General features: G+C 45.7%; 56 protein-coding genes and 1 pseudogene (1 of these 57 running past the window's edge). 5 read left to right on the forward strand and 52 right to left on the reverse strand.

Annotated elements, in window-relative coordinates:
- The 48 genes and pseudogenes from MSG36_RS20955 to MSG36_RS21190 all read right to left on the reverse strand — a co-directional run.
- Positions 1–226, reverse strand: a pseudogene (locus MSG36_RS20955) (chemotaxis protein CheW); the annotation flags it as partial.
- Complete coding sequence (locus tag MSG36_RS20960; protein WP_248369584.1) at positions 213–995, reverse strand: ParA family protein; 783 nt, start codon at positions 993–995, stop codon at positions 213–215. The gene MSG36_RS20960 and the pseudogene MSG36_RS20955, both read right to left, overlap by 14 nt.
- A gap of 10 nt (positions 996–1,005) precedes the next feature.
- On the reverse strand, positions 1,006–2,130 hold the full coding sequence (locus MSG36_RS20965) for a chemotaxis response regulator protein-glutamate methylesterase (RefSeq protein WP_086971116.1): 1,125 nt from the start codon (positions 2,128–2,130) through the stop codon (positions 1,006–1,008).
- Positions 2,131–2,143: 13 nt separating this feature from the next.
- Entirely contained in the window at positions 2,144–4,324 is a 2,181-nt protein-coding gene (locus tag MSG36_RS20970; RefSeq protein ID WP_248369586.1) for a chemotaxis protein CheA, read from the reverse strand.
- A 9-nt stretch (positions 4,325–4,333) separates the two neighbouring features.
- Complete coding sequence (locus MSG36_RS20975; RefSeq protein WP_048661507.1) at positions 4,334–5,065, reverse strand: protein phosphatase CheZ; 732 nt, start codon at positions 5,063–5,065, stop codon at positions 4,334–4,336.
- Positions 5,066–5,171: 106 nt separating this feature from the next.
- Positions 5,172–5,540, reverse strand: coding sequence for a chemotaxis response regulator CheY (gene cheY / locus MSG36_RS20980; RefSeq protein ID WP_016767062.1), 369 nt, complete (start codon positions 5,538–5,540; stop codon positions 5,172–5,174).
- 42 nt (positions 5,541–5,582) lie between these two features.
- Positions 5,583–6,317 (reverse strand): RNA polymerase sigma factor FliA, encoded by a 735-nt coding sequence (locus MSG36_RS20985; RefSeq protein ID WP_248369588.1) that lies wholly within the window; start codon positions 6,315–6,317, stop codon positions 5,583–5,585.
- Complete coding sequence (locus MSG36_RS20990) at positions 6,310–7,197, reverse strand: MinD/ParA family protein (protein WP_048661509.1); 888 nt, start codon at positions 7,195–7,197, stop codon at positions 6,310–6,312. The genes MSG36_RS20985 and MSG36_RS20990 overlap by 8 nt, the downstream gene beginning before the upstream one ends.
- 13 nt (positions 7,198–7,210) lie before the next feature.
- Positions 7,211–8,773, reverse strand: a complete 1,563-nt coding sequence (gene flhF / locus MSG36_RS20995; RefSeq protein ID WP_248369590.1) for a flagellar biosynthesis protein FlhF — start codon at positions 8,771–8,773, stop codon at positions 7,211–7,213.
- A 27-nt stretch (positions 8,774–8,800) separates the two neighbouring features.
- Positions 8,801–10,900 (reverse strand): flagellar biosynthesis protein FlhA, encoded by a 2,100-nt coding sequence (gene flhA / locus MSG36_RS21000; RefSeq protein WP_248369592.1) that lies wholly within the window; start codon positions 10,898–10,900, stop codon positions 8,801–8,803.
- Between the two features lie 210 nt (positions 10,901–11,110).
- On the reverse strand, positions 11,111–12,241 hold the full coding sequence (gene flhB, locus MSG36_RS21005) for a flagellar biosynthesis protein FlhB (protein ID WP_048661512.1): 1,131 nt from the start codon (positions 12,239–12,241) through the stop codon (positions 11,111–11,113).
- Positions 12,242–12,250: 9 nt separating this feature from the next.
- Positions 12,251–13,033, reverse strand: a complete 783-nt coding sequence (gene fliR / locus MSG36_RS21010; RefSeq protein ID WP_248369594.1) for a flagellar biosynthetic protein FliR — start codon at positions 13,031–13,033, stop codon at positions 12,251–12,253.
- A gap of 6 nt (positions 13,034–13,039) precedes the next feature.
- Positions 13,040–13,309: a flagellar biosynthesis protein FliQ gene (gene fliQ, locus MSG36_RS21015; RefSeq protein ID WP_029235191.1), complete on the reverse strand. Its 270-nt coding sequence runs from the start codon at positions 13,307–13,309 to the stop codon at positions 13,040–13,042.
- A gap of 11 nt (positions 13,310–13,320) precedes the next feature.
- Positions 13,321–14,250 carry a flagellar type III secretion system pore protein FliP gene (fliP, locus tag MSG36_RS21020; protein WP_248369596.1) on the reverse strand — a complete coding sequence of 310 codons (930 nt, stop codon included), beginning with the start codon at positions 14,248–14,250 and terminating at the stop codon, positions 13,321–13,323.
- A complete protein-coding gene (fliO, locus tag MSG36_RS21025; protein WP_048616097.1) occupies positions 14,237–14,677 on the reverse strand; it encodes a flagellar biosynthetic protein FliO in 441 nt (146 codons plus the stop codon). Before fliO ends, fliP begins: the two co-directional genes overlap by 14 nt.
- Complete coding sequence (fliN, locus tag MSG36_RS21030) at positions 14,677–15,087, reverse strand: flagellar motor switch protein FliN (protein ID WP_004739851.1); 411 nt, start codon at positions 15,085–15,087, stop codon at positions 14,677–14,679. Before fliN ends, fliO begins: the two co-directional genes overlap by 1 nt.
- Positions 15,088–15,116: 29 nt before the next feature.
- A complete protein-coding gene (gene fliM / locus MSG36_RS21035; RefSeq protein WP_017631770.1) occupies positions 15,117–16,160 on the reverse strand; it encodes a flagellar motor switch protein FliM in 1,044 nt (347 codons plus the stop codon).
- 7 nt (positions 16,161–16,167) lie between these two features.
- Positions 16,168–16,656 (reverse strand): flagellar basal body-associated protein FliL, encoded by a 489-nt coding sequence (fliL, locus tag MSG36_RS21040; RefSeq protein WP_086971103.1) that lies wholly within the window; start codon positions 16,654–16,656, stop codon positions 16,168–16,170.
- 53 nt (positions 16,657–16,709) lie between these two features.
- Positions 16,710–18,839, reverse strand: a complete 2,130-nt coding sequence (locus tag MSG36_RS21045) for a flagellar hook-length control protein FliK (protein ID WP_248369598.1) — start codon at positions 18,837–18,839, stop codon at positions 16,710–16,712.
- A 182-nt stretch (positions 18,840–19,021) separates the two neighbouring features.
- Positions 19,022–19,459 (reverse strand): flagellar export protein FliJ, encoded by a 438-nt coding sequence (gene fliJ, locus MSG36_RS21050; RefSeq protein ID WP_017060679.1) that lies wholly within the window; start codon positions 19,457–19,459, stop codon positions 19,022–19,024.
- Between the two features lie 19 nt (positions 19,460–19,478).
- Positions 19,479–20,798, reverse strand: coding sequence for a flagellar protein export ATPase FliI (gene fliI / locus MSG36_RS21055; protein ID WP_017060680.1), 1,320 nt, complete (start codon positions 20,796–20,798; stop codon positions 19,479–19,481).
- On the reverse strand, positions 20,798–21,598 hold the full coding sequence (fliH, locus tag MSG36_RS21060) for a flagellar assembly protein FliH (RefSeq protein WP_017060681.1): 801 nt from the start codon (positions 21,596–21,598) through the stop codon (positions 20,798–20,800). The genes fliI and fliH overlap by 1 nt, the downstream gene beginning before the upstream one ends.
- Before the next feature lie 125 nt (positions 21,599–21,723).
- Complete coding sequence (fliG, locus tag MSG36_RS21065) at positions 21,724–22,785, reverse strand: flagellar motor switch protein FliG (RefSeq protein WP_017060682.1); 1,062 nt, start codon at positions 22,783–22,785, stop codon at positions 21,724–21,726.
- A complete protein-coding gene (gene fliF, locus MSG36_RS21070) occupies positions 22,778–24,520 on the reverse strand; it encodes a flagellar basal-body MS-ring/collar protein FliF (RefSeq protein ID WP_017064120.1) in 1,743 nt (580 codons plus the stop codon). Before fliF ends, fliG begins: the two co-directional genes overlap by 8 nt.
- Before the next feature lie 16 nt (positions 24,521–24,536).
- A complete protein-coding gene (gene fliE / locus MSG36_RS21075) occupies positions 24,537–24,848 on the reverse strand; it encodes a flagellar hook-basal body complex protein FliE (protein WP_017060684.1) in 312 nt (103 codons plus the stop codon).
- A 132-nt stretch (positions 24,849–24,980) separates the two neighbouring features.
- The gene (locus tag MSG36_RS21080; RefSeq protein WP_248369600.1) at positions 24,981–26,390 is read right to left on the reverse strand and encodes a sigma-54 dependent transcriptional regulator; all 1,410 of its coding nucleotides are present in this window, start codon (positions 26,388–26,390) and stop codon (positions 24,981–24,983) included.
- Positions 26,391–26,423: 33 nt separating this feature from the next.
- On the reverse strand, positions 26,424–27,464 hold the full coding sequence (locus MSG36_RS21085) for an ATP-binding protein (RefSeq protein ID WP_248369602.1): 1,041 nt from the start codon (positions 27,462–27,464) through the stop codon (positions 26,424–26,426).
- Between the two features lie 184 nt (positions 27,465–27,648).
- Positions 27,649–29,115 carry a sigma-54 dependent transcriptional regulator gene (locus tag MSG36_RS21090; protein ID WP_017064122.1) on the reverse strand — a complete coding sequence of 489 codons (1,467 nt, stop codon included), beginning with the start codon at positions 29,113–29,115 and terminating at the stop codon, positions 27,649–27,651.
- Between the two features lie 229 nt (positions 29,116–29,344).
- A complete protein-coding gene (fliS, locus tag MSG36_RS21095) occupies positions 29,345–29,755 on the reverse strand; it encodes a flagellar export chaperone FliS (protein ID WP_004736194.1) in 411 nt (136 codons plus the stop codon).
- Positions 29,756–29,767: 12 nt separating this feature from the next.
- Positions 29,768–30,073: a flagellar protein FliT gene (locus tag MSG36_RS21100; protein WP_017060688.1), complete on the reverse strand. Its 306-nt coding sequence runs from the start codon at positions 30,071–30,073 to the stop codon at positions 29,768–29,770.
- A gap of 3 nt (positions 30,074–30,076) precedes the next feature.
- The gene (fliD, locus tag MSG36_RS21105; protein WP_248369604.1) at positions 30,077–32,104 is read right to left on the reverse strand and encodes a flagellar filament capping protein FliD; all 2,028 of its coding nucleotides are present in this window, start codon (positions 32,102–32,104) and stop codon (positions 30,077–30,079) included.
- 22 nt (positions 32,105–32,126) lie between these two features.
- A complete protein-coding gene (flaG, locus tag MSG36_RS21110; protein ID WP_048661526.1) occupies positions 32,127–32,552 on the reverse strand; it encodes a flagellar protein FlaG in 426 nt (141 codons plus the stop codon).
- 81 nt (positions 32,553–32,633) lie between these two features.
- Complete coding sequence (locus tag MSG36_RS21115; protein ID WP_048607820.1) at positions 32,634–33,764, reverse strand: flagellin; 1,131 nt, start codon at positions 33,762–33,764, stop codon at positions 32,634–32,636.
- Between the two features lie 823 nt (positions 33,765–34,587).
- The gene (locus tag MSG36_RS21120; protein ID WP_048616124.1) at positions 34,588–35,721 is read right to left on the reverse strand and encodes a flagellin; all 1,134 of its coding nucleotides are present in this window, start codon (positions 35,719–35,721) and stop codon (positions 34,588–34,590) included.
- 648 nt (positions 35,722–36,369) lie between these two features.
- The gene (locus MSG36_RS21125) at positions 36,370–37,506 is read right to left on the reverse strand and encodes a flagellin (protein ID WP_048615757.1); all 1,137 of its coding nucleotides are present in this window, start codon (positions 37,504–37,506) and stop codon (positions 36,370–36,372) included.
- A gap of 418 nt (positions 37,507–37,924) precedes the next feature.
- On the reverse strand, positions 37,925–39,115 hold the full coding sequence (flgL, locus tag MSG36_RS21130; protein WP_248369606.1) for a flagellar hook-associated protein FlgL: 1,191 nt from the start codon (positions 39,113–39,115) through the stop codon (positions 37,925–37,927).
- A 10-nt stretch (positions 39,116–39,125) separates the two neighbouring features.
- Complete coding sequence (gene flgK, locus MSG36_RS21135; protein WP_048609562.1) at positions 39,126–41,006, reverse strand: flagellar hook-associated protein FlgK; 1,881 nt, start codon at positions 41,004–41,006, stop codon at positions 39,126–39,128.
- A 209-nt stretch (positions 41,007–41,215) separates the two neighbouring features.
- A complete protein-coding gene (gene flgJ / locus MSG36_RS21140) occupies positions 41,216–42,142 on the reverse strand; it encodes a flagellar assembly peptidoglycan hydrolase FlgJ (RefSeq protein ID WP_052879740.1) in 927 nt (308 codons plus the stop codon).
- A gap of 11 nt (positions 42,143–42,153) precedes the next feature.
- On the reverse strand, positions 42,154–43,245 hold the full coding sequence (locus MSG36_RS21145) for a flagellar basal body P-ring protein FlgI (protein WP_017076828.1): 1,092 nt from the start codon (positions 43,243–43,245) through the stop codon (positions 42,154–42,156).
- A 94-nt stretch (positions 43,246–43,339) separates the two neighbouring features.
- Positions 43,340–44,116: a flagellar basal body L-ring protein FlgH gene (gene flgH, locus MSG36_RS21150; protein ID WP_048609565.1), complete on the reverse strand. Its 777-nt coding sequence runs from the start codon at positions 44,114–44,116 to the stop codon at positions 43,340–43,342.
- An 88-nt stretch (positions 44,117–44,204) separates the two neighbouring features.
- Positions 44,205–44,993, reverse strand: coding sequence for a flagellar basal-body rod protein FlgG (flgG, locus tag MSG36_RS21155; protein ID WP_017062259.1), 789 nt, complete (start codon positions 44,991–44,993; stop codon positions 44,205–44,207).
- A gap of 21 nt (positions 44,994–45,014) precedes the next feature.
- Complete coding sequence (locus MSG36_RS21160) at positions 45,015–45,764, reverse strand: flagellar basal body rod protein FlgF (RefSeq protein ID WP_019825277.1); 750 nt, start codon at positions 45,762–45,764, stop codon at positions 45,015–45,017.
- A 253-nt stretch (positions 45,765–46,017) separates the two neighbouring features.
- Positions 46,018–47,322 carry a flagellar hook protein FlgE gene (gene flgE, locus MSG36_RS21165; protein ID WP_017062260.1) on the reverse strand — a complete coding sequence of 435 codons (1,305 nt, stop codon included), beginning with the start codon at positions 47,320–47,322 and terminating at the stop codon, positions 46,018–46,020.
- A 49-nt stretch (positions 47,323–47,371) separates the two neighbouring features.
- The gene (gene flgD, locus MSG36_RS21170; RefSeq protein WP_010439286.1) at positions 47,372–48,085 is read right to left on the reverse strand and encodes a flagellar hook assembly protein FlgD; all 714 of its coding nucleotides are present in this window, start codon (positions 48,083–48,085) and stop codon (positions 47,372–47,374) included.
- 17 nt (positions 48,086–48,102) lie between these two features.
- Positions 48,103–48,516, reverse strand: a complete 414-nt coding sequence (gene flgC / locus MSG36_RS21175) for a flagellar basal body rod protein FlgC (RefSeq protein ID WP_172380368.1) — start codon at positions 48,514–48,516, stop codon at positions 48,103–48,105.
- A gap of 4 nt (positions 48,517–48,520) precedes the next feature.
- Positions 48,521–48,916 carry a flagellar basal body rod protein FlgB gene (flgB, locus tag MSG36_RS21180; RefSeq protein WP_004736175.1) on the reverse strand — a complete coding sequence of 132 codons (396 nt, stop codon included), beginning with the start codon at positions 48,914–48,916 and terminating at the stop codon, positions 48,521–48,523.
- A gap of 255 nt (positions 48,917–49,171) precedes the next feature.
- A complete protein-coding gene (locus MSG36_RS21185; RefSeq protein WP_004736174.1) occupies positions 49,172–49,999 on the reverse strand; it encodes a protein-glutamate O-methyltransferase in 828 nt (275 codons plus the stop codon).
- 11 nt (positions 50,000–50,010) lie between these two features.
- Entirely contained in the window at positions 50,011–50,937 is a 927-nt protein-coding gene (locus MSG36_RS21190) for a chemotaxis protein CheV (protein ID WP_019825285.1), read from the reverse strand.
- 77 nt (positions 50,938–51,014) lie between these two features.
- On the opposite strand from MSG36_RS21190, the gene flgA reads away from it, so the two are divergent.
- The 3 genes from flgA (at position 51,015) to flgN (ending at position 52,749) form a co-directional block, all read left to right on the forward strand.
- Complete coding sequence (gene flgA / locus MSG36_RS21195) at positions 51,015–51,761, forward strand: flagellar basal body P-ring formation chaperone FlgA (RefSeq protein WP_017064135.1); 747 nt, start codon at positions 51,015–51,017, stop codon at positions 51,759–51,761.
- 178 nt (positions 51,762–51,939) lie between these two features.
- The gene (gene flgM / locus MSG36_RS21200; RefSeq protein ID WP_017062263.1) at positions 51,940–52,257 is read left to right on the forward strand and encodes a flagellar biosynthesis anti-sigma factor FlgM; all 318 of its coding nucleotides are present in this window, start codon (positions 51,940–51,942) and stop codon (positions 52,255–52,257) included.
- A 66-nt stretch (positions 52,258–52,323) separates the two neighbouring features.
- Positions 52,324–52,749: a flagellar export chaperone FlgN gene (flgN, locus tag MSG36_RS21205; RefSeq protein ID WP_017064136.1), complete on the forward strand. Its 426-nt coding sequence runs from the start codon at positions 52,324–52,326 to the stop codon at positions 52,747–52,749.
- Positions 52,750–53,014: 265 nt separating this feature from the next.
- Here flgN and flgP read toward each other — a convergent pair whose 3' ends face one another.
- Positions 53,015–53,446, reverse strand: coding sequence for a flagellar assembly lipoprotein FlgP (gene flgP / locus MSG36_RS21210; protein ID WP_017062265.1), 432 nt, complete (start codon positions 53,444–53,446; stop codon positions 53,015–53,017).
- Positions 53,447–53,455: 9 nt separating this feature from the next.
- Positions 53,456–54,091, reverse strand: a complete 636-nt coding sequence (locus MSG36_RS21215; protein ID WP_017064137.1) for a FlgO family outer membrane protein — start codon at positions 54,089–54,091, stop codon at positions 53,456–53,458.
- A gap of 192 nt (positions 54,092–54,283) precedes the next feature.
- On the opposite strand from MSG36_RS21215, the gene MSG36_RS21220 reads away from it, so the two are divergent.
- Positions 54,284–55,417, forward strand: a complete 1,134-nt coding sequence (locus tag MSG36_RS21220) for a flagellar assembly protein FlgT (protein WP_048615749.1) — start codon at positions 54,284–54,286, stop codon at positions 55,415–55,417.
- 139 nt (positions 55,418–55,556) lie between these two features.
- On the forward strand, positions 55,557–56,063 hold the full coding sequence (locus tag MSG36_RS21225; RefSeq protein ID WP_048611319.1) for a hypothetical protein: 507 nt from the start codon (positions 55,557–55,559) through the stop codon (positions 56,061–56,063).
- A gap of 128 nt (positions 56,064–56,191) precedes the next feature.
- Here MSG36_RS21225 and MSG36_RS21230 read toward each other — a convergent pair whose 3' ends face one another.
- Together MSG36_RS21230 and MSG36_RS21235 are read right to left on the reverse strand one after the other, a co-directional pair.
- Positions 56,192–57,433, reverse strand: a complete 1,242-nt coding sequence (locus MSG36_RS21230) for an NAD(P)/FAD-dependent oxidoreductase (protein ID WP_248369608.1) — start codon at positions 57,431–57,433, stop codon at positions 56,192–56,194.
- A gap of 23 nt (positions 57,434–57,456) precedes the next feature.
- Positions 57,457–57,671, reverse strand: partial view of a methyltransferase gene (locus MSG36_RS21235; RefSeq protein ID WP_050620606.1) — the end only. 859 nt of this gene lie beyond the right edge of the window; only the last 215 of its 1,074 coding nucleotides appear in the window; the start codon falls outside the window, past its right edge — the gene reads right to left on this strand; it ends in the stop codon at positions 57,457–57,459.

A 57,671-nucleotide genomic window follows, 5' to 3' on the forward strand; every position in this document is an offset into this window, starting at 1 on the left:
GCTCTGGCTCTGGCTCTGGCTCTGGCTCTGGCTCTGGCTCTGGCTCTGGCTCTGGCTCTGGCTCTGGCTCTGGCTCTTCAGGTTGTGATTCGTCGCTCGACTCGTCAACAAAAAAATCGTCAGATTCAAAGCTTTCATCACCTAACAGCGCAGTAAAGTAGTCATCCAGAGCTTGTTCACTGGAGAGACTTGGCTGCGCCAATGTTGATTCTTTATTCGCGCTCATTTATCGCCAACCTTTCGAGATAAATAAGCAACTGTTTATAAGCAAATACACCACGGCTACCCGATGCAAAATGAGATGCTGGCAAGCGTTTTAGGCTCGCATCTCGAAACTTGGTATCAATCGGCACAGCAGACGTCCAAACTTGGTTTGGATAATCATCTTTGAGCTGCGTTAATGTTTGCAGTGAGGCTTTGGTTCGCTTGTCGTACATTGTTGGGACAATCGTCACCTTAAACGGTGTTTTGCGAGACTTCTGCATGATAGTCAAAGTGCGAATCATGCGCTCTAAGCCCTTCATCGCCAAAAACTCAGTTTGTACCGGAATCAAAATACGATCACTAGCAGCCAATGCATTGACCATCATCACACCAAGAATTGGCGGGCAATCGATCAACACATAGTCATAGTTGTCTTTCAAAGCGGCCAAAGCGCGCTTCAAGATCAACCCCATGCCGCTTCGATTTCCCATTACACGGTCTAATGTCGCCAAAGACATGTGCGCAGGAATAATATCGATACCTTCGACTTCCGTTTGTAAAAGTAAAGGTCTTACCGTCTGCGCGTTAAACTCACGCAACTGGAACAGATCAAACAGGCTCGATTCCACCGTATCTGAGTCGTAACCCAGATAGGTGGTCAGTGATGCATGTGGGTCAGTATCAACCAACAGAACACGGTGCCCCTTCAACGCAAGTAAACCTGCTAGAGTCACGGTCGTGGTCGTTTTACCAACACCACCTTTTTGGTTTGCAACACTCCAAACAATCATTTCGATTTACCTAAGCTAACCCAACTTCAACCAAGATCCTTTCCGCGATGCGGTCTAGAGGTAGGTCTTCAGTAGAAATGCCAGCTTTTGCTACAGCTTGAGGCATACCATATACAACACAACTATCTTCGTCTTGTGCCCAAATCGTTGAGCCCGCAGTTTTCAACATACGCGAACCTTCTCGACCATCTGCGCCCATACCGGTCAGTATCATAGACAAGACTTTGTCACCGTAGATCTTCGCTGCGGAGCCGAATGTGACATCCACACAAGGCTTGTAGTTCATGCGGTCGCCGCCATCGATAATTCGTAGACGTGCAGACCCTGCTCGGCCATCCACCATCATCTGTTTACCACCCGGAGCAAGATACGCCACGCCAGGTTTTAACACATCACCGTCTTGCGCTTCACGAACTTCAATCTTACACAAGGTGTTCAATCGGCTTGCAAAAGCAGCGGTGAATGTTGCAGGCATATGCTGAACTAACACAATTGGGTGTGGATAGTTGGCAGGGATGCGAGTCAAAATCTTCTGTAGAGCGACAGGGCCGCCAGTCGACGTACCAATTGCTGTTAATTGATACTTCTTACCTGACGCTCTGAATTTCGCCGTTGATGCAACCGCAGGCTTCGCTGTGGAAGTCGCAGCTGTTGTTGAAATTGGTTGGCGCAATGGCGTAGATGTTGAAGTCGTTGCTGTCGCTCTCGGCGCAATAGGAGCACGACGCATAAATGCACGCTTTGCAGCAATCTGAATCACTCGCTGTTGAAGCAATGCAACTGCATCGTCGCGGTTACGTGCGATGTCTTCAAACTTCTTAGGTAGGAAGTCGAGAGCACCTGCATCTAATGCATCTAACGTTGCTCTCGCTCCATCATGCGTTAACGATGAAAACATCAAAATAGGCGTTGGAGACGCGGCCATGATCTCACGAACGGCAGTGATGCCGTCCATGACAGGCATTTCAATGTCCATCGTGATTACGTCAGGTCTTAGCTGTTTCGCTTTCTCAACGGCTTCTTTACCGTTTACTGCTACATCAATGACTTCTAGGCGAGCCTCTGAGTTGATGATCTCGCTAACGCGACGACGAAAGAAACTCGAATCATCAACGACTAATACTTTAATCGCCATATTTATCCTTAAATTAAATTCTTGACGCAGCTGCGTACTGCTTCAACAAGTCCGGCACATCTAGAATCAATGCAATGTGTCCGTCACTTGTAATTGTCGCGCCTGCCATTCCTGGCGTGCCTTGCAGAAGCTTATCAAGTGGCTTGATCACGACTTCTTCTTGACCGATAAGCGTATCGACAACAAAACCAACTCGTTGGCTACCAAGTTGTACGATAACAACATGGCCGTGCCCTTTACGCAGTTCAACAATACCCGCTTTAGGAGCAAGCCAGTTTTGCAAGTAGAACAACGGAATAGACTTATCGCGAACGATGATCGTTAGCTGACCATCAACCACGTTTGTGCGGCTTAAGTCTAGGTGGAAGATCTCGTTAACCGATGCCAATGGCAATGCAAATGGGTGACCCGCAACACCGACCATCAAGGTTGGTAGAATCGCTAGGGTTAGTGGAACCTTGATGGTGATCTTGGTGCCTTGTCCCATTTCTGAATCAATATCAATAGAGCCGTTCAGTGTGTTGATCGCCGTTTTCACAACGTCCATACCTACACCACGACCAGAGATATCCGAGATCTGCTCTTTGCTTGAGAAGCCAGGAGCAAAAATCAGGTTGAAACACTCTTTATTTGATAAACGAGACGCTGCATCTTCATCCATCAGGCCACGTTTGACCGCAATAGCACGAAGCTTATCAGGGTCCATACCGCCACCGTCATCAACGATAGCCAGCTCAATGTGATCACCTTCTTGAGAGGCAGACAGAATCACTTTACCCGTTTGTGATTTACCCGCAGCAACACGGTCGCTCGGCATTTCGATACCATGGTCGACAGAGTTTCTCACCAAGTGAATCAGGGGATCAGCAAGTGCTTCTACCAAGTTTTTATCAAGGTCAGTTTCTTCGCCACGCATTTCAAGAACGATGTCTTTCTTCAAGCTACGCGCAAGGTCACGGACAACTCGTGGGAAGCGACCAAATACTTTCTTGATCGGCTGCATACGAGTCTTCATTACCGCACCTTGTAGGTCTGCAGTAACAACATCTAAGTTAGAGACAGCTTTCGACATTTCTTCGTCATTGCTGTTTAGGCCAAGACTGACAAGTCGGTTACGCACCAATACCAGTTCACCCACCATGTTCATGATGGTATCCAGTGTTGATGTATCGACACGAACTGTAGCTTCAGCTTGCTGCTTCTTCGCTGGCGCTTTAACTTCAGTTTTTGCTGGAGCACTAGGTTTCGGTTCTTCTTTAACCACAACCGGAGCAGCAGGCTTAGGCGCAGCTTGTAGTGCAACTGCCGCAGACTTCACTTCTGCAGGCTTAGTCGCAGCATCGAGCTCTTCAATCGAAGGTCCGTTACCTGAACCATGCAATTGGTCCAGTAACTTCTCGAACTCTTCGTCAGTCATCAGGTCATCGCCTTCAGACATCGCCGAAACAGGTGCTGCCGGAGGCGCTGGCGGTGGAGGAGGCGTTGAACTTGCCGCTGTCGGGCTGTTACCCGCGCCGTGCAATTCATCCAACAACTTCTCAAATTCGTCATCAGTAATATCACCACTGTCAGCAACAGGCTGAGGTGCAACTGGTGCTGGCGGCGGTGTGGGTGCAGAAGGTGCTGTTGGTGAACCACCTTTACCGTGAAGTTCATCAAGCAGGCGCTCAAACTCGTCTTCAGAGATATCATCCACAGATGAGGCACTGATGCTTGAACTTTCGACAACCGGTTCAGGGGCTGTAACGACAGGCTCTGGGATAACAGGTGCTGGCGCTTCTACTGGTGCAACTTCATCAGCTGATTCTGGTTTGCAGAGGCGGTGAAGTTCATCCAATAAAGCTTGGTCTGCTGGTACTAAAGGTTCCTGATCTTGCACGGCTTGGAACTGTGTATTAACAGTATCTAACGCCTGCAGCATAGTATCCATCAAGCCTGATGTTACGCTGCGCTGACCGTTTCGTAGAATGTCGAACACATTCTCGGCACCATGACAAGTATCCACCAGCTCAGTTAATGCTAAGAAACCAGCACCACCTTTTACTGTATGGAAACCACGGAAAATAGCATTTAATAGGTCTTTGTCGTCAGGGTTATTCTCAAGCTCTACCAGTTGCTCTGATAGAAGTTCAAGGATCTCTCCTGCTTCGACTAAAAAGTCCTGAAGAATATCTTCGTCTAAATCGTAGCTCATACGTTACCTTTAAAATCCAAGACTGGATAACAAATCGTCGACTTCATCCTGAGAAGCAACAGCGTCTTCGCGCTCTTCTGGATTCATGATTGGCCCTTCTGGAGCAATCGATGCTTTCTTCTCTGATTTTGGAGTTGGCTCAGTCTGATTCGCACCAAATACGGTGAGAATCTCAACTAAGCGTCCTTCAACCTCATTCACCAAGGTAATAACTTTGCTAATTATCTGCCCAGTTAAATCTTGGAAATCCTGAGCCATCAAGATTTCAGTCAGTTGTCCACGTAGTTCGGTACTGTCGCCTTCTACTTGGACAAGCAATCCATCAATGCGGTGACATAAAGCTTTAAATTGTGCCAGCTCAATGCGGCCATGCATCAGTTCATTCCATTGAGGCCTTACTTGAAGTAAACACTCGTGTAGGTTGTCTGCAATTGGCATACAGCGGTCGACAGCGTCCATCGTCTTATTTGCCGCAACTTCCGTTTTATCAATGACATACTGAAGGCGATCCCTTGCATCGGGGATTTCGTCATTTGCGATAACGCTAATGCGCTCATCGAAATTAAATTGAGTCAAAGAGTCATGGAGGTCGCGAGTCAGACTTCCTATTTCTTGAAGCATTGGATTGTCTTGAAGACTAAAATTATCTTCATAAATGCTTCTAACAAGAGAATCAGCATCTTGCTGCTCATCGTTCTCAAGCAGCTCTACTAATTTTTTTGCTTGTTCTAATGAAATCATCCTGAGTTCGGCCTTACTCCGCATACTTTGTGCGCTTAGGCTATCGAGATAAACAGATAACTTATCAGTCAGCGTTTATCTAGAAGTACCTAAAACTTATTGATGCTTATAAGCGATCAAAAATCTTATCAAGTTTCTCTTTCAGCGTTGCAGCAGTGAAAGGCTTCACAATGTAACCATTAACACCCGCTTGCGCTGCTTCGATGATCTGCTCACGCTTCGCTTCTGCTGTGATCATAAGCACTGGAAGGTGCTTAAGTTCTGCATCTGCGCGAATGTGTTTAAGCAAGTCAATACCTTGCATGCCTGGCATGTTCCAGTCAGTTACCACGAAATCAAATTCGCCTTTTTTCAGCATAGGTAACGCGGTCAAGCCATCGTCTGCTTCTTGAGTGTTGTTGAAACCTAAATCGCGAAGTAGGTTTTTAACAATTCGGCGCATCGTTGAAAAATCATCAACAATGAGAATTTTCATGTTTTTGTTCAAATTAGCCTCCACTGAATAGGATCAGTGTTGTTAGTCGTTCTGTGTCCAAGCACTTAACTTAGTGCGTAAACGCTGCATAGATTGGCTCAGTATTTGGCTGACACGAGATTCGCTGACACCTAGCACTTCCCCAATCTCTTTTAAATTGAGTTCTTCGTCGTAATAAAGCGAAAGCACAAGGCCTTCTCTTTCCGGAAGTTGTTTTATCGAGTCGATCAGAGCTTGGCGGAATGACTCATCAGCAACCCCTTGAAAAGGCGTGTTATCTTGAGAGTCTTCATTCGGAGATATTACATCATCTGAGACGCCTAAATCTTCGATCCCAACCAGTCTTGAGCAATTAATATCAGTTAAAGCACTGTGGTACTGATCCAAAGTGAGTCCCATATGTTTTGCCACTTCGGCATCACTCGGGTCGCGGTTGAGGATACCCTCTAATTCCGCGATTGCACTGCTGATTTCTCGATTGTTTTTATGAACCGATCTCGGTACCCAGTCCCCGCGGCGAATGTCATCCAACATTGCCCCACGAATCCGAATACCAGCATACGTCTCAAAGCTTGCGCCTTTGGTACCATCATAGTTTTGTTGCGCTTCAATCAAGCCGATCATGCCAGCTTGAATTAAGTCATCAACCAATACATTAGGCGGTAATCGCCCCAACAAGTGATGAGCGATACGTTTAACCAACACAGAATACTTCTCAAAAAAAGCCTGTTGGCTATTGTGATTAGCATGTTGGTCGTAAGTAAGCGCTTTATTCACCAAATGGTTCCTCTATAAATTCAGTACGATTCAGCAGCCTTTCAACAAAGAACTCCAAGTGCCCACTTGGTGTTTTTGGTATTGGCCAGGTCAATGCTTTATTAGCCAAAGAGCTGATTGCCAACGCAGCTGGAGAGCGAGGATACGCATCTACTACGATCTTCTGTCTCTTGACTGATTGACGTACTTTATCATCTAAAGGAATACATGCTACGAGTTCGAGGCTCACATTCAAGAAGCGCTCTGTGACCAAAGTCAACTTTGCAAATAATTCTCGGCCTTCTCGGTAGCTTCTGACCATATTTGCAACAACTTTGAATCGCTGAACTTGGTGCTCTCTGCTCAAAAGCTTAATCAAAGCATATGCATCTGTGATTGAGGTAGGTTCATCACATACCACAACAACCACGTCTTGCGCCGCTCTTGAGAAACTGATCACCATGTCCGAAATTCCGGCAGCGGTATCAACCAACAAGATATCCATCTCGTCTTCAAGCGAACCAAATGCGCGAATCAAACCAGCATGCTGTGCGTGTGAAAGTTCAGTCATGCTTTGTGTGCCCGATGTCGCTGGAATAATTTTAATTCCGTGCGGCCCTTCGACAATCGCATCCTTAAGTTCACATTCGCCAGCCAACACATGCCCAAGGTTTCGTTTAGAACGAATACCCAGCATGATATCGACATTAGCTAGCCCTAAATCGGCATCTAACACCATGACTTTTTTGCCTTGGCGCGCCATGCAAATAGCCATACCTAACGTCACATTGGATTTACCAACGCCTCCCTTACCACCGGTGACAGCGATAACTTTTGTGAGTGAAGGCTTGGTTAAGCGACGGAGGCCGCTAGCTTGATCATGTATCATATTTTCATTCATATTTATCCGCCGCCTAGAGCCCTTCAGAATCGCTATTCCAGTAATGAGGTTCATTCTCTGTAGATTTTTCTAATAACTCATTAGCCTTAGCAATCATGTACTTTGGCTGAGCTATAACGATATCTTCAGGAACTCGTTGACCATTTGCTATGTAAGCAACTGGTAATGCATTTTGTATTACGACACTGATGAATTCACCAAGACTGAGGGATTCATCCAATTTAGTCATGATGCATCCCGACAACGGGATTCTTCTAAAGTGTTCAATTGTTTCTTGTAGCACTTTGCGTTGTGCAGTTGCTGGCAACACAAGGTAGCTATTGATAACGGAACCACTCTCTTGCATCAATGTGTCTAACTGCTCAGATAGGCGAACATCTCGTTGTCCCATGCCTGCAGTATCGACCAGAATCAGGCGACGATTACGTAACTGATATATTACATCGGCCAGTTCGCTAGAATCTTTAGCAACTCTTACAGGACAACCCATAATTCGACCATAGATCGATAACTGCTCATGTGCACCTATACGATATGTGTCAGTTGTCACTAGTGCGACGTTATCTGCGCCATATTCCATGGCAGCACGTGCAGCTAGCTTTGCAACAGTTGTCGTTTTACCCACACCGGTTGGGCCAAGTAGAGCCACAATACCGCCGCGTTTTAAAATATCTTTCTGAGTGACAGAGATTTGGTCAGCAACCAGTGCTAACAAAGCCTTCCATGCACGCGCTGGTTTGGTATCTTCAGGAATGTAACAAGCCATCTGATCGGCCAGCTCTGCAGAAACACCCATACGCTCAAGGCGCTTAATAAGCATCGCTCTGAGCGGTTCACGACGCTCAACTTCTTGCCACATTAATCCAGATACTTGATGTTCTAACAGACGACGAATTGAGGTCATCTCTTCGCGCATCGTTTCCATTTCAGAATCAGAGCCTTTCGAGTGAGTGTTCTCACGACCGCGATCATAACGAGTAGGATCCAAGCGAGGTGCCGGACGCTCGACTCTGCGGTCTTCAGCAATCAACTTAGACAAACCTGTTTCACGAGCAAATGCTGAATCAAGATTGCCGTGAGACTGTTGGTTACCGTGAGACTGCTGATGGCCATGAGACTGCAGATTGCTTTGAGTCTGATGACTATGAGGGTTATGACTCGTGCTTGATTGGCGATTAAGCAATGCTGACAATGAATCTTCATTTTCAGCACGATGTTGTGGTTCATCCTCGGCGCCATGACTGTATTGTTTTAGCATATTCGCAAAGCGCTTAGTCATTGAGCGTCCACCTTCAGCATTCGACTGCAGGCTAACCTTGTCATCGTCTAGTTGACGTCGCCCTGCAGGAGCTGCGGGCGCGGCCATTTGCGTATATTGGCTTTGTGCAGGCTGCTGAGGTTTATTTAGTCTCTGGCTTGCTGTTGAAGGGCTAGATTCGCCATCAATAGCGGCAACAATTTCCACGCCACCTGCGACCTTTTTGTTAGACATGATCACCGCCTCTGAGCCAAGTTCTTCTTTAACTTGGAGCAGCGCCGTTCGCATATCTTTTGCAAAAAATCGTTTAATTTTCAATTCGATCGTCCGTTCTAATTAGGCGGCTTAATTACCAACAGCTTGTACTATACGTATCTGTTTTTCGTCCGGTATCTCTTGGTAAGACAAGACTCTCAAGCTTGGGATCGTGTTTTTCACGAACTTAGCCAGAGTCGAGCGTAACACACCAGAGGTCAGTAGCACCGCTGGTTCACCTTTCAGCTCCTGCTCTTGCGTAGCGTGGCTGAGGGAGGTCTGTAAACGTTCGGCTAAACCAGGTTCAATACCAGCAGATTCTCCGCCGGATGCCTGCATGGTTTGATGCAAGATTTGTTCCAGCTCAGGAATTAGGGTTATCACTGGCAACTCTGGCTCTATACCATTGATTTCTTGAACAATTAATCGTTTCAATGAGATACGAACCGCCGCAGTAAGTATGTCAGGTTCTTGACTCTTACCTGAATACTCCGACAAAGTTTGGACTATAGTTCGAATGTCACGAATTGGAATAGCTTCATTCAATAGGTTCTGTAGCACTTTCACAACCACACCCAACTGCAATTGATCCGGTACAAAACCTTCGACCAGCTTAGGTGTTGAGCGGCTAAGCATCTCAAGTAAGTTCTGAACTTCCTCGTGACCAATAAGCTGTGATGCGTTGTTGGTAAGCAGTTGGCTAAGATGTGTCGCCAATACTGTAGAAGAATCGACAACGGTATAACCTAGAGCTTGTGCGTGTTCACGCTGCTCTTCACGAATCCATACCGCTTCTAATCCAAATGCAGGGTCGATTGTCGGCTCACCATCGATCATACCGTACACTTGGCCCGGGTTGATCGCGAGCTCCATGTCAGGCTTGATCTCAGCTTCACCTACTGCGACACCCATCAGGGTAATTCGGTAGCTGTTTGGTGTCAGCTCAAGGTTATCGCGAATGTGTACCGCTGGGATCAAGAAACCAAAGTCTTGAGACAACTTCTTACGCACACCTTTAACGCGTTCAAGCAGTTCGCCCCCTTGGTCTCTGTCAACCAAAGGAATTAAACGGTAACCCACTTCTAAACCAATAATATCGACAGGTTGAACATCATCCCAAGAAAGCTCCTTCTGAGAGCCTACTTCTCCATTCGCTTCAACGGTTGCCGGAAGATTAGGTTCTTCCGCCTTCTTTTTGTTTTTCTTATCGATGTAATACGCACCCGCGCCCGCAATAACAGCAAGGCTCAAGAATGAGAAATGTGGCATACCCGGAACAATACCCATGATGCCAAGGATAGCGGCGGTGATCATCAAGGCTTTTGGATTGTCGAACATCTGGAAGACGAGCTGTTGCCCCATGTCTTCATCAGTATTTTGACGCGTTACCATCATTGCAGCTGCTATAGAAAGGAGCAGTGACGGGATTTGTGCAACCAGACCATCACCGATAGTCAGTAGCGTGTAGATCTCGATTGCTTCACCAAAACCAAGGTCAAACTGAGCCATACCAATGCTCAAACCGCCAATGATGTTGATGAACAAGATTAAGATACCAGCGATCGCATCGCCTTTAACAAACTTAGATGCACCGTCCATCGAACCGTAGAAGTCGGCTTCTTTGGTTACTTCAAAACGTCTCAGACGCGCCTGGTCTTGGTCGATCAAACCTGCGTTTAAGTCGGCATCGATTGCCATCTGTTTACCCGGTAAAGCGTCTAACGTGAAACGCGCGCTTACTTCCGAGATACGACCCGCACCTTTGGTTACAACCATGAAGTTGATGATCATAAGAATCAAGAACACCACTAGACCTACCGCATAGTTACCACCGATAACCACGTTACCGAAGGCTTCAATCACATTACCAGCCGCGTCGCCACCTTCGTGACCATGGAGCAATACCACACGTGTCGAAGCAACGTTCAAGGCCAATCGAAGTAGAGTCGCAATCAGCAGGACGGTCGGGAATGCAGCGAAATCTAAAGGCCTGCGGGTATAAACCGATACCAATAGCACAACCATAGACAGTGCTATGTTGAAGGTGAAGAACATATCCAACAAGAAAGCTGGAATGGGCAACACCACCATAGCAAGCGTTGCAAGTACCATAACAGGTGCACCAATCGCAGGCATTGCACGGTTAGGGATTTTAGGTAGCTTGTCCACAAAAGGCAGGGAGAATTTCATAAATCTAGACAGTTTCGCTATGTTGTAGCTCTCTGAACAAGTGGATTAGGTCTTAGTCAGGGCTGTTTGCTATGGGCTTATAATGTTCAGGCTACTACAGCAAACACTGTACCAACATCTCACGTCAAATTATCGCCATCACCTCTATAAAAGGAAGATTAGCTAGCTCGCTATTATCAGGGTTCATCACGCAGAGCTCAAGCAATTGATCTAATGACGTAAATCAGGTGGGATCGGCATATTAGAATCTTGCAGTTTTGGTCGCTCACCACCTCGTTTTCGGTACTGTTTAAGCTGGAAAACATATGCAAGCACTTGTGCAACTGCTGTAAACAGACCGTCAGGAATTTGTTGTTCTAGCTCAGTGGTATGATAAAGCGCCCTCGCTAATGGCGGCGCTGGAACAATATAGATGTCGTTTTCGCGCGCAATTTCTCGGATTTTCATCGCCATGTGGTCGACACCTTTGGCAACCACAATCGGCGCTTTATCTTGATTCTGCTTATAGCGCAATGCCACGGAAAAGTGCTCTGGGTTGGTCACAATCACATCCGCTTGAGGAACATCAGCCATCATTCGACGTTGAGCCGCTTCCCTTTGAAGCATACGAATTCGCCCTTTCACTTCCGGCTTACCTTCAGTATCTTTGAATTCGTCTTTGACTTCTTGTTTGGTCATCTTCAATTGATCGGCGTGTTGCCAGATCTGGAACGGGATATCAATCGCCACCACAATAAGCAGAGAGCAACTGATTAAAAGAATAAAGTTGAGCAAGATATCCAAAGCATGAAAGATATTCTGCGGATAAACATCCATGCTCAGCTGCATTAAATCATGCTGAGAGGCCTGAATCAGATAAATGGCCATGCCTGATACAAGAGCTACTTTCAAAATAGATTTGAGAAGTTCAACCCAACTTTGTAGGCCAAACATACGTTTGATACCACTGAGTGGATTGAGCTTAGACGCCTTTGGCATCGCGGCTTGCATTGAAAAGTTAATCCCACCGACACCCGCCGCACCAATGACTGCTGCAACGAATAAGGTTATCAGGATCAAAAACAGCGGAAACAGCAAATTCACCAGTGCACCACCGGCAATTTCGAAGAGTTTATTGGTATCAAAAATCTCGTCGCGGCTCAGAGAAAACAGACGTTGCATAGCCTCGAACAACGCCTTCGCCATCGATTCGCCAAACCACATTAATGCAATCGCACCTACTATCAGTACCGACGCCGACGCTAGCTCTTTCGACCTTGCAACCTGCCCTTTTTCTTTGGCCTGTTGCAAGCGTTTGGGCGTGGCGTCTTCTGTGCGTTCTTGACCGTCTGACTCTGCCATTTCAGTCCCCTAGCAATCTAACCGGATTAGACGACATATCTGTTGTTCGCCTTGCATCCAGAATAGCTCATAGTGACTATACAAGCCGCCAAGGATGTACCAACAAAGTAACAGACCCACGAGTAGCGCAAATGCAAAACCCAAAGAAAAGATGTTTAACTGAGGTGCAGCTCGCGTCATTACACCAAAAGAAAGGTTAATCGTTAGTAGCGCGATAATGCCCGACAACGACATTGCTAATGCCGTTTTGAACATGATACCGAGCCACAACGCGAGTTCTCGAAAATCGACCGAAGTCAGAGAGCCACTGCCAATCGGCAAAGTCTTAAAACTGAACACCACCAACTGCAGCATTTTCAAGTGACCATCTGTCGCCAAAAAAAACATGGTCGCAAGCAACATGAACAACTGACCAAGTACTGGCGTATTCTGTCCGTTAGCGGGGTCAACCATTGAGGCGAAGCCCAAGCTAGATTGCATACCCAAGATCTGGCCGAGCATGACGAAGGTCTGAATCATAAACTGAGCAACAAAGCCCATGGCAACACCAATCACGATTTGCTCAAACACCGTTAAGAACCCTTGGAAAGAGAGCAGTTCGATCTCTTTGGGAACAGCAGGAATTGCGGGCATCACGGCAAAGGTGATAGCCAAACCTAAATACAGACGAATACGCGGCGACACGAAGCGTGCCCCTGTTACCGTCATCACCATCAGCATCGCTGAGATGCGAGTGTATGGCCAAAAATAATTGGCTAACCACTCTAGTACAAGGCTCGTTGGGTATTCCATATCGGTCTAATACAGAACTTGCGGCAAGCGTTCGATGAGTTCGAAAAAGAACTCCATCATCATCTGGGTCATCCAGTGTGCAAATAGCATCAACGCCAACAAAGTTACTATCAAACGCGGCAGGAAACTCAGTGTTTGTTCATTGATTGAGGTCGCGGCTTGGAAAACAGCCACAACCAAACCGATCAGCAGGCTAGGAATAATGATGGCGCAAACCATGATTAATACCATCCAAAGGGCATCTCGGAACAACTCTACGAATATTTCAGGATTCATTATTCCCCCAGCTACAAGGCAAAACTGCCGGCGAGTGTGGAGAGGATCAAGTTCCAGCCATCAACAAGAACAAACAACATCAACTTAAACGGCAGCGATACAATCATCGGTGACAACATCATCATACCCATGGCCATCAATACCGATGCCACCACCAAGTCGATGATTAGGAACGGTAAGAACAACATAAAGCCGATTTGGAAAGCCGTTTTTAATTCCGATGTGATAAACGCTGGAATCAGAACCGCCATGGAAACATCTTCAGGGTTGGTCACTTCCGCACCAGAGATCTCAACAAAGGTTTCAAGATCTTTGATTCGAGTCTGTTTGAGCATGAAAGACTTGATCGGACCTTGGGCAACATCGAATGCCTGTCGTGCCGATATCTGTTCATTGAGATAAGGTTGAACCGCCTGTTCGTTAACCTGATTGATTACCGGTGACATAATGAAAAAGGTCAAAAATATTGCGATACCAATAATCACTTGGTTAGACGGTGTTTGTTGTAAACCCATCGCCTGACGCAAAATAGACATCACCACCACAATACGGGTGAACGAGGTCATCAAAATCACCATCGCTGGCAAGAAGCCAAGCATGGTCATTAACGCCAAGATCTGAAGGTTTATCGAGTAGTCTTCACCGCCATTAGCATTGGTTGTCATGGTAAAGGCAGGTATGCCGCCACCATTGCCGGTTAAGCTGCCCGTGGTCATGGTTGTCGATTTGGCTTGGTCTTGTTCCATCGTGCTGATGGTTACCGACTCTGAGCCAGCGGTATTCGCCGGAATGACGGTGCCATCTTCAGCTTGTGCAAATACCGACACGCTGAATACGATTGAGCATAGGAGAATAAGCTGAACCAACCACACTTTTACCGTTCGGAAAGCTCCGGCTTGGTGAAAGTAAGAGGAGTTCAAAAGTCCGTTACTTGTTTGCATCTTTTTTTATTAGCTGGGAAAGCTGACTTGAAAATGTACTTTTTTCCAGCATCTCCTGAGTAAGAGGTTTATCGAGCTTAGAGATCAGCTGAATCGATTGTGTGGTAATCCCTACCAAGAACTGTTCATCACCCGCTTGCACAATAGCGATACGCTCTTTAGTACCAACAGGGATTTGCCTAACAATCGCCAAACCTTGTTGATTCGACATCGCAGGCACTTGCATTCGCTTGAGTAGCCAAGCAATAAATAAAATGAAGGCTATAACGAAAATTAGCGACCCAAAGGTGGTCGCTAAATCGAGAGAAGGCGGTGTTGCTGCAAAGGCAATGGAAGGAACCGTTAATAGCCCTACTCCCAAGGTTCCTCGTAGCAGCCCTGTCATTCCGAGAGAAGAGCCCGCCAATCTTTGAGACAAAAAGCTCATTAACGCAGCTTCTTAATTCGTTCTGTTTGGCTAATAACGTCAGTCAAACGAATACCAAATTTGTCGTTTACTACAACCACTTCACCGTGAGCAATTAGAGTTCCGTTGACCATCACGTCTAATGACTCACCAGCGATTCGATCAAGCTCAACAACCGAACCTTGGTTCAATTGAAGTAGGTTACGGATACTGATCTGAGAGCGGCCAACTTCCATCGAAATAGTCACGGGGATATCCATAATGGTATCCAGCTTACGACGCTCATCTTCAGAAATCGGAGATGATGAATCGGTTAGCTCATCAAGTGGTGCCGCAAGCACATCATCAACATCAATTGATGGCGCTGAAGGGTCTTCACCAAGTGCTGCAGCCCATTCGTCTGCCAGCTTTTGATCTTCACTAGGTTCCATTACCAATTCCTATACTTTTATCTATTTTGCTATTCGTCATCATCGCTATTTTCGAGTTCAGACATTAAGTCTTTGCCTAGAAAAGCGAGATCAGTTTTAACCACATGGGGTCTTTGAATTTTTTCCGAAATCTGTACTGCAAGCTTCTCACCAGAACGTCCCATTTTCACACGATAAGTCGGCAGTTCTTCGACAAACATCGTTGCGTGTTCAGGCATGTTCATTGGGATAACGTCACCAGGGCGCAGCTCCATCAGGTCACGAAGGGAGATGTCTTGCTCTAGCAAGTTCACACGGAAGTTAACAGGCACATCCATGATTTCATCACGCAGTGCGGTACTCCAACGAACATCGGTTTCCATCTTGTCTGATTGAACACCCGCATCAAGCAGCTCACGGATCGGCTCAACCATCGAGTAAGGCATGACAACGTGGAAGTCACCACCACCGCCATCCACTTCAATGTGGAACGAACTCACAACAATCACTTCGGTTGGGCTCACAATGTTCGCCATACTTGGGTTTACTTCAGAATCCAAGTATTCAAACTCAACCCCCATCACGGGAGACCAAGCTTCTTTGTAGTCTTCAAAAACAATTTTCAGCAGTAACTGAATGATTCGTCTTTCGGTAGGCGTGAATTCACGACCTTCAATCTTGGCGTGGAAACGACCATCACCGCCAAAAAAGTTCTCTACGAGAATGAAAACCAGACGAGCTTCCATGGTGATGAGTGCCGTACCTTTAAGTGGACGGAAACGAACCATGTTTAAACTGGTGGGTACATACAATGTGTTTTGGTACTCACCAAACTTCATCATTTGTACGCCGTTGATCGACACTTCAGCCGTTTTACGTAACATATTAAATAAGCTGATACGCATATGACGTGCGAAGCGCTCGTTAATAAGTTCAAGGGTCGGCATTCGACCACGGACGATTCGATCTTGAGATGAGAAGTCGAAATTGACCGCATTGTCATTTTCGGTTTCTAAGACATCTTCAACTTCTTCAACATCATCAACGCCATGTAACAGCGCATCAATTTCGTCTTGGCTTAATAAATCGGTCACAAATTACCTATTGAATTACGAAGTCAGTGAATAACACTTTTTCAATCACAGGCTGGCCAACAGCTTGAGCCAGGCTTGCTTTAATATCTTCTGTTGCCTTGTCACGCAGTTCTACTCGTCCAGTGGGTGAGCGCAATTGGTCGACCGTTGCCGAAGCGAACGTGGCCAGTAGCGTACTTTCTACAAGTGGAGAGTGGTAACGAGCCAGGTCTTCATTCTTACTACCACGTACCATGAGCTGTGCTTTTATCTGAACTAGGCGATCTTTTTTGTCACCTGTCACATTAAACAAGAAGGGCTGAGGAATATTAACATACATAACAGGCTCTGCAGCGACCACAGCCGTTGCTGGCTGAGACTGAGATTCAGAGGCGCTATCGTCAGAACCTAAGAAAAAGTACAGCGCACCACCTATACCAAGCAGTAACACGACTACGGCAATAATGATTATAAGGAGCTTGCTCTTCCCTTTAGGTGCATCTTGTTCTTCTGCCATACTTTACTCTAACTTCCTGTTCTTTCGATTAACTAAGCGTTCTTAGCCTGATATTAGGCATAATAACTAATTCCATCACGCTTTGATGCGACATTCAATTCAAGATTGCTGCCACTATCAAGGTTTTCATCACCTTGCGTATCATTTGTGCGGTTAGCGCCGGATTGTTGCTCACCATTGTTGTATCTATCTTGTCCCTGACCGGAGTTCTGTTGTTGAACAGACGAATCGGCAAGCTGCAGACCTTGTTGAGCAAGCATCTCTCTCAAGCGAGGTAAGGTTTGTTCAATCACATCTCTCGCTTGCTGATTACTCACCGTAAAGTGCACGTTTGCCACGTCATTATTCATGGTCATGCGGATTTTCATTTGGCCCAGTTCTGGTGGGTCGAGACGGATGTCCAAGTTCTTAAGGTTCTTAGACATCATCATTTGTACTTTTTCAGCCACCTGCTCATTGGCTAGCTCTTTGGTGAGCTGTAAAGGCGCTTGTTGAGCAGCTTGAATTTCAGCTCGTGTAGGTGCTGAACCCACCGTGGCTGTACCTTGTGCGCCAGCCGCAGAAGCGATCTGCTGGGCAAAGGTTGAATCTTTAGAATCTTCTTTAGCACCCGCTTTACCCAAACCAGACAGTGCTGCTGCACCGGCGCCCGCTTTAAGAAGCGTATCAGTCGAGCCTGCTTTTGTGGCAGCTGGCGTTGCATTCATCGCCATACCTTGCGCGGTTAAAGCTGGATCCAACGTTGCTTGCTGCTGAGGTGAAGCCACATTAGCTTGTTGAGCAGCTGCCTGTTGGGCTGCATGTGCATTATTGGCGTGCAGCATTGCCGCCTTTTCCGTAAGAGCATTGTTTGCTGATTGAGAAGCGGCCTGCGCTGACACTTGTTGTGCCGCCGTCGCTACAGCGGCTGTTGATGCTGCCGCAGCTAAGGCTTTAGTTTCGCTTGAATCCGTATTATCCCAATCGATAGCAGCGGGTTCACCAGACGCACTGTTCGCAGCCGGAGCTTGACTTAGCAAAGCTGTTGCTTGTTGTTGAACGTTAGCGAGCTGTTGATTCAACAGGTCTAGGTTAGAGGTCGCTTTAGCCAAAGCGGCTTGCTCATCAACCGTCAACTTAGCGCCACTTTGTTGCTTCTGAAGCAAGCTATCGACAACAGACTGCTCTGACTCGATTTGTCCATTTAATTGATTTAGCGCTTTGGTATGGGCATCTACTTGCTTTGCAAGTTCAATATCCGCAGCTGACAATGCTTGGCTCTGATCGGCAGTAACCGCACTAGTAGCATTATTTTGGCTCAGCTCTCGGCTCATACTGGCTTCAATTTGTTCTGGAGTGACGCCTTTATCCATCAACTGTCGAATTTCAGCATCAGTTAGCTGAGAAACACCCTTACCTCCGGTAAGTACAGCGATTTCAGAATCGACTTCAAGGCTCTTCTCCTGATTTGCAGCCTTAGCTTGTTGTGTCGCCTTATCCGTAACGGAAACTCCTGCAACAGAAGCACCGGTGATATTACCTTGGGCTTGTTCTACCTGACCTTGCTGAGGCAAGCCTTTGCCGTTTGGCGCTTGATTTAGGGTTTTGTTTGCCTCATCCAATTGACCAAGCAATTTATTGCCTTCGCTCATCGCTGCATTGGCTTGCGATGCCTGCGTAGCACCATCTACCGCTGATGGACCCTGAGTTTGGGATTGAGCAATATGTTCTTTAGATTCGTTAGTCGTATCCTGCGCATCTTTACCATCTGCCTTATCTGCAACAGTCTTATCAGCGACAGTGCTATCAGTGCCCGAATTGGCTTTGAGCTGAGCCTCAGATCCAGACGCAGCCTCTGCTGATGTTTTATCAGCAGCTTTCTCGCCTTCTACTTCTGAAGCTGCTTGCTTGCTTTGCGCTTCGCTCACTTCGTCAGTAGCCTTTGATTCAGCGGAATCACCTTTGTTCGCTTCGGCTGACGCTTCACCTTCGGTAGATGTCTGTTTAGTATCAGGTTTCGCAGTGCTTTCTGTGTCTTTTGCTGCGACTTTACTGTCACTTTCTTCAAAGCCGAGCGCTTCTTTAAAGGACTCAAAGAAACCTTTAGAGTCGCCGGTTTCTTCTACCTTGGAAGAGGCAGAACCGGTGTCCAACAACGATGACGTTTTGTTGGTCGCTGAATTTGAGGAAAGACTAACATTCATATATACAAGCTCTATCTACTAGCTTTGCTGCCATGAATCAGGCAACAAAAAGAAAGTCGGATGCTTTTCATGCCTTTGGTGGGCATACCGCGCAATTTTATATAAAACGGAGCAAGAAACATGCCTATAAGTTCGGTTTTCACAATATAGAGAAAAGCACTGACGTCATTCGTGGCTTAGGATCACATCTTCTTTCGGCTGTATAACAGAGTCGAAAACTCATCCATTTGCTTTTGTTCTCTTCGATCTTGCAGCTTTGCTTTCTCTTTCTGCTTTTTCTCCATCAACCACTCGTAGGATTTACGTTTTTTGCGTAACTCCATCCAGTAGCTTTGGCAGTTGTCGACTTGATTTTTAAAGTGGTGCTCGGCTTCTCTCTGCTTGGATAATGTTTCATCCAACTGAGTTAAGAAGCGGTTCAAGTGACCATATTGGCTCGCCGTTAAGCCTGCCTTGCCGCGGTCAACGAGCTGCTGACAGTAATCCAGTCGATACTTTTCAATCTGCGCAACTTGTTCATAGTATCCTTGCAGCTCAGAGTTCGCTTTGTTGAGCGCGAGTACGGCTTGGTTCTCTTGATCTTTAGCTTGATCGAGCAAAAATTCTAATGCGTTATCCATGACTAACCTTATTCACTCGTCAGCCACCCAATACATGCTTCAACATGTTGACGCACATATCGTATGGAACGGTCTCTTTCATCTTCTGCTGCAAGTACTCATCCAGTTTTGGCTTCAACGTGAAGGCACTGTCGATTGCTGGATCCGTTCCTGGCTTGTAAGCACCAATCGAAACCAAATCTTGGTTTTTACGACAGATAGACAGCACTTGCCTTACCGCTTTCGACATCAAGACATGTTCTTCAGTGGTGATTTGCGGCATAACACGGCTGACGGATTTCTCAACATCAATCGCTGGGTAGTGACCCGCATCGGCCATCTCACGAGATAACACAACGTGACCATCGAGAATCGCTCGCGACGCATCCGCAATCGGATCTTGTAAGTCATCGCCTTCGGTTAACACGGTAAAGAAAGCTGTGATAGAACCTTGTTCATCATTGCCGTTACCTGCTCGTTCCACCAGCGCAGGAAGCTTAGCGAAGACTGATGGCGGATAACCTTTGGTTGCTGGCGGCTCACCCACAGACAGAGCAATTTCACGCTGCGCTTGAGCAAAACGGGTCAATGAATCCATGAGCAGCAGAACATCTAAGCCTTGGTCGCGGAAATACTCGGCGACAGCCAGCGCGGTTTGACAGCCTTTTAAGCGCATCAATGGTGATGAGTCGGCAGGAGCGGCAACAACAACCGAACGCTTACGGCCATCTTCACCAAGAATTTCTTCAATAAACTCTTTTACTTCTCGTCCACGCTCACCAATTAGACCTACAACCACCACTTGCGCGGTTGTGCCTCGAGTCATCATCCCCAGCGTGACCGACTTACCAACACCAGAGCCAGCAAACAGACCGATACGTTGCCCTTTACCCACGGTTAGCAAACCATTAATGGCTTTCAAGCCGACATCGAGTGGTTCAGAAATCGGTTTACGAGCTAACGGGTTGATTGGCTCCGCATTAAATGAAGCGCGTTGCTCTGTATAGATTGGACCTAACCCGTCGAGTGGATTACCTACGCCGTCGATCACTCGACCGAGCAGTTCCATTCCAACAGGGATACCACTTTCGGTAGTCATTGGCGTGACGCGAGCGCCAGGTAAGATCCCGGTGATTTGCTCACTCGGCATCAAAAATAGGTTATCGCCAGAGAAACCGACGACTTCGGCTTCCATCTGACCAGACATGGTTTCGACTAAACACAAACTGCCGATTGGCGCTTTACAGCCGGTCGCTTCAAGCGTTAAGCCAACAACGCGTACTAATTTACCAGAGGCAATTGGTCGCGATTTTAGCCCCTCGACTTTGTACTGACTGAGACGATTCGCTAACTCAAGCATTACTCATGACCCTGGTGGCGATTTGCGCCGCAGAAGTTTTGAATGACGTTCTTTACGCGATCTTCCATGCGGTAGTTAACGCTCGACTCACCCGCTTCAATTTGTACATCACCACGGTTGAGTGCTGGCTCTGCGACCAGCGTCCAATTACGGCAGTCCAATTCAGTCTCGCCATACGCAGAGCGAATGATCGCGACATCTTCTGGGTTAAGCTTCAATGTGATCGCATGACCAGAGATCGGCAACGACTCTACCGATTCTTTAACGGTATCTAATATGATTTGTGGGTTGGTTTGCACTTCAACATGAACCACTTCTTTGACCATGGTAAGCACCATGTCGACCAATTGTTTCTCCACCTGAGCGTTCATAAGCTCTAATGGTTGAGCGAACTGGTTTGCCAACCCCATGAAGACGGCCACTTGCTGTTGAATGTATTCTTGTCCCGCGGTTACGCCTTCAAGCTTGCCGGCTTCGTTGCCTTCTTCGTGACCTGCGGCAAAACCTTCTTCTTTGCCTTTTTCATAGCCTTGCTTAAAGCCCGCTTCTTGACCTTGGTGCAGACCTTCCTGATAAGCGCCTTGTTTAATCAGCTCTATTTGCTCTTCAGTCAGAACCAGCTCTTCATCTTCAATGGCTTCTTCAACCGTTGGCATCCAACTAGGGTCGTAGTTAAAAGCGGTTTCTTTGGCTTGTTTGCTCACGTCAGAGGTGTAGTCAGGCAGCCCCCATTTCTGAGGTTGGGCAACCGTATTATCTTCTTCAGGGCGAAGGAAGCCGCGTTTTCTATCACCTGACATATCAGTACCTATCTATGAATGAGCTTAACTGTACTGTGAATTCAAGCAGTTAAACTGAGTTAATCTGTGGTTCGAGATTGGATAAAGAAAAGCCCCAACAGTGTGGGGCTTTTGAGGTTTCTGTATTAAAGGAACTCGTCGGCGCCACCAGACAGCATAATTTCGCCACTGTCTGCCATCTTCCTAGCGATACCCAAAATCTCTTTCTGAGCCGCTTCAACATCAGAGACTTTGACTGGCGGCATCGCCTCAATATCGTCTCTCATCATATCGGCAGCACGTTTAGACATGTTCTTGAAGATCTTCTCACGTAGACCTTCATCTGCACCTTTAAGTGCTTTCTGTAGAATATCTTGTGGAACATCACGTAGTAGTCGTTGAACACCTTGGTCATCAACTTCAATAAGGTTTTCAAAGACAAACATCAGATCTTGAATCTGTGTTGCCATGTCTTCGTCTTGGTCACGGATTTGATCCATCAAGACGCCTTCCACGTTGTTATCCATGTAGTTCATGATCTCAGCCGCGGCTTTCAGGCCACCAATTTTGGCAGCTTGAGCACCCGCTTGACCCGCGAACTGTTTCTCCATGATTTCGTTCAGCTCAGCAAGAGCCGAAGGTTGAACTTCTTCAAGGTTGGCAATACGCATCATCAGATCCAGACGAACTCGCTCTGGGAACTGAGACAAGATCTCAGCCGATTGATCGGCATCGAGGTACGACAACACAATGGTTTGAATTTGAGGGTGCTCGTTGATGATAATGCTCGCCACCTGACGAGGATCCATCCACTTAAGCGAATCCAAACCTTTCGAACCTGTGCCGAGAAGGATTTGGTCAACAAGGTTATTCGCCTTGTCTTCACCCAGAGCAGCAACTAACGCATTACGCATGAAGTCTTCGCTGCCCATACCAATGTTGGTGTACTTCTGAATATCATCTAAGAAAGCACGGTGCACTGCGCCTACTTTCTCTTGGGATAGGTCTGTAGCTCGTGCCATCGCACTACCCACACGCTGAACCTGCTTTGGCTCTAGGTGACGAATAATACCAGCAGCATCTTCTTCATTTAAACTGAGCAACAAGATCGCAGCACGCTCATCGCCTGAGATAGAGCCGATATCCACGCTAGAGACATCAAGCACTTCACCGCCTTCAGTTTGTTGTGGAACTATTTCGTTAGCCATCTACCATCCAATTCTTAACTACTTGAGCTGCTAGCTCTGGTTCATTCGCTACAAGTGCACGTACTGCTTTCAGCACGTCCTCGTCTTTATGAAGGTTTGGTAAGTCGATACTTGAACCAAATTCAAACAGCTCACCACCTTCAATATCACCACCAATTAAGCTGGTTTCGCCGTCGGCACCAATTGGCATACCATCAGGGCCGTACATCTGTTCATCGTTGTCTGCTGCTGGGTTAAGCAGTTTCTTCATTGCAGGGCGAACAAGTACCAACACCACCACAATAATAACCAAGGCACTTGCAAACCAACGAACCCAATCATTGAAGTTTGGATGCTCCCAGATTGGTACATCAGCAACAACATCTGTTACTTGAGGTGCAAACTGCATGCTTAATACGTTGAGCAAATCACCACGAGTTTCATCAAAGCCCACCGTACCAATCAGTACTTGGCGAATCGCATTGATCTCGCTCGCCGGAATCGGAGTATGAACCACTTCCCCCGTATCTGGGTTCAAGGATTGGCGGTCTTTGATCGCAACAGAAACCGTCTGGCGATTAACCGTGCCGCTCTGTTTACGTTCATGACTGATGGTGGTGTCTAGCTCAAAGTTTCGAGTCGCTTCTTTGTGAACAGAGCCTTGACCTGTCATCGCGCCGTCTTTCATCTGAGCCACATCTTGTGGAATTGAGGCATCCGCTGGAGGCTGGTTACTCAACGCCCCCGGAATACCCGCCACAGTATTGCCGTTGTTGTAATCTTCTAAGGTGTATTCACTTCGAGTCGCCGGTGTATTCGGATCAAAGCGTTTTCTGGTTTGCTCCACAGCACTGAAATCGAGCTGAATATCAACCTGAGCGGTGTAGTTACCAAACCCAAGAATAGGAATCAGGATAGAGTCAATTTTTTCACGCAGCGCTTGTTCTTGATTGCGCTCTAACTCGTGTTCTTTACGACGCGCCGCTGACATAGGGTCTTGAGAGCCTGAGCTCAACAATCGACCATGCTGATCGGTCACCGTAATACGTGAGGTCTTCATTCCCGGAACAGCACTTGCCACCATATCCACAACAGAATCGACTTCTTGCTGCTTAAGGTTTGTGCCAGTTTTCAGGGTTAGGAATACGGAAGCGGAAGCTTCTTGATTATGACGTACAAAGACACTCTGCTTCGGCAGGGCCAATAAAACCTGAGCTTTACGCACCTGTTTCATCTGCTCAATGGCTTTGGCAAGTTGTCTTTCACGACTTAATTTAAGGCGTTCTTGTTCTAAACGTTGTGATACTCCAAAACCCATGTCTTGCATGAGGATGTCATCACCCGCGTTTCGCTCTTGGTTCAAACCCGCTCGTACCATATTAAGCTTCAATGAGTTGTACTCACTCGCCGGTACTGAGATGGTATTGCCTTCAAGCGTGTACTGGATCTTTTGCAGATCCAAGTAATCAAGAACGGGAATCAATTCTTCTGTTTCGTAAGCCCCTAATGGACGCATTTCTGGCTCTTTCACCCAGAAAAACAGCATCACAATCAGCGCTACACAGATAGAGATAGAAAGGACTAAGACGACCTGACGAAGTAAATCGAGATCACCGACAGCCATATCGAACTTCGATGAACTACGTTCACCTAGATCGGGGTTTTGCCCTTCTCCGTCTAGCTCAGAGCCTGCAATAAGTGCGTGGTCGTTGCTATCGCTTACGGTTAAATCTGTTGTTTGACTATTATCTGCCACTATTTAACTACCCAACTTATACCGGCATATTCATCAGCTCTTTGTACGATTCGACCAATTTATTTCTAATTTGGATCGTCGCCTCAAAAGCCACACTAGATTTATTACGAGCAATCATCACGTCCGATAGGGATACGCTTTGGTCGCCACTATCAAAACGAGCTTGAAGATCACCTGAGGTCTTTTGTAATGAGTTCACATTATTGATGGCATTAGTCAGCATGTTGCCAAAATCTGCTCCGACCGCTTGCCCCGTTGCTGCGGGACGCGCGCTGGCAGCTTCGACCATCATCGCCTGCATTTCGCCTTGTAAACCATCTATTCTCATCTACTACCTCAGGAGTCAAAATTATGACCATCTATTTAGCTATATTATTGACAGAGCAATTAGCGTGCCACACATTAAATTGACTAGATATCGTATTACACTAGTCAGAAAGCTGACACTACTATTCTATCCTCAGTTTGGGATATCTATTCCAGCATCGCGCATTTTCGCCAATTTGTAACGCAATGTGCGTGGGCTAATACCCAGTTTTTCAGCCATGTCTTTGCGTCGGCCATTACATGCTATCAGGGTTTCAAGAATGATCGCATACTCTTGATCTCTAAGCTCATTACCTAACCCTTCGCTGCTAGCCGCGATTTTATTGATTGGGTTTGCTTCGGCAATAGGCTTAATTTCTGGCGCAGCAACATCACTGCCTTCGACGATTTGTTGTAGGCTGCTTGCGTCTTGCCAATCGACACCTTCAAGAAGGATATGCTCACCAGAGATGTTCTCTTGTTCGCTCAATATTAACGCACGCTGTACCACATTGTCTAATTCGCGAACATTGCCCGGCCACGGATAATTGACGAGTTTACTGATCGCTTGCGCTGACAGAACCGGTACAGGCATACCAAGTTTGGTGCAATGACGCTCAACTAAGTGCTTGGCTAAAGGCTCAATATCACCTTTTCGCTCACACAGTGGTGGCCAAGAAATTGGGAATACATTCAAGCGGTAGTATAAATCCTCACGGAAATTCCCTTCAGAAACATACTGTTTAAGGTCTCGGTTACTGGTCGCTAATACACGAACATCCAATTTGATGCTCTTACGACTGCCTAATCGCTCAACTTCGCGCTCTTGCAAAACACGCAGTAGTTTGGCTTGTAGGCTAAGATCCATCTCACTGATCTCATCCAACAGAATCGTACCGCCCTGCGCTTGCTCGAATTTCCCCGGGCAAGCTTGAATAGCGCCAGTAAATGCGCCTTTTTCATAACCAAACAGGGTCGCTTCTAACATGTTGTCTGGGATCGCCGCGCAGTTAATTGCGACAAACGGCCCATCTTTTCGGCTAGAAGCATTGTGAATGTATCGAGACATCACCTCTTTACCAGAACCACTCGGGCCTAACACCATGACGTTAGCATCGGTTTTTGCGACTTTATCAGCCAGCATCATTAGCTTGATACTTTTTTCATCAGCAACGATAGCGTCGCCATTGTCGTCCGACTTTACAGGGGCATAACGGCTGACCATGTTGAGCAGTACTTCTGGCGCAAATGGCTTTGCCATATAGTCGATAGCGCCCTCTTTCATTGCAGCAACGGCATCTTCGATGTTGGCGTACGCTGTCATTAGTAATACAGGTAAGTTGGGCCAATGCTGCTTGATGTTTCTCAATAGCGCCAAGCCACCCATGCCCGCCATCTGCACGTCAGATACGACAATATCAACGGAGTTCGATTTTAATTTGACCAGAGCATCTTCCGCACAATCCGCTTCCAGCCATTCATAGCCAGCAAGCGCGAGAGTGTCGACAAGGGCTTCGCGTAGACCTTCATCATCTTCGACGATTAACACTTTGCTTTGAGCCATAGGATTCTCCAGTGTAAATTCAGTTAAAACTTATTAGTCTTCAGAAGAAGCACTTCTTTCAAGCGGTAGACACATGGTAAAGCATGCGCCGTCCCCTTCTTCTGATATCAATTCCAGTCGGCCTTCATGTGCTCGACATACCATTTGTACAACCGCTAAGCCTAGACCTGTACCTTGTGAACGAGTGGTAAAGAAGGGTTCCATAATTTTACCTTGAAGCTCTTTCGGTACACCGGGGCCACTGTCTTGCACTGATATCTTAAGCTCGCCATTTACGGGCCTAAAAAACACATCGATCTGCGATTCCTTGCCCGCAATTTGAACCGCGTTCAACACCAGGTTGCTTAACGCTGAGGCGATAGCGTTGGCGTTGCCGAACATTTGAGTCTGTTCGGCCTCAACTTCCTGGCAATAATCAATCTGGTTGGTTTTCAATGCCGCTTCCACCATAGGGTGAAATTCGGTGATCAATTCAGACACTGTAAATGGCTTAACGACTTTGTTGTCACCACCCTTGGCAAACAACAACATGTCGTTCACTTGCTTCTCTAAGTCATGCAATCTATCCATAAGCTTAGATTGAAAACGCGTTTTTGTTGCCGGCGGCAGATTCGGCGCGGCAAGGTTTGATGCATACAGCATCGCACTTGAAAGCGGCGTTCGCACCTGATGAGCAAGCGAGGCCACCATTCTGCCTAATGAAGACAAACGCTGAAGATCACTCACGCGAGACTGCAAGAGTCGGGTCTCGGTCAAATCGGTAATCAAAATCAGCTGACCCGTGGTAGAGGCTGAAATCGCCAAACGTACTTTTCGCCCATTCTTCAATGAGATCTCATGACCGTCATCGTCTTTTGGGTCGAAGGCACTTTGAATCACTGAAAACCACTTCTCGCCAACTAACTCAACACCAAGAATACGGTGTGCTTCAGGGTTCGCTTCTCTCACTTCGCCGTGTGTATCTAACAAGATGACCCCTGCTGGCATCACATCGAGTACTTGCTTATAGCGCTCAACCTGCTGTTCAACAGAATCTAGGTGTGATTGATTTTCTGGTTCGTTAGATACGTGCATGTCAAAAATTTGCCTCAAATACTAAAACAGCCTGAGACGTACAACACGAGTCAGGCTATTTGCTATATTTATCACATAGTTAAGCAAGCAACAACTCGACTATGGTTTATCTGTTCACTTAGCTAGAGTTACTAAATAGCTAAAAAGTGTGTGCTAGTTTTTCGTTTTCATCGAAAACTGGATACTATCGCTGCAAGTTATATTTACGCATTTTTTCAACCAGAGTGGTTCTACGCATTCCAAGCATGTCAGCAGCACGAGCAACAATACCGCCCTGCGCTTCCAACGCTTGATTGATCATATTCACTTCCATATCCGCGAGGAGCTCTTTCAAGTTAACCCCTTCTGGCGGTAACTCTTGAGGAGCATTGGCATTGTCGGCAATATCATCTTGCTGATCAAAACTGAAATCTTCTGAGAACAAATCAGCAAGTGCATCACGCTCTTGCTCCTCTTCAGATCCAAAGCTATTAAACTCTGGCTGGAACTCAGGGATATCGCTGTATCGATATTTAGTTGGCAGATGATTCACATCAACCAAGCTATTTGGATACAAGATAACCATTCGCTCAACCAGGTTCGCTAGTTCACGAACGTTGCCTGGCCAGTAATGCTCCATCAAAGAGTTGATAGCACGAGCCGTGAAACAGATAGGCATGCTGCCTTCCGCTTCCATTCGAGTCATCAGCTCTTGAAGCAACAGTGGAATATCTTCTTTACGATCTTGAAGCGCCGGCATTTCAATCGGGAATACATTTAAGCGGTAGTAAAGATCTTCACGGAACGAATCATCGTCGATCATATCTTCAAGGTTGCGGTGGGTTGCCGCAATCACTCTAACATCAGCTTGTATGGTGCTATTGCCACCTACACGCTCAAAGCATCGTTCTTGCAGTACTCGTAGCAGCTTAACTTGCATCGCCATCGGCATATCGCCAATTTCATCAAGAAACAGTGTGCCACCTTCAGCCAATTCAAAACGGCCTTTACGTGCGGTAATCGCCCCAGTAAATGCGCCCTTCTCATGACCAAACAGTTCACTTTCAAGCAAATCAGGTGGAATCGCGCCACAGTTTACAGGAACAAAAGGCCCTGAACGACGTTTAGAGTGATAGTGAATGTTACGCGCTACGACTTCTTTGCCTGTGCCTGATTCACCAAGAATCAGCACGTTCGCTTCCGTAGAAGAGACTTGTTCAATTAAGTGACGTACTTCTTGAATGCCAGCACTTTGTCCTACTAGGCTGCGAAACAGGGTGTTCTTGCGTGCCGAAGACACAACTTGAACACCTTTGCGGCCTAAGAAGTCTTTACAGTGTCTTAATGCATCACTTAATTGCGGGTAGTTAAGAGGAAGTTCAAGCTCACCAACATAGTTAGTCAACTCGTCAACCGGGTGATTGTTTTTGCCAATCACCAGTAAAGGGATGTGATTGGCGTGAACAAGCTTCTCATTCAGTAATGCGTTGAAGCCTTTACCTTTAATGGTACCAATAATGCAGCCGGCCCACTGTAGTGACCAGTCAACTTTACGTGCTTGTTCAGAGCTGATTACTTCGCAGCTCTCTCCTACAAACTCTAATATTGTGCTTAAATTGTGACGATCTTGAGCGTTATCGTCGACGACAAGCAGTTTTGCCAAACCTTGCATAAGTAGGAATTATTGCCTTTATTTTGGTGCGATGCGGAAAAACGGTGAGCGACGTAGTCTATAAAACAGTGAGATGTATCAATGATTATGGTCTACGTGGACAAATTTAGGAAATCAGCAACGAAAAAAAGCCATTAGGCTATCTAATGGCTTCTATTTTATTTGATTAAAAAAATAAGGCAACCAACCAATTAAGGGATATGAGATTGGTTAAAACTGCAATTTTTCTTTAAATACCTACGTCAGCGGACGTCAAGTTGTGATATTCGTTCGGAATTTGGTCCCAAGCGCTCTTAATTTCGCGAATAATATCGATAACATCATCAATAGGCTGTGGGTCATTTTTGTGATTTGCCGCAGAAATTTGCGTGATCATGAACTCATAAAGTTGATCTAGGTTTTTTGCAATATCGCCACCATCGTCCATAGATAGGCAACTACGTAGGCTAATAATGATATCTAGAGCCTTACCAAGTCGCTCACCTTTCACTGGGATGTTGCCTGCTTGCATTGCCGCTTTGCCTTGAATCAAACGCTCGATAGCACCGGCCATTAGCATTTGTACAATCTTATGCGGTGAGGCAGCCGTTAGCTGACTATCCACTGATACCTTTTTATATGCCTGTAAAGAACCGCGCATAGTAAACCTCTTCTATAAAAACTTTTTGTATTGTTGAACTGATTTGGCGCCGTGACGGTACTTGTGTAGGGTCTTACCTACTCGACTCGTCTCAGACTGCATCAATTCGACTAATTTTCTGGTTCTGGTAATGGCTTCAAACCATTCAGAACTTTGCTTAACGTCGGGATGTGAGTCGATTATTTGAAGCACGTTTTGCAATAACTGTTCTCTGTTATCGACAAGCTGCGTTATTTCTTCAGCATTAATTTCACTAAATTCCAGTTTAGAGATAATTAGTTGATCGAGTTCACAAAGCTCTTGTAGCTGGCTATTCATCTATTAGCCCAACGCATTCATCATACTGCCCAGCTGAGATTGCATCTTACTGGTCGCATCTTGCATGGCCGTGAACTTAGAGTGCGTGCGGCTCTCTAGGCTGTCCATGCGACGGTCAAGCGCGCTTTGGTCATCAACCAAGCGGTAGTTTTGCTCGACCAAGCTCTTCTCTCTAGTACGGATTGAACCCGTAATACCTGTGATACCTTGAATCGCATCTTCCACTCTTTTGGCGAAACCATTGTTGCCACCAAAGAACTCACCCAACTTATCGAAATTGTTGTTGAGTTGACGATCAAGCATGTCGTAGTTGATTTCTAGCGAGCCTTGTCTTGTGGTGGTGATACCGAATTCAGTCAAAGACTTAAGGTTGTCTGGCGCACCTTCGATACTTGATGAGAACACCCCTTTCAATCGGGAGTCGGCGTTACGCACTGTACTGTCACCAGAAAGCGGTCCCTTTTGGCCTGTTGTTGGATCAACACCGGCGAGGTCTTTCGACACTTGATAGAACTGGTTATAAGAGCTCACAAAGGATTCGATATCTTGACGAACACTGTTACGGTCGTACTCCACACCAATTTCTGCCGGCGGCTTATCTTTTGGCGTTTTTCCTTTCACCGTTATATCGATACCTTCAACGGCATCTTCAATCACATTGTTATTACTCGAGAGCTGAGCAACACCATCTAAGACAACCATAGAATCTTGGCCAGCCTGAACTTCAGTCATACCACTATAGGTATCAAAAGATTGCTGTGCTTGTTCGAGGTCTGCTTGCGCTTTATCGACCTTCTCTAAAAGCTCTCGCTCTTCGGGTTCTAATTTAGCACGCTCAATTTTCTTGGCTTGTTCTGCGGTGAGTTCGCCTTTTTGAACTTTCTCAGCCAACTCCGCTTTTTCTTGTGAAATCTTCTCTTCAATACGCGCTTGCTCAGCCTCAAGCTTTTGTTGGGCTTCTTTCGGTGTCACGTATGAATCGGTCAGAGTACCTGAGGCAGCATTTGACCACCCCGGCACATCGGGTGCCTTCTCTATCGCTTTTTCATCAAGCTCAAGTTCTGGAGTGTAGTAAGAATCTAAAAGCGTACCTGACGCGGTTTCAGTCCAGCCAGGGATATTGTCTTCAGGCATCACCGACTTTGCCGCTTGAGCTGCGTCTAGAGCAGCTTGGCCGTCGGCTGCGGCTTGCTCACCGTAGCTGAGACTTTGAGAGTCTCCGTCAGCATCTGAAGTAGAATCGGTTTGGGCTGCTGGGATGATATTGCCATCTTTATCGAGTGTTTCATTCGCATTTGGGTCATCGCTAGCGATCACTTCATCGATGAGTTCGACGGCTTTTCCTGCAGGGGTTAGAGCTAGAATATCTTGAGCAGCAACGCGCGCTTTCTCTAGCGCTTTAACACGTTCTTCAAGCGTTTTGTATTCGAGTTTTTTCAGGGGATTGGCAGCATCTGACTCAACATTAATGCTGATCTGCTGATCTGAACCAGACTGGTTCGAGGCAATGATAAGTCTTGGACCTTCGACATCATTTATAATAGATGCACGAACGCCTGGGTTGCTATCTGCACCGTTGATTCCACGAACAACTTCGATAAGTCTCGATCTGTCGCCAACTTGCACGTCAAAGCTGTCATCACCAAGCGAAACCTGCAGCTTACCTGGGCCAAATTTCATGTCCTCTGACAGTACATCAGAAGCCACTTTATGGCTTTGGGCAAGCTGCAACACATCGATGGCATATTTGCCAGCGATCGCTTCGGTAGTCGCGGTTGCAGAGACAAGACCTTCATCGGTACTTTCAACTGTTCGCACAGCAAAAGCTTTTTCCTGACGAAAGTTTGTCATCAGGTTTTTCATCGAATCAAGGGATTCTCTGAGTCTTCCATAGGCACTAATGCTGGTATCGATTCGCGTTCGTTCATTGTCGATTCGTTGCTGTTTAGGTACACGCTCCGAATCAACAATTTTGCTGACCATGGAATTGATATCCATGCCAGACGAAATCCCCATTGGGCCAAAACTCATTAAATCACCTCAATAATACGACTTAAACCTTCACCTCAAATATTCGACTATTCGAGTTTTGGGCTGCTAGGCGTCTTAGAATTTCAAGCATTTCTTCATCAGGGATCTGGCGAATAATATCACCGGTTGTGGTCTCATAAATGGTAACCACATCTCTCCCAGATTCTTCATCGACCTTAAATGCCACACCTTTGTTGAGAGAGGAGATAAACTCGTTTACCTTCTCCACCATTTTGACTCGCTCTTCATCATTTAACTCTTGTCTATGTTGAGCTAATTGAATCGCCGCTTCGGTAGCTTCCTCTTTCGATTTCTCTACCTTGCCATAAGATGTTGCTTCTTTTAGTCGCGAAATACTCGACGCACTACTACCTTCATCGCTTGCAATTTTAATGCCATTAGGTGAGCCATAAGGCTGGATGTTCGATGCGTTGGATGATATTTCCATAACACTCTCCCTCCCTCCTTTATGAGCCAAACAGTAAAACTCTACCCAGAGTAGAGTTTACCGCTACTTACCGAGGTAAGTTTAGCCCAATAAGCTTAGAGCTGCTGATGGTGACTGTTTTGCTTGAGCTAGGATAGAAGTACTCGCCTGTTGTAGGATTTGAGACTTAGTCATAGCTGTTGTTTCTTTCGCGTAATCGGTATCTTTGATACGGCTCTTAGACGCATTAACGTTTTCGTTAATGTTGTCTAAGTTACTGATTGCGTGGTCAAAACGGTTTTGAAAAGCACCTAGAGAAGCACGTTGGCTATCAACAGATTTTAGAGCACCATCAATGATAGATACTGCTTCGTTTGCACCTGCAACAGAAGTTACGTCGATATCGTTAACGGTAACGTCTTTACCAGCACCGATACCTAGTTCGCCCGCAAGGCTGCCGCCAAACTCAACATCACCTTCAACTTTTTGGCTTGAAGCGAAAAGTTGCAGTTTACCGCCTTCACCCACAGACGCTTTAACGTCTTGGCTTTGACCATTGATGTAAGTTGCTAGCTCTTCGATATCGTTGCCTTCTTTCGCAGAAATAGACAACTCTTGAGCTTCACCAAACTTATCGTTGTACTTAATCGTTAGATCAGCACCAGCACCTACACGCCAAGAAGCATCTTTGCCTTCTTCTACGCCATAGCTCTTGCCACCCATGTCTTGAGTGTCAGTACGCATGTTGCTCATAGAAAGGATTACAGCTTCACCGGAGTCTGCGCCGATTTGGAAAGATTGGCTACCGTAAGTACCGTTAAGAAGCCTGTTACCACCAAAAGAGGTCGTTTCAGCAATACGGTTAAGTTCTGTGTTTAGAGCAGATACTTCTTCTTGGATCGCAACACGTTCAGATTTGCTGTTTGAACCATTTGAAGATTGAAGAGAAAGGTCACGCATACGTTGCAGAATGTTGGTTGACTCATTCATTGCACCTTCAGCTGTCTGTGCAATAGAGATACCGTCATTCGCGTTTTTCACAGCCATATCTAGGCCACGGCTTTGCGACGTTAAGCGGTTAGAGATTTGTAGGCCTGCAGCATCATCTTTTGCGCTATTGATTTTATAGCCAGAAGACAAACGCTCCATTGATTTTTGAGTACCTTCAGCCGCGCTATTCAGGTAGCGCTGAGCCGTCATTGCAGACACATTAGTGTTTACATTAATCGCCATAGTTGATCTCCTTTAGGCATTTTTTAATGCACTTATGTGACTCTCACCTCACACAAATACATGTCAATTTGTTTATGCACCAGTGTCTCTCTCACCTTACATTGGTACATATCATTTCTCTCAATCCCTTTAACGGCCCCTTAATTAGAAGCTTTAATAAAAAATGCGATTTTTTTCGTATTCTTTTCAACAACAAAGAAAAGTGTGAACAGGCTTCAATTAATAAAGCGGCATTCGCTAAAGTTTCGTATCCTCGCTCATTGATAAGTGTCGCCTTGCACATAAAAACCAAAGCAGATCCCTGATATCTCATTCTGCTCAGTTCTGGGATGACGGTTAATTCCCTCACCGGCTTATGCTTCACTCTTCATTCCTTACAGTGGTAGATAAGAACGAAACAAACTCCTTCCTCAAAAAACTAGATTCCTGATACCTCGTTCTACTCGGTTCTGGGATGACGGTTAATTACCCTAACCGACTTATAGATAGCTCTTCATTTCTGACCGTGGTAAACAAAAACTAAAGAAGCCACTTCATCGAAAAACTAGATTCCTGATACCTCGTTCTACTCAGTTCTGGAATGACGAATTACTATTTTAGTTATTTTCACACCGTCATTCCCTACAGTGAGGAACGAACGCGATAGGGAATCTCGCTTTTGCTCCTGCCTACCAACATTGCACTTTTCTAAATACATACTCGCCAAATAACGGGCAATAAAAAACCCAGCCGAAGCTGGGTTTGTTTAGCGCTCATCTCTCACCACGAGCTAATTTGTGGAGGTCCTACGTTAACACTAGGGTCAACGTGACCTTTCAATCGATTAACCTAGCAGGCTAAGTGCCGAGTTCGGAGCTTGCTTCGCTTGAGCAAGGATCGAGCTTGAAGCTTGAGAAAGGATCTGAGACTTAGTCATCTGAGTCGTTTCTTTCGCGAAATCGGTATCTTTAATACGGCTCTTAGATGCGTTAACGTTCTCGTTAATGTTGTCTAAGTTGCTGATAGCGTGGTCGAAACGGTTTTGGAAAGCACCTAGCTCAGCACGGTGGCTATCTACATACTTAAGTGCCGCATCGATAATAGCTACAGACTCTTGTGCGCCGCCAACTGATGTTACGTCGATAGTATCAACCGTTACGTCTTTGCCAGGTTGCATGCCTAGTTCGCCAGCAAGGCTGCCAGAGAATGCCACTTCGCCTTCAACTTTGTTGTTACCAGTAAACATTTGTAGCTTACCGTCTTCAGTTACAGACGCTTTAACAGAGTCTTGTTGACCGTTGATGTACGTTGCTAGCTCTTCGATGTCGTCACCCGCTTTTGCGCTGATGTCGATTTCTTGTGCTTGACCGAAGTTATCAGTGAACGACATTTTTAGGTCGTTAGAGCCTGCTTGAACGTTCCAATCTTTATCTTTCGCGTTCTCAGTTTGGTAGCTCTTACCACCCATCTGAGCGTTATCAGAGCGCATGTCTTTCAGTTGAAGCATTACCGCTTCACCGTTGTCCGCACCGATTTGGAATGATTTAGTACCATGAGTACCGTTAAGCAGCTTGTTACCACCAAAAGACGTTGTTTCCGCGATACGGTTTAGTTCGTCGTTCAGTGCTGTTACTTCTTCTTGAATCGCTACACGCTCAGATTTTGAGTTTGAGCCGTTTGAAGATTGTAGAGACAAATCACGCATACGTTGCAGGATGTTGGTTGTCTCGTTCATTGCACCTTCAGCAGTTTGTGCAATTGAGATACCGTCGTTCGCGTTACGTACAGCAACATCAAGGCCGCGGCTCTGAACGTTCAAACGGTTCGAGATTTGTAGGCCCGCAGCGTCATCTTTTGCGCTGTTGATTTTTGAGCCTGAAGCTAGACGCTCCATTGATGTTTGTTGCGCGCTGTTTGCGTTGTTTAGGTAACGTTGCGCTGTCATCGCTGAAACGTTTGTATTTACATTCACTGCCATGGTGATTTCTCCAATTGATTTTCCGGTATAGCGGTTTCCGACGTCTCGGAAAACCAAGTAGTTCTCTCAAAGTTACTTTTAATAACGGCGCGAAAATCAGAAGCTTTAGAAAAACTTTCAAAAAACCACAAAAAAATTATTAATTTAATATTTATCAACAACTTAATTTTTATCACTTTCTAATACAGCGATAGATTTCAATTGGGAAAAGATCTTGATCTGTTCAGAAAGCGTACGAACCGCCGTCTAAATGGCTCAAGGTGGAGAAATGATCAATTGCCAAAAATCTCTGGCTTAGGCAGATCTTGTGTAATAGATGACATTATTTGTCGTGAAGAAGAACCGTCAAATAGAGATTTGAGAAAGGGAGAGCTAGAAAATTCGCAGGAAAGTAAATAGAAAAAACAAGAAATACAGAAAGGAAAAAGCCCCTTTTCCTTTGAGAGAACCGGGGCTAGTTGGCGCGTCAGAGCCTGTGTGGAGATCATCGAGAAATGAACACATTTCCGACTTGCCGTTGCATTCTTACTGTAAAAATGGATAGCAGGTGAGAGATGAGAGAGCTAAACACTCAATAGTAAGTATGCTTGCCAGTTTCCCTTGCTGCATGGCTCACGTCTGAACACGAGCAGCAAGTTCAACCAATAACTATTGCAATAGTGACATCGCAGAGTTAGGCAACTGTTTTGCTTGAGCAAGTATTGAAGTACCTGCTTGTTGCAGAATTTGTGATTTGGTCATTTGCGTCGTCTCTTTCGCAAAGTCCGTATCTTTGATTCGGCTGTTTGAAGCGTCTACGTTCTCTTGTACGTTTGCCAAGTTATTAATACTGTGGCTTAGACGGTTCTGTTTTGCACCCAAATCAGCACGCTGTGAATCCACGTACTTCATTGCAGAATCAATCACGCTGATCGCGTTCTGTGAACCCGCAACGCTGGTTAAGCTAACATCTTGAACAGAGGTTGCGCGGCCTTCACTCTTAATACCTAGCTCAGACGCTAGACCACCAGAGATAGACATTGCACCTTCAAGGTCAGGTTCAGCAACGAACAGTTGAATACGACCATCATCAGTAACCGATGCGTTCACAAGGTCAGACTGACCATTAATGTAAGTCGCAAGCTCTTCGATATCATCGCCCGCTTTGGTATTGATATCTAAAACGATGTCTTCACCCGCTTTAGTTTTGAATTCGAACTTAAGATCGCGAGCTTGTGCAGGCACTTCCCAGCTCTTGTCTTTGCCGTTTTCAGAATCAAACGTTGTACCACCCATGCGGAAGTCATCGGCACGAATGCTCGTCAGAGCCATGATCATCGCTTCACCAGAATTAGAACCAATCTGGAACGATGCTTCACCAAATGAACCGTTCAATAGACGACGGCCACCAAAAGACGTTGTCTCAGCGATTCGGTTAAGCTCATCTTGAAGTGCCATAGACTCTTCGTTCAGTGCCGTGCGCTCTGCCGGAGAGTTAGTACCGTTTGATGATTGAATCGCTAGGTCACGCATACGTTGTAATACGTTGGTTGATTCGTTCATCGCGCCTTCAGCGGTTTGAGCAATTGAAATACCGTCATTGGCATTACGCATTGCTACATCAAGACCACGAGATTGAGCCGTTAAACGGTTCGAGATTTGCAGACCCGCTGCATCATCTTTTGCGCTGTTGATCTTATGACCCGATGACAAACGCTCCATAGAAGTCGCTAAGTCATTAGATGCTTTATTCAGGTAACGCTGTGCTGTCATAGCAGATACGTTCGTGCTTACATTGATAGCCATTTTGCTCTCCTTATGAGTTCGCAAAGTTTCTGCGAAGCGGCCAGCTTTACTCTCATATGGATAAGCACTGACCGTGTATTACTCGATAAACCCTATACAAGGTTTAAGATCTGTATTAATCATTTATAACCAACACAGATACAAGTTGTATGCCAAGTTTAATATCATATAAATAATTTTTTAATTATCTAAAAATCAAAAACTTACAAACAATACTGCGCAATTATTATTTTCTACTATTGGAAGATGAAAAACATTCACCTTCCTTATTGCCGTTTTTTGCCGCTATTCTAGAAACATCATGCTTCGTACAAAAAAGCGGCAAACTGTGGCGTCGTTCGCACGTATGGCATAGCACATACGGCAAGGAATCAACGCCATGGTGATCGACAAGCCACCATTAAATACCGATTGATCATTAAATATAGTTAAACAAGGTCAGGTCTTTGGTTTTGCCAAACGCTTGTTGAGAAGCTTGTAGTGCTCGAGAGTTTTCATTGAACTCAATGATCGCTTTCGAATAATCCAAGTCTTCAAAGTTGCTTTTTGCTTTTGCTAAAGACAACTTAAAATCTTCATGTTGCTGCTCTTGAATATCCAGAGTACTTAAACGTGCACCAACATCGGTTCTTGCCTTGGTTAAATGAATAAACGCGGCATGGAACTCTTCAGTTACTTGATGCAATTTCGCCGTCGCCGATGCATCCGATACTGGATTTTCAGCCTGTTCAGCGGCTTCTTTAAACGTATCAAAGATAGAGAAAGTCTCTCGTGGTTCTAAGGTGATCGAATCACCTTTCGTGATCTGGCCTTTAAGTTGAATATTCAGCCCTTCGTAGACAATGCCTGTCGAAGGATCAAAATCTTCCGCGGCGACCACTGCGCCATCTTTTTCAAGTTGATAAGCATAATTTCCTGTCTGCATATCAACGAACGTCACTTTATACGTTGACCCATCTTCAGCTGAGTTCGTCGCACGTTCCAAAAGTAATTCAGAAGCAGGTTCAAGCTCGTATTGAGGTTCATAATCACCGAACGGGTTGTCTATTTCCATAAACATCTTGCTGCCCGGATCATTCATCGCCATTTCAAAGCTGCTTGCCACACGCATCTTGCGTTGGTAGTCATCACCTTGATAAGTCACGTTCCCTTGATTATCTCGAAAGAAAGGCTGATTCTTTGGTTTAGTACCCGCAAATGTGTAGTTACCCGACTCATCTTGAGAGTTGGCTAAATGCAGGAAGTTATTCGCCAGTTCTTGAATTTCACGCTTCTTAGCTAAACGGTCTTCTGGAGAAAGCGCACCGTTGATCATTTCCATCACGGTTCGTTTTGCTTCATCAGCAAAGCCTTCAGTGTTAGAAACCAATACCTCATGATGCTCAAGACGGTTTCTGACTAGAGTAATCGCATCTACATACTGTTTAAGCTGTTCTGACTGCTGACCAATGTTCTGTAAATAGTGCGTCGCTAATGGGTCATCACTTGGCGACTGTAACTTCTTACCCGAAGCAAGTTGCGCTTGGTTGTGATGCACCTTGTTCTCTTGACGGCGCAAGTCATTTTGTACCGACTGATAATTATGGAAGCTAGAGATACGATTCAACATTTATACCTTCCTATCTCAGAGCCAAAATAGTGTTAAACGTATCGTTGGCTGCTTGCATGATGCGTGAAGAAGCCATATACGCTTGCTGAAATTTCATCATATTTGCCGCTTCTTCATCGAGGTTTACTCCCGAGATAGAAGCTATACGTTCTTGAGCTGACTGTTTTTCTAACGTCGCAATATCACTCAGGCGATTTGCCGTTGAAGACTTCAAGCCCGTATTAGTATTCAAGTTGTGGTAAAGGTCTAAAATCGTAGACTCACCATCATTCAACAGCTTTCCTGTTTGAAGATCTTGCAGCTTACGCAGGTTACCGTTGTCACCTTCTGATGGGACAAGGTTTGCCGTAAACTTATCGTTTGCCACCGCGCCGGGTGTGAGCTCAAACGTTGTGCCGTTGATGGTCACTGGCCCTTGTGGCGGATACGGTTGAGGCTGCATTAAAATGTTACCCTTCGGATCCGTCACAGCAAACTGCTCACCTTTTGGTGAGACAATCACTTCAAACTCACGCAGTTGACCTGCTTCTAGAATTTTGAAACCAGCAGTACCCTTGGCAAACGTGGTCGATGCCTCATAACTTTGCGCAGCAATGTCTTTCGGGTCTTTGGTTTCCATCTGTATTTGAGCAGCAAAATTGCGCGTTGGACGCAGTAACAGCTTCTCTCCTAGTTCTGGAGGGTTACGTACTTCCACTCGCATGCCATCAAGATAAAAAGCACTACCGCTAGAGTCGGTCGCCATCTTAACGGTCTCACCGTTCGGCTTAGTCACGACATAGTCACTGCCATCGTATTTCAGGCCATACTCACCGCCTTTTAAGGCAGAGGTATCATCAATGTATACCGCAACATCTGCTTTCGATTGCCCGCTAGCCGTGACACGAGATTTTGCCACCAGCTCTGAGTTCACGTCGGTAAACAAGTCCTTACCTACGTTGCCGTTAAGATCCAAACCTTGTTCTTGAAGACTATTGACCTCATATGAAAACGCGGTCGCCAAACGACCAAGCTCATCCATGATTGCTGGGATATGTTCGTCACGCATGTCTAGCATGGCGCCGATTTTTCCGTCGATATCACTGCTGGTGATCGGTTTTAAAGACTTACCTTCAACAATTGCTAGGCGACGCTGATGTGCATCGGGTAAGCCATCAACCATCTTCAGTTGACTCGCTTCACTACCAGAGACCAAGGTGTGGCCATTACCAATATGGACATTAAACCCTTCGGCATTTGAGCGTGGTGTCACCGTGACTTTGGTGTAACCAGAAAGCTCATTAATCAGCTTTTCGTGTTGATCTCGTAGGTCATTATGAGGCCCAGGAGTTCGCATCATTAAACGCTGAACATCACGGATCTCGTACGCAAGTTGGTTAACTCGCTCGATACCCATATCTAATTTTTTATTCGTAGAATCAGACTGTTGACGCACCGTTTCATGAAATTCATTTAACGTCTTGCTGAGTAGTCCAGCCTTCTCTAGTACAACTTTTCGAGCACCGACATCATTCGGTGTATCGGCTAATGTTTTAACCGAATCAAACCATTCATTGAGGTTTTCTGGAATCTTCTTCGAAGCAACCGATGACAACATACTCGACAGCATATCGAGGTTAGCTTCGGTGTCGCCTTTATTGGCGGCATTGGTTGTCGATAAGTTAAGTTCGTTGACGGCAAATTGGTCCCAAGAGCGGCGAACATTTTCCACATGCACACCCATACCGTAGCTTTGGCCACCGTATTGACGCGGGTCATTCACACCTTGAATCACAGATTGGCGGCTATAGCCCTCTGTGTTGGCGTTAGAAATGTTATGACCTGTGGTGTTTAGCTGTCTCTGAGCAGTAAGAACACTTTGTGCCCCTACATTCAGAAGATCCGACGCCATAATGCCCCCAAAAAACTTAACAAAATCAGGATAAACTGATTAACTACCAGTTTAAAAAGCAATATATGTGCCAATAGAGATGACGGAAAGCTAAAAGACAATAATTTATTGAAGTGTAAGGAGATAACTAAGGGCTTCGCAGCAAACTTTGAGGTGGCAGATAAGAAAAGAGCCTGCCAATGGCAAGCTCTCGAGTACATTCAATAACGCTAGTTCATCTCGTCAATCTTGGCTTTAACTCGCAAAACCTTGTCTGCATAGTTAGGGTCGGTTGCGTAACCTGCTTGGTGAATACCTTTGATGAAATTCTCTGAGTTGCCTTGATGCTGCAATGCCGTTTCGTATCTTGGGTTTTCGTTCAAGAACTTCACATAGTCGTTAAAGCTATCTTCAAAGTTTGAGTAAGAACGGAAAGAAGCCGACTCTTTAACGGCTGTTTTGCCATGGAACTCAAGTGTCTGCGTAGCAACCTTATCACCTTTCCAGCTTCTGTCTGCTTTGATGTTGAATAGGTTATTACTGTTACCCAAAGAGTTCTTAACCATTTTAGAACCCCAACCCGTCTCAAGGGCAGCTTGTGCCAATAGTAGAGACGAGTCCACACCAAGTGCACTTGCCGCTTTTTCAGCGTAAGGCTTCATTGAAGTCACAAACGATTCTGGAGAATCAAAGGATACTGGCTGTTTTGCTTTAGACGCAACTTGGGCAGATTGAACGTCTGACACTCGCTCTTCCGAACGGCCTGAATATTGCGGTCTTTGCAATGAAGCATCAAAGCCCTCACTGCGAACCTTCTCTTCAGAGGCGTCGCTTGCTTGGCCAGCGCTTAACTGAGCAACAATCATGTCCGCAAGACCGAGCGAACCTGATGCACTGAGTTCGCTCGCCATTTGGTCATCTTGCATCTGACGATAAAACTGCTCATTCTGGCTGTTCAGCATATCCGACTTAAAGCTCGAGTTCGCATCGCGCATTGACTTAAACAACATCGAGGTGAAAATCGATTCAAACTGTTTTGCCGCAGCGGTTAATGCTTCTTTCTCGCTGCCTTCTTCACCGTTTACCGCTTGTTGACGAAGGCGGTCTAGACTGCCGATATCGTGAATAAAGCCGATATCATTGTTATTCTTAATCATGCTTTGCCCCCTTAGATAATGATCAACTGACCTTCAATCGCACCCGCTTGTTTCAGTGCTTGAAGGATTGCCATTAAATCAGAAGGTGCAGCGCCCACTTCATTGACTGCGCGGACCAAATCGTCCAGCGTTAGGCCAGGTTCAAATTTGAACATCTTGCCATCGCCTTCCGTGATTTCGATATCAGAATCAGGAACCACTACCGTTTGGCCACCAGAGAATGCATTCGGTTGGCTTACGTTTAAGTTTTCTTTGATTGCAACCGTCATACCACCGTGGGTGACCGCGGCTGCTCTTAGACGAACATGCTTACCTACCACAATGGTACCGGTACGAGAGTTAACAATGATTTTTGCAGAACCCTCTGCAGGATCAAATTCGATGTTTTCGATTGCCGACAAGAAAGCCACGCGCTGGCTGATTTCTCGAGGAGCGCGAACTTTTACAGACGTCGCGTCTACCGCAGACGCCATCTGTGGACCTAGGAAGTTGTTAACCGCATCAGCCAAACGCTGAGCCGTTGTGAAATCAGATTGAATTAGGTTAAAGGTGATGTAGTCGCCACGGCCGAATGGGGTTGGGATCTCTTGTTCTACTGTTGCACCGCTAGAGATGATACCCACGTTAGGGTTGTTACCGACAATCTTAGAACCGTCGTTACCTTGTGCGCTAAAGCCGCTTACTACCAAGTTACCTTGTGCGACCGCGTACACCTGACCGTCTAGACCTTTGAGGAAGGTTTGTAGCAGAGTACCGCCACGTAAGCTTTTTGCCGAACCGATAGAAGAAACGGTTACGTCAACTTCCTGACCTTGCTTAGAGAATGCCGGAAGTTCCGCGGTAACAATTACTGCCGCTACGTTTTTGGTTTTTGGCTTGGTGCCGGGCGGCAATTGAATGCCAAAATTTTGCAGCATCGCGTTAAACGTTTGATCGGTAAAGGGAGTTGTCTCACCTGTACCCGGCAAACCTGTCACCAAACCATAACCGACAAGTTGGTTACTACGAACACCCGCCACTTTTGCCACATCTTTGATGCGCGCAGCATGGGCACTGGTGGCAAGAAATAGCATGCCGAATAGTACGAGTGTTAGTTTTTTCATTGAGTAACCTGTCTGTATTGCTTTAATTTATAATAGCTTAGCTAAATATAGCTGCGTGGTAGAGGCTGTCAGTATGTCGACACCCTCTCAAGCTCTACAGTGATACATTAAAGAATCGTGCCAAGAATCCAGGCTCTTGCATATCTTTCTGTACGCCAGTCCCTGAGTACTGAATTCGCGCGTTAGAAACACGGTTTGAAGCGATGGTATTTTCAAAGTCAATATCGTCTGGACGGATGGTGCCGCTTAGGCGGATGTACTCATCGCCCGTGTTCAGTGTCATCCACTTCTCACCACGAACCACTAGGTTACCATTGGCTAATACTTCGATGACTTCAACGGTAATGTAACCGCTGATACTGTTACTTTGGTTGGCTGACGCATCACCCGCAAAGGTATTGGTGTTGCTCAGGTCATAAGAGAAGTTGTACTTGTCGATCGTCAGCTCTTGACCACCAACAGCCAGTGGCTCCATCGATGCATCGTTAGACTTAGACATGTCTGCATTGGCTTTTTTGGTCGCTTTAGTATTCTCATCTAGCGCTACTGTAATTATGTCACCAATACCACGAGGCTTTGAGTCGTCATACATGCTGCCAATGTGGTTCACATTAAACAGTGAGCCCGTTGCCGCTGCGTAATGCTCTGGTTTCTGCTTTGGGTTGATTGGCGCCCATGCTGGGTCACCAGCAATTGGATCGGTTCTACCACGAAGCGTGTCGATAATGCCTGAGCTCTCTTGCGCCGACTTATCACCTTCCACAGCATCAACCACTGTGGTTGCATTTTCTTCTGCCGGAGTCTCGATCGGGTCCAGCACAGCACAGCCCGACATAGACATAAACAAAGCTAAACAAAAAATACGTTTCATGGCGATATACTCTCAGCAGACAGTGGTAAATGGATCAATTTGCAGAAACAGATCGATTAATTAAAAAAGTAAACGGCGAATAAACCAATTACAGCTGTTGGTTAACAAAGCTCATCATCTTGTCTACTGACGAGATAACTTTCGAGTTCATTTCGTAAACACGTTGAGCTTCGATCATATTCACTAGCTCTTCGGTTACGTTTACGTTCGATGTTTCTAGCATCGATTGGCGGATGTTACCTAGGCCATCAAAACCCGGTACACCCTCTTGTGGGTCGCCACTCGCGCCAGTTGGCAAGTAAAGGTTTTGACCTACTGGCTCTAGACCACCCGGGTTTACAAAGTCAGTAATGGTAATTTGACCAACCACGACGTTGTTTTGCTCACCACGTAGACGAACTGATACTTCACCGTCGTTACCAACCGTTACCGAGATCGCGTCTTCAGGAATCACGATTTCTGGTTGTAGAGGATAACCTTGACCCGACGTTACGATCGCGCCTTCACCGTTCAGTGTGAACTGACCATTGCGGCTGTAACCTGTTTCACCGTCTGGCATTTCAACTTGGAAGAAACCGTCGCCTTCAATCATCATGTCTAGGCTGTTAGATGTCGTTTGTGCGTTACCGTGAGTGTGCACTTTTTGAGTTGCAACTACCTTAGAACCGGCACCCAGCATCAAACCACTTGGCAGCTCAGTATTCTGAGACGATTGACCACCCGGTTGATTAATATTCTGGTAGAACAGGTCTTCAAATACCGCGCGGCTCTTTTTAAAACCAATGGTCGAGGCGTTGGCAAGGTTGTTCGAAATCGTTGAGATATTGGTTTGTTGGGCGTCTAAACCCGTTTTACTTACCCATAATGCTGGATGCATAGCAATGTCCTTTAAATTCTATTAGCTCATACGAAGCAGTGAATCAGACGACTTGTCCATTTCCTCTGCTGTGCTCATCATCTTGACCTGCATTTCAAATTGACGTTGTAAGTCAATTAAGCTGGTCATTTCACCTACGGCATTTACGTTACTGCCTTCGATAGCACCTTTTAGCAACGTTACCGCTGCATCTGCTTCGTATGCCTGATCTGGGTTTTTCGAACGGAATAGACCATTCGTGTCTTTAAACAAACTTTGATTGTCTGGACGCACAAGCTTAATACGGTCAACGACGGCCAATTCTTCAGCTGGAGCGCCTTGAGGAATCACCGAAATCGTACCGTCAGTGCCAATTTCTACTTTACTGATTGGGATGGGCAGCGTGATTGGCGCATCGTTTTCACCTAGCACCAAATGGCCACTTGCATTGGTTAGCAAACCGTTTTGGTCAACCTTAAGGTTACCGTTACGCGTTAAACCTTCGCGGCCGGTGTTATCCATAACTGAAATCCAGCCATCACCTTGAACGGTAACATCGAGATCTCGGCCAGTGGTAACCACACTACCTTGCGCAAAATTATGACCAGGACGCTCTGTCATGCTGAAAACACGAGTAGGCATGCCTTCACCATACGCTTGCATTGAACGTGCTTGTGCTAAATCAGCACGGAAACCCGTTGTACTTACGTTGGCAAGGTTGTTTGCACGTAGCTGCAAAGCCTGCATATTTTGCTTTGCGCCACTCATGGCAAGAAACAGTGCGCGATCCATAATTTTGCTCCAAAAAATCATCTTCTAGAGCTTATAAAGCAAACACTGTGCCAATATTTTTAACTGTTATTTATCAATAATTTAAATAGAAAATGAACAAAGAGGGGTGATCATTAAAGGATCATTCAGGAAGAATTGTTGCCAGTGGCATTACCGTGCGGCAATAGGGGCGGCAAATAAGAAGACAAACAACAATACCCAATTCAATAACATTGAATTGGGTATTCGCAGATGATTCAAACGCTCGAAACGATTAACGAATCTGAAGAATATTCTGTTGTAGTTGGTTGTGTACTTCTAGAGAACGCGAGTTCGCTTGGAAGTTACGTTGAGCAGAAATCAAATCAACCAGTTCTTGAGTCATATCGATGTTCGACTGCTCTAGCGAACCGTTGTTGATGCTACCAAATGAACCTTTGTTCGATTCACCCCAGATCTTGTCACCAGAGTCGTTGGTAGAATCCCATTGAGTACCGCCTTTCTTATCCAGACCTTGCTCATTTGGTACACGAACCAAGCCTACACGGCCAAGCATCACGTTTTCACCATTTGAGTAAGTACCTAAAACACTGCCGTACTCATCGAAATCGATTTTGGTTAAGAAACCTGTTGTCGCGCCATCTTCATCAAACTTAGTCAATTCAAACGGAGCAGCAAACTGAGTTGAAGAATCTAGACCAAACTTAAGCACTTGAGTTGGATCAGCACCGTTCAAGTCAATTGGGTTCGCGCCAGCACCCAGTGGTTCCGAGTTAATCGGTTGACCATTGTTCAGGCTTGCTAACGTACCGTCATTGTTGAACTTCATTGTGTGACCAACATGACCTTGTGCATTCGTCGCATCACCACCAGTAATGTTGACCGGCTTTTCACCGTTCTCATCTGACATGGTGTAGTACGTTTGCCAAGTGTTTGGTTGAGTCTGATCTTTGAGGTAGTAAGTCGTTAACTTGTAAGACTGACCCATAGAATCGTATACCGTCGAAGACGTTGCACGGTTATAAGTATCAGCATCTTTGAAGTTAAATGCAGCCGGGTCTTTAAGATCACCGTTTGCAGGAAGGTTAACCCCTACTTCAATGTTTTCTGTCTGTTTTGGTTTACCAAACTCAGCAGGAATGTCGAGAGGCTTTGGCGCATAAGAAAGAACTTCACCCGAGTTTGGATCAACATCGTAACCTAACAGAAACTCATCGTTAGCGGTAACCATGTAGTTGTCTTTGTTTAGGTGAAATGCACCATTACGCGTTAATTCGTTAATCTCTGGCACCATGCGGTCTTTCGATACTGCAAAGAAACCTGTACCACTTACACGTAAGTCCATTGGGTTGTTCGTATAAATACTTGAACCTTCGTGGAACTGTTGCGCCACTTGGCTAGCTTGCGCACCGCCACCTGCCGTCGTTTTTGCGTTAGTGAACAACGAGCTTGAATAAACATCACCGAACTCGGCACGAGACTCTTTAAAGCCGAATGTGTTTGCGTTCGCAATGTTGTTACTGGTTGTATTCAGGTCTAATTGTGCAGCGGATAGGCCGCTTAAAGCTACATATGACATTCCATTATTCTCCTAATCTATCTAGCTAGCATAGTCACTCAATAAAGAGCTACGCTTTACCAACTTCTAGTACTTCAGCAAGTCGTACTGGCGATGTGAAACCAGCCAGATTGAGTAGTACGTTGCCATCGCCCTTACCAAGAAGCACACTGTTCACGTTCGCATAACTGGAAACTTGGAACTCTGTGTTCTCGCCATCCAGCAAACCCGACGCTTTCACGTTGTATTTACCGGCCGGCAATGGATTACCGTCTTCGTCTTTTCCGTCCCATTCAACACGTGTATCACCAGATGGTTTAGAGCCGATATCAAATGTGCGAACCAATTGGCCAACTTCGTTTTCAACACGGACCATTACATTGTCCATTGCCTGAGGAAGCTTAACCATTGCCGCCATACCGCCATCACCGGGTTTTACACCTGCCGCACCAGGAACCAATACATCACGGCCAACCAAAGAGGATGCTTGAAGTGCTTGGTTAGAGGTCATTGATGAATTCAAGCTTTCAAACTGTGTATTCATTTTGCCAATGCCATCTACGGTCGCAAATGAAGCCATTTGCGCAATCATCTGGTCATTGCTAACCGGCTTGAAAGGGTCTTGTTGTGCTAGTTGCTTAGTCAACAAAGATAAGAAGTCTTCTTGTTTAAGATCCTGCTTACCTGTTGTTTCGTCGGGCTTCTTAGCGCCATCTTGAAGACTCTTCAGCTGGTCAACATAGGACAAGCCGCTTTGACCAACATTGTTGTTGATTCCAGCCATGTGCTACCTCCTTATCCTTATTGACCCATCTGCAGCGTACGCAGCAGCATTTGTTTACTCGAGTCAGCAACCTGTACGTTCGTTTGGTACGCACGTGATGCCGAAATCATGTTTGCCATCTCTTCCATAACGTTTACGTTAGGCTTGTAGATATAGCCTTCGTTGTTCGCTAATGGGTGATCCGGGTTGTACTCCGCGCTCAGCGGCTTATCGCTTTCTACAATACCTAGTACTTTCACAGGCACAGTGTGGTCACTGTTACGTGCTCGATTTAACTCAGCGCCGAACACTGCGTGGCGAGCCTTGTAAGTTTCTTCAACAGAACTACTTACACTGTCCGCGTTCGCGAGGTTGCTCGAGGTCGTATTTAGACGAACAGATTCAGCACTCATCGCAGAACCAGTCACATTGAATACATTAAATAAGCTCATCTAATTATTCCCCTTTAATCGCTTTAGTTAAATTCTTGAACTTACTTCCTAAGAAGTCGAGAGAGGCTTGATGCCTAATTTGGTTTTGCATGAAAAGGTTTCTTTCCAAATCCAAATCAACCGTGTTGCCATCTCCTGTATCAGGTTGGGTAGGAATGCGATACTTCGTTTCCCCGTTCACCGTTGTTGAGGCAGAAATGTGCCGACCATCTGTACGGCTAAGACCAATGCTTGCCCCAGAACTTGCCGCTTGCAGTGATTTCTTAAAGTCTAATCCCTTTGCTTTATACCCAGGCGTGTTTGCTTGCGCGATATTGGTGGAAAGCACCTCAGCGTTACGCTCACGTACACCAACTGTGTGCTGGTGAATGCCCAAAGCATTGTCAAAAGAAATAGCCATGTAAACCTCAACTCAAGAACTGACTGTTATGAAATAACCAAAGCAATATATATACCAACTTTTAAAACAAGGCGGTCTATCAATGCTTTTACAGGTTACTCGTGGGTAAACTTGCAATATACAAGCCAAAAAATAGAGTAAATTGGAATGTCACTCTGACTTAAAGATATAGCTTAAGCAGGAAAAAGAAAACCCAGCACTTGGCTGGGTTTTAAATTTAGACGGTAACGTTACACCTAATATGGGTGCCGCTCGTTACTTTAATTTGTAGATGATGCCTGGATTACAGCGAACCATTTCAAAACGATCGGTTAAGCCTGTTAACGATTCAGACGCACCCAATAGTAAGTAACCACCAGGGTTTAGGCTATTTGCCATCTGGTTAAGTACCTTTGATTTCATATCAGGTGAGAAGTAAATCAGCACGTTACGACAGAAAATAATGTCGAACTTGCCTAACAATGCATAGCTGTCCATCAGGTTCTGAGGGCGGAAGTTCACCATGCGCTTGACGTTATCTTTCACTTTCATACGGCCATCGCCCGCATCTTCAAAGAAAGTACGACGGCGCTCTGGAGAAAGTCCGCGTCCCAATGCAAGGTTGTCGTAAGCGCCAGTGCGGCACATATCCAACATACTTGCTGAGATGTCAGTCGCGGTAATCGATACATTTGGCAGCATACCTGGCTTACGAGCTTGAGTTTCAAGAATCGTCATTGCCATTGAGTATGCTTCTTGGCCTGAAGAGCTTGCCGCAGACCAAATCTTAATAGGACGTTTATTTGCCGCTATTTCCGGTAGAAGCTTATCCGCAAGCACAGCAAACGGGTAAGTATCACGGAACCAAAGTGTCTCGTTCGTCGTCATGGCATCGACAGCAGCCACACGCAGCTCACGGTTTCGACCTGTTACTACATCTCTCAACAAATCAGATAACGAAGCTAACTTAAACTTCGTTACTAATGGGCTCAGACGACTGCGCACTAAATACTGCTTGCTGTCACCTAATACAATGCCACATTGAGATTCTAAGAAACGGCTGAAATCGCGATACTCTTGATCACTTATTGTTATAGCAGTCATTAATGTCTCTTTTAGTTAGTTAACGCAGCTTTTACCGCTGCACCAAGCTCATCCGGGTTGAATTTAGCGATGAAGGAGTTAGCTCCAACACGCTCAACCATGGCTTGGTTAAATACACCACTCAATGATGAGTGTAAAATTACGTATAAATCTTTAAGTTCGGCGTGACGACGAATCTCAGCAGTCAGCGTGTATCCATCCATTTCTGGCATTTCGATATCAGAAATCACCAATGAAATCTGATCGTAAATACTGCCTTCGGATGACATCTGCATCAGCTTCTCATAGGCTTCTTTACCATCCTTCACCGAGATAACTTCAAAACCAATCGACTCAATAGCACGCTGAACCTGCTTGCGAGCAACGGTCGAGTCATCAGCAATCAAGATGCGGCGAACCAGTTCTTTCTCTTGTTCTACTTTCGCAATATCTTCAGCAATCTTGCTGTCCATTGTTTCATCAACAGGAGAGATTTCTGCAAGGATCTTCTCAACATCAAGAATTTCCACCAATTCATTATCAATGTTGGTTACCGCTGTCAGGTAGTTAGCTCTACCTGCGCCATCTGGCGGCGGAAGAATCGATTCCCAGTGCATGTTAATAATGCGCTCTACTGAACTTACCAAGAAACCTTGAATGGTTCGGTTAAACTCAGAGATAACCACAAAACACTTTTCAACATCCGTTGTAGGACGGCCACCAATCGCTAAGCTCAAGTCGATCACAGAGATCGTTTGGCCACGAATGTGTGCTACACCTTTAACCAGTGGGTTCAAGTTTGGCATCTTTGTCAGCTTAGGGCATTGAAGCACTTCTTTTACTTTAAAGACATTAATGCCGTAACGCTGACGCCCCATTAGGCGAAAGGTTAGTAATTCTAATCGGTTTTGACCGACGAGTTGCGTACGCTGATTCACCGAATCAAGAATACCCGTCATGAGCTCATCTCCATATCAAACTTTTTTGTATAAAAAGTGTTAGTCTACTGCAGGCTACGAACCACCAGAGAAACGGAATGACGTATTATAAAACAAATTTGCCACCTCTTTCCATAGCAATGTGTAGAGCTACTTTTAAAACTGTCGCTAAGTTTATCGGCATTTTATCAATTTTGTTTAGTTTTTTTGTACAAGCTGCGACCCCAGAACAAATTGAGATGATTCAGTCTGCAGCGGAGCAACATATCCTTGATACGGTAGAGCAGCCACAAGGTGGCGAACTCTTTGTTAATTCAGCAAATGTTGACTCAAGAATCAAAGCGACAGACTGCCCTGTGCCTTTAGAAACCAGCGCTTCAACGACCACCAATACCCGCAGCAGTATTACGGTTTTAGTGCAATGTGTTCCTGATGAGTGGCGAGTTTATGTACCCGTTCGCCTTTCGATGTCGGTGCCCCTTGTCACCACCACTCGCTCACTCGCGAGAGGCGAAATCGTCGGTCAATACGATGTCACCACCGCTATGATTTCTCTTAACAAGTTTCGTCGCCAAGGTTTCACAGCTCCACATCAAGTCATCGGCGCTAAGGTAAAAAAGAACCTAAGACCGGGTGATGTTGTAGAAAGAGGTGATATCTGTGTCGTGTGCCGAAACGAGAAGGTTATCATACAGGCAGTAAAAGGTGGCATGACCATTACCACCAAAGGAACTGCGCTTACCGATGGCTCTATGGGTGATCAAGTAAGAGTGAAAAATGATAAATCACAGCGTATAATTGAAGGGATTGTTACCAGCATGTCTGAAGTCACGGTTTACTTTTAACTCTTTACTTCTAAATTGACGGTATCGTTAGCGATTTCACCCTCAACTCTAACGCCAAATATAACGGCTGCGGTGTTTGGTCCCTTTTCGACTATTGAGCTAAAAATTGCTAAAGTATTGGAACCCTTGGTCGATATTGACTGTACAGGTTCCCATTTTTGAAGAAAAAGGCTTAACTATGGCAGGCATTGATAATATTCGTTCAGGGCAAACCCTAACGACCACTAACCGATCAGCAGTACGCTCTGACTCTAGTTCTGAGGCATCACGCTCTGATGTATCAACTAAATCACCAGCAAGCAAAGATGCGGTTTCACTGAGCCAACAAGGCAAAGCGATTGGTCAGCTTCACCAAGATATGGCAGCACAGCCAAGCTTTGATTCTGTGAAAGTAGCAGCGATCAAAGAAGCGATTGCGAACGGTTCATACACTGTCGATCCAGAAAAACTGGCAGACAACATGATCAAGTTCGAAGATGAATTAAAAGGTCTTTAAGCCAGCACTCACTTTTGATTGAGGTGATTATCTTAAAGCACACGAGGTTATAAATAGGTTTACGTTATGGCGGCACTAGCAGATTTAGTTAATTTCCAACTTCAAAATGCCAAAGCCTTATCTGAATTATTAAGTTCAGAGAAAACCGCTATTACGAGCCGACAATCAAACGATATTGAGCGAATCGCCAAAGAAAAAGTGGTCCTAGTTGAACAACTAAGATCAACCGATCAGCGAATCGCAGCCCATACCAATATCTCAGAACTGACCGAGAACCCTGAACTCGCTCAGTTAGTCACCAAGATCCAGTCCATAGTGCACGATTGCCAGCAAGCGAATCTTGTGAATGGCGAAGCCTTGAATCGAGCGCACCTTAGCTTCAAAAAACTCAGCAATATGATGCAGCAAAGCCACGGGAAAATTGGCATGACCTACAATGCCGGTGGTCAAACGCATACGATTTCTACGCTGGGAACCAACGTAAAAGCATAATTAAGCCCCCTGTCTTCAATAATATCTTTAGTCACCTTCCTGCTCGTACCTGTATCTGTGTCTCAGCTTATCCTTAGCATGATATCCGTCAAAGCTCCTACTAGATCGGTAAATGTGCCGAACGAATTAATAAATACAAAAAAGCGGCAAGTATTTTCATACTTGCCGCTTATGATTCATATCAGTTATTAGTTGCCGATACGCCATCTGGAAAACGAGAGCAGCCAATATAACTGGATAATCCTATAACTAGATGATCATTAGGCTAGAACAACGTTTGTTGTCTCTTTTCAGGTACAGGCTGAACTTCACCGTAATTACGTAGCTGTTCCATCTTACGGATATCAAGCTGAAGCTCTGTTACATAGCTGTCACCCACTGGGTAGCTGCGTACCACTTCTGCACCGCGGATTACACCATCAACCGCACCAGAAGTACGTTCTGTACCAAGGCGTTGATCTTCCAGCTCTGCGCGACCACTCACTCGCATACCATAGACTTGTTCAGCAAGTTCACGATAGGCGTCGATCTTGGAAGCTCTCATCGCACGGATACGTCTTTCTTCATCGTTACGTCCCTTCTGCTCACTGATACTCGCATAGCCAACGGCAACCAAGTAGTCGTCTGGCCTCATGTTTTGCAGTGGCTGACAGCCAACAAGCAGTAAAGCGGCAACAACAAATATTAACTTCTTCATCTCGAACTCCTAAGGGCGAAGAATAACAGTATAAGGCTGGCTGATCGTTGGGTCAGAACGAATGATAACGCCATCTTGAGTTCGAATACTGTTCAGAGTATCTAGGTCACGACCAATACGGTCTGCAGGCAAGAAGCCTTGTGCCGTCGCCACGACAATGCGAGTTTGCATGCCAACAACACGAGCATTAACAAGCACACCGCCTTCTTGGCGCAGCATAGTGCCTGTCAGTACGTACTGTACGTCTTGCTCTTGAGCTAAGTCTTTCCAATCGCGGCTTAACGCGAAGTCACCTTGGTGAGTCACTTGAATTGAACCTGTTGTTTTAAAATCAACAACCTTGAAGCCACGACGCTGAAACTGATGAATGAAACCTTCTGATACCGAGTTTCCTAGCCAGTTCGTTGTGTCCATGTGTTGTAGGTCGACAAACGAGGTAATCGCTATCGGAGTTCTTGCTGAGATACTCGTATTCGAAATGATCAGATCTTCGGTCATACTTTCCACGAAGAAATCCATGGTATGACGAGGGCTATCCATCAACATAAACTGACTGCCTGAATACTCAGACTTGCCGTTATAGATTGGCGAATAAGCACATGAGGTCAATAACATGACACTCATTACTACGAGCCATTTTTTCATTCTCTTATCTCCAGATAGGTTTAGTGCTCCCTGTTCCAATATGTTCTCACCATTATTCTTTTCAATGGATTACAATGTTGGAACAGTCTTTGCTTTTCATTAATGGTTCAGATTAAGAAAAACGCACTTAAGTCAGCTTCAAGCTTATAGTTATTTGTTAAGCAATATTTATACCCAACTGGTAACGAATAGATGAAAAAAATAATTTCTTACTTATTTTCAATAAGTTCACTGATAACCATAAGCTTCAGTGCTCATGCCTCTTGGTATGAAGTTACCGGTACAGCAGCCATCGTATCGTCAGAGAGCGCCGCAAGGGTCCATGCTTTGGAAGACGCGGTATATAAAGCGATCCAGTTCTCAGGAGCCGACATTGGTAGCATTGCCAACCTCACGCCCTACCTCGACGCAAACAAGAAAGAGTTTCAATTTACCAATCATGAAGTGCGTTACATCTTGGTAGAAAAAGAGAAAAAACGCAGTGGCAATATAATGATCACCGCAAGGATCGACATCTACCCTTCGGCAAATGCTTGCCATGAGAGCCAATACAAGAAGACATTTTTGGTCGGCAACATTGATGTGACCTCCCCACAGCAAGCTGTAATGGGCAGAATCTATAACATTGGTGATGATTTTGGTCATGTCGTAGATCGACAGCTGGCGCAAGAGTCTCGCAGCTTTGTTTCCGTTGGCACGACCAATTACGACATCGACAAACGTCGACCAGAGGTGATCAAGATGATCGCCCAAGACACTGGCGCGCAGTACATCATTGGTGGCGACATTACCGATTTAACCGCGACCATCGAGTCCAAACTGTTGAAAGACGACATCATCAATCGCCAGTTTGCGTTAGAGATGCAAGTCTTCGATGGTAAAACAGGACATCAGGTTTACAACCGTAGCTATCGTGAAGTGGCAAAGTGGCCATTTGCTAAGACCAGTGAAGTGGACACCCGCAGTGCTCGTTTCTGGGCATCAACCTACGGCAGTATGATGCTGCGTGTTAGCCGCAATATTATGTTGGACTTGGAATCTGAAGTGTCATGTAAGATCACACTTCCAGAGGTGGCTGCAGTATTTGGTAACACGGTGACCATTGATTTAGGTCGAATGCATGGTGTTCAACAAGGTGACAAGCTGCAGCTATGGCACACCGGTTCGTTTATCGACCAACGCGGTTTACCACGTAATAAGGTATCTCAAAGCGACATCACACTGACGGTTTCTCGCGTTTATGAAAACGAAGCAGAACTGACGATCGACCAGCCAAGTCTTGCAGGAAGCATTCAAATTGGTGATGTGATGCAGAAAATCATGTAGTTAGCGACACGCCCGTCTCATAGTTTCTAATAAAGCCTTAGCACTTTTGTTAAGGCTTTATTTTTTTCATGGGTATTAGTTTCGGTTTTGCAGTATTTGGCGTAATCTTATTAATAACATAATCATCACTTAGCAAACTATGAGTCAGAATAATCTAATTGGTGCTACCGGTTACCGCTTTATCTCGAAAGGTAAAACCGCTTTTAAGATCCACATCCATACTCCCGAAGATACGGTGTTGCATCGGTCGGTCGGTTTTGTTCGTATGGGTGAAGACAAAGCACTGAAGAAAACCATTAAATTAAGAGATGAACTAGGCAGACAGCTTTGGGGTAAGTTTTGGCCCAAAGTCCTCAAAGAGCCCTACCTGATGACGCGTCTACCTCATAGTCTAGAACCCAAAATTGTATTTAAGCCAAATCCAACTCAGAGTGATCCTGAACACCGCGACGAGTGTTACATCGCTAAGTGGCGTGTATTCTCAGAAAACGGCGACTACAAATACAAAACTAAGGTGTGTTCCATCAGAAAGCACGGCAGACTTGCCGCCTATAGCCAAACTAAACGCGCCCTGCTTGATGCCCACAAAGACGTGATTGATCTGCTTGTCTTTATGGGACGATTGAACAGCATCGACCTGAAGTAGCCTAGAGTGCAATTAGGTTGATTACCCATATTGTTCACATACAAAAACAGCCGCACATTGCGGCTGTTTTTATTTTTAGATTAGTCACCTAGCGCTTTAGCATTTTATCCACACGCTAAATCGACCATCTAGCTTCGGCATATCTCTGCCAATGTCGTGAGCCGGCGCTTAGACTCTTTCACATAAGGGTTGGCTTGATCCCATGCGTAACCCGCCAGAATTGAGCACACCATCTGCTTAATCTTTGGGTTTGGATCTTGATAAAAAATCACATCCTGCAAAGTACCTGAGTACCACCCCTCAACATACGTTCTAAAGGTGTTTACGCCAACCATCAACGGATCGGCATAATCGCGCTCCCAATCGACGTGTTCACCGTTAAGCTGCTTTTCAACACACTCAACCGCAAACTGAGCCGACTTCATCGCAATCGTCACGCCGGATGAAAATACGGGGTCAAGGAACTCACCAGCATTGCCAAGCAAAGCGTACTTATCCGTCGCCAGATGTTTTACGTTGGCAGAATAACCACCGATTTCGCCCGCAGGGTTCGGATACTCTGCATTTGCCAGTATCTCAGCCAAACCCGGCTCTTCTGTTGCCAGTTGCTTAATCGCGGCAATCTTATCTTGTGGGTATAATTCAAAGAACTTAGGCTCCCCGACAATACCAAACGAAGAAACACCGTTACTAAACGGGATCAACCAATACCAAACATCAGGATTAGTTGGGTGCACTGAGATCAAGATTTTATTGCGGTCATATTCAAGGTCGGTATCAACCTCTGCAATATGATCGTTAATGTGCGTAAAAATAGCTTTGCGTGGAGGAAGTGATGACGGCTCTTCCAAGTTAAGCATTTTCGGTAGCACTCGGCCAAAACCACTGCCATCTAAAACGTATTGCGCTTCTAGCTGATAGCGCTCTCCATCCAACACTTGCACATCTAAGATGGTGCTGTCGTCGGTGAAAGTAATACCCATCAACTCATGTTGGTAATCAATGCTGACACCTTGCGACTCAGCCGTATCTGCCAAAACCTTATCAAATGCACCTCGCTGAACCTGAAACGTGGTTCCTGGACCAGAAGAGAACTTGTCTTCAAAATTGAACGCCGTATAAACGCCATTTTTGCGAAAGGCTGCGCCATCTTTGTATTGGAAGTTGGCGTTGATCACTGCATCAGTCATCCCAGCCTGTTCAATCACTTCCATGCAAGCTGGTAATAGGCTTTCACCAATAGAAAAGCGAGGGAATACGCTCTTTTCAATCACTCGAACATCGATGCCTTTTTTATGAAGCAAAGACGCAGCAATTGAACCTGACGGTCCAGCTCCGATGATCACCACTTGAGTTGATAGTTTTTTCATTATTTAAGCCATGTTTGTTATTTTTATTGCGCGCCAGCTTTCAATTCAAGAAGCGTGTGACCAAGACCAATATCGTCGGTACGAGTTACCACTTCAAAGCCCGCTTCTTCAACGATCTCTAAGAAATCTTCACTGCGGTAAAAACGGCTATTGCCATTTGCCAAGCAGGTAAAGTAGAGAGACGTCGCGTTTAAGCTATAAGAAGCCGCATCGTATTTCTGTGCATCCCAAAACAGTT

This window comes from Vibrio sp. 1CM8B, from assembly GCF_023161685.1.
Taxonomy (GTDB): domain Bacteria; phylum Pseudomonadota; class Gammaproteobacteria; order Enterobacterales; family Vibrionaceae; genus Vibrio; species Vibrio coralliirubri.

Coding starts and splice junctions, on each gene's coding strand:
- fliQ (WP_029235191.1), bottom strand. CDS start 13,309: ATGAATCCTGAAATATTCGTAGAGTTGTTCCGAGATGCCCTTTGGATG.
- fliE (WP_017060684.1), bottom strand. CDS start 24,848: ATGAGAATAGATGGTTTACAAGGCGAAATGCAGGCGATGATGGTCGAA.
- MSG36_RS20965 (WP_086971116.1), bottom strand. CDS start 2,130: ATGGCGATTAAAGTATTAGTCGTTGATGATTCGAGTTTCTTTCGTCGT.
- flgP (WP_017062265.1), bottom strand. CDS start 53,446: ATGAAGAAGTTAATATTTGTTGTTGCCGCTTTACTGCTTGTTGGCTGT.
- MSG36_RS21080 (WP_248369600.1), bottom strand. CDS start 26,390: ATGGCTCAAAGCAAAGTGTTAATCGTCGAAGATGATGAAGGTCTACGC.
- flgG (WP_017062259.1), bottom strand. CDS start 44,993: ATGCATCCAGCATTATGGGTAAGTAAAACGGGTTTAGACGCCCAACAA.
- fliJ (WP_017060679.1), bottom strand. CDS start 19,459: ATGGATAACGCATTAGAATTTTTGCTCGATCAAGCTAAAGATCAAGAG.
- MSG36_RS21085 (WP_248369602.1), bottom strand. CDS start 27,464: ATGCACGTATCTAACGAACCAGAAAATCAATCACACCTAGATTCTGTT.
- fliP (WP_248369596.1), bottom strand. CDS start 14,250: ATGCAAACAAGTAACGGACTTTTGAACTCCTCTTACTTTCACCAAGCC.
- MSG36_RS20960 (WP_248369584.1), bottom strand. CDS start 995: ATGATTGTTTGGAGTGTTGCAAACCAAAAAGGTGGTGTTGGTAAAACG.
- cheY (WP_016767062.1), bottom strand. CDS start 5,540: ATGAAAATTCTCATTGTTGATGATTTTTCAACGATGCGCCGAATTGTT.
- MSG36_RS21145 (WP_017076828.1), bottom strand. CDS start 43,245: ATGAAAAAACTAACACTCGTACTATTCGGCATGCTATTTCTTGCCACC.
- MSG36_RS20975 (WP_048661507.1), bottom strand. CDS start 5,065: ATGATTTCATTAGAACAAGCAAAAAAATTAGTAGAGCTGCTTGAGAAC.
- flaG (WP_048661526.1), bottom strand. CDS start 32,552: ATGGAAATATCATCCAACGCATCGAACATCCAGCCTTATGGCTCACCT.
- MSG36_RS21100 (WP_017060688.1), bottom strand. CDS start 30,073: ATGAATAGCCAGCTACAAGAGCTTTGTGAACTCGATCAACTAATTATC.
- flgN (WP_017064136.1), top strand. CDS start 52,324: ATGGCGGCACTAGCAGATTTAGTTAATTTCCAACTTCAAAATGCCAAA.
- flgB (WP_004736175.1), bottom strand. CDS start 48,916: ATGGCTATTTCTTTTGACAATGCTTTGGGCATTCACCAGCACACAGTT.
- MSG36_RS20970 (WP_248369586.1), bottom strand. CDS start 4,324: ATGAGCTACGATTTAGACGAAGATATTCTTCAGGACTTTTTAGTCGAA.
- flgE (WP_017062260.1), bottom strand. CDS start 47,322: ATGTCATATGTAGCTTTAAGCGGCCTATCCGCTGCACAATTAGACCTG.
- fliN (WP_004739851.1), bottom strand. CDS start 15,087: ATGGAACCTAGTGAAGATCAAAAGCTGGCAGACGAATGGGCTGCAGCA.
- flgC (WP_172380368.1), bottom strand. CDS start 48,516: ATGAGCTTATTTAATGTATTCAATGTGACTGGTTCTGCGATGAGTGCT.
- flhB (WP_048661512.1), bottom strand. CDS start 12,241: ATGGCAGAGTCAGACGGTCAAGAACGCACAGAAGACGCCACGCCCAAA.
- fliI (WP_017060680.1), bottom strand. CDS start 20,798: ATGCTTGAGTTAGCGAATCGTCTCAGTCAGTACAAAGTCGAGGGGCTA.
- MSG36_RS21230 (WP_248369608.1), bottom strand. CDS start 57,433: ATGAAAAAACTATCAACTCAAGTGGTGATCATCGGAGCTGGACCGTCA.
- flgH (WP_048609565.1), bottom strand. CDS start 44,116: ATGAAACGTATTTTTTGTTTAGCTTTGTTTATGTCTATGTCGGGCTGT.
- MSG36_RS21120 (WP_048616124.1), bottom strand. CDS start 35,721: ATGGCAGTGAATGTAAATACAAACGTTTCAGCGATGACAGCGCAACGT.
- MSG36_RS21215 (WP_017064137.1), bottom strand. CDS start 54,091: ATGAAAAAATGGCTCGTAGTAATGAGTGTCATGTTATTGACCTCATGT.
- MSG36_RS20990 (WP_048661509.1), bottom strand. CDS start 7,197: ATGAATGAAAATATGATACATGATCAAGCTAGCGGCCTCCGTCGCTTA.
- fliS (WP_004736194.1), bottom strand. CDS start 29,755: ATGCGCGGTTCTTTACAGGCATATAAAAAGGTATCAGTGGATAGTCAG.
- MSG36_RS21115 (WP_048607820.1), bottom strand. CDS start 33,764: ATGGCGATTAATGTAAACACTAATGTGTCTGCAATGACGGCTCAGCGC.
- fliR (WP_248369594.1), bottom strand. CDS start 13,033: ATGGAATACCCAACGAGCCTTGTACTAGAGTGGTTAGCCAATTATTTT.
- flgJ (WP_052879740.1), bottom strand. CDS start 42,142: ATGATTAAGAATAACAATGATATCGGCTTTATTCACGATATCGGCAGT.
- MSG36_RS21225 (WP_048611319.1), top strand. CDS start 55,557: ATGAGTCAGAATAATCTAATTGGTGCTACCGGTTACCGCTTTATCTCG.
- fliL (WP_086971103.1), bottom strand. CDS start 16,656: ATGGCAGAAGAACAAGATGCACCTAAAGGGAAGAGCAAGCTCCTTATA.
- flhA (WP_248369592.1), bottom strand. CDS start 10,900: ATGAAATTCTCCCTGCCTTTTGTGGACAAGCTACCTAAAATCCCTAAC.
- flgM (WP_017062263.1), top strand. CDS start 51,940: ATGGCAGGCATTGATAATATTCGTTCAGGGCAAACCCTAACGACCACT.
- fliO (WP_048616097.1), bottom strand. CDS start 14,677: ATGAGCTTTTTGTCTCAAAGATTGGCGGGCTCTTCTCTCGGAATGACA.
- flgK (WP_048609562.1), bottom strand. CDS start 41,006: ATGGCGTCGGATCTTCTGAATGTAGGGGCACAAAGTGTTCTTACTGCT.
- MSG36_RS21160 (WP_019825277.1), bottom strand. CDS start 45,764: ATGGATCGCGCACTGTTTCTTGCCATGAGTGGCGCAAAGCAAAATATG.
- flgA (WP_017064135.1), top strand. CDS start 51,015: ATGACGTATTATAAAACAAATTTGCCACCTCTTTCCATAGCAATGTGT.
- MSG36_RS21125 (WP_048615757.1), bottom strand. CDS start 37,506: ATGGCTATCAATGTAAGCACGAACGTATCTGCTATGACAGCACAGCGT.
- flgD (WP_010439286.1), bottom strand. CDS start 48,085: ATGGCTGGAATCAACAACAATGTTGGTCAAAGCGGCTTGTCCTATGTT.
- fliD (WP_248369604.1), bottom strand. CDS start 32,104: ATGAGTTTTGGCCCAATGGGGATTTCGTCTGGCATGGATATCAATTCC.
- fliG (WP_017060682.1), bottom strand. CDS start 22,785: ATGGCTAACGAAATAGTTCCACAACAAACTGAAGGCGGTGAAGTGCTT.
- flgL (WP_248369606.1), bottom strand. CDS start 39,115: ATGTTGAATCGTATCTCTAGCTTCCATAATTATCAGTCGGTACAAAAT.
- MSG36_RS21185 (WP_004736174.1), bottom strand. CDS start 49,999: ATGACTGCTATAACAATAAGTGATCAAGAGTATCGCGATTTCAGCCGT.
- MSG36_RS21220 (WP_048615749.1), top strand. CDS start 54,284: ATGAAAAAAATAATTTCTTACTTATTTTCAATAAGTTCACTGATAACC.
- MSG36_RS21090 (WP_017064122.1), bottom strand. CDS start 29,115: ATGCAAGGTTTGGCAAAACTGCTTGTCGTCGACGATAACGCTCAAGAT.
- MSG36_RS21045 (WP_248369598.1), bottom strand. CDS start 18,839: ATGAATGTTAGTCTTTCCTCAAATTCAGCGACCAACAAAACGTCATCG.
- fliH (WP_017060681.1), bottom strand. CDS start 21,598: ATGTCAGGTGATAGAAAACGCGGCTTCCTTCGCCCTGAAGAAGATAAT.
- MSG36_RS21190 (WP_019825285.1), bottom strand. CDS start 50,937: ATGACGGGTATTCTTGATTCGGTGAATCAGCGTACGCAACTCGTCGGT.